This window comes from Edaphocola flava, from assembly GCF_004118155.1.
In the GTDB taxonomy this organism is placed as follows: domain Bacteria; phylum Bacteroidota; class Bacteroidia; order Chitinophagales; family Chitinophagaceae; genus Edaphocola; species Edaphocola flava.
Map to the genome: position 1 here is coordinate 1 of NZ_SAIQ01000003.1, position 57,671 is coordinate 57,671.

The following is a 57,671-nucleotide window of genomic DNA, read 5'->3' on the forward strand; positions in this document are numbered from 1 at the left end:
AAAAGCGGTAACAGTTGCCATTAAAGATTTTATCATTCCATCTTTACAATCAAATGGATTAATTTTCATTGATTTTACCTTATTAAAAAATCAATTTATAGGAATAAATAAGGAGCGGGGAGACTGGGAGCACATACAGCAATTAAAAATGTTCGATGATACCAACTTCAACCGGAAGCTATTTGGAAAATTGACATATAAAAATGGTAAAAAAGAAACGTGCTCTACAACAGTAAAAATCGGACTGAATATGAATTCTAAGCCAGTTTCTGTTTCCTTTTATCCCGAATTAACCTGTGTATGAATACCAGAGTACTAAAGATATTATTAGCATTATCCATCATGATTTCTGGCTGCAGCGAATCTTCCCAACAAGCACAGAAACAGCAAAGCCACTATCCTACAATTGTTGATTCTTTACAGATCAATGACTGGTACGACAGTACCAAATGGTACTTGTACACTTATTATTGTATGGATACACCAGGCACATACTATGGGGATATCAGAACCCAAACGATTGTCAACAAACCTTATTCAAGCCTTGAACTCCGTTTCGACTCTTTAGGATTGAGTGGAGATTCATGCGCATTTTACTTTAGTTTTTATAATGATATTGATCACAAACTAATCAATCATTTTAACTATGATGAATGGACGGGAATGATAAACGGTTTAATGTTTACCGCCGATCAGCCGGATACACTAATGTACTTCGTCAGGAGTAATTCATCAATGCCTTTAGAGTCTCTTTCCTTTCCTAAGTGGATTTATGATACTACATCTTACAAAAAGGTTAAACCGCTTCAACCAGATATTATTCGTTTTATTAACAAGAATAAAAACATGCTGAATCCTTGGTTTTTAGAACAAGCTAAGAAAAGAGGCATAATAACTGATTAAATTAGACTTCAAAATCAGTAAATACCGCCTTTGATAAAAATGCAAGAAAGTTTCTAATGAATTTCATTAGCCGTAAATTACAATGATGAAAAAGGGATTAAATATATTTCTGATTGCCTTGCTGTTAACTTTATGTTCCGGTTGCTCAATGGACACTTCGGAGGTGAAAGCCATAGCTGTAATAGAGATCGTTGGTGAACGTGATTATACATTGCTATTTGCGGAAAGCCAGAAAAATATTGATGATGCCATTACCCAAAACAAGGTATATGAGAGTGCAGATGTTGCAAATGAATATGTAATGGAAAAAAAAGTTATCAGCAGAGCAGCAATTAATCATTTAGTTACATTCCTTCGGAAAGAGTGCCTGCAGGAATACCCGGATATTCCCGGCATACAACCTGTTCATATCCTTAAAATCATTACCGCACAAAAAGTATATAATTGCTTTCTCACTACACGTAATAAAGCTGCCGCACTTGATTATTTAAGCAGATTACAGGAATGGCTGCAACACTCACCATACGACAAAGAGTATGACGACTGGTATGGAATTATTAAATGGGAATCTGAGCGGCTGCGGGGAAGGACGGACTAGCCCTTCTTGTTTTGACAATATATCCTTTTCTATCCATTAACTCCACCTCTTGCATTCCTCCTGTACATCTACTACCTTTATACCTCCCAAAAACTAAGTCATGAAAAGAATCATACAACTCAGCCTGTTTATATTGCTATCACTCTTTGCCCGCAATAGCTATGCACAGGGAGCCGAAATGGAGATCCGAAAAATGCTACAACTGCAGCAGGAAGCCTGGAATGCCGGTGATATTCCGGCCTATATGAGCGGGTACTGGCAGCATGATAGTCTGGCTTTCATCGGCGGAAGTAAAACAACCTATGGCTGGAAACCCGTACTGGACCGCTATCTGAAATCATATCCAGATAAGGCCACGATGGGCGAGCTCACCTTTTCTGAGTTGAATGTACATCCGCTCAGTAAGGGAGAGTATTTTGCGATTGGGAAATGGCATTTGAGCAGGAATAAAGGAGATGTGGGTGGCAGCTTTCACCTGCTGTACCGCAATATAAAAGGCAAATGGCTGATCGTGATGGATTATACCAATTAATCAGCACCTTCCTCATCCTTATGGAAATATTCATATACGACACGGGCTTTAGAAGCACCGATCGTTAAAGTCAGTTCTCTTTGGGTCATCTGTTTGATCTTCGCTACAGAACGATAGCGTTGTAATAGGGTAGTAGCGGTCTGCGCACCGATACCCGGTATATCCTCCAGTTCATTCTTGATCGTGCCTTTGCTGCGCACATCACGGTGAAAGGTAATCCCGAAACGGTGCACCTCATCCCGCACACGGCGGATCAGCAACAGGCTTTTACCATTGTACGGTAATTGCAGTGGATCACTATCGCCGGGATAGAAAATGCTCTCTTCCCTTTTAGCCAGGCCCACGATCGTCATTTTACCGACCAGTCCCAGCGCACTGATGCTCTCCATAGCCGCACTCAGCTGGCCTTTACCACCATCTATAATGACTAACTGTGGCAGCGGTTTCCCTTCCTTGATCAGGCGGGAATAGCGCCTATGCACAATCTCAGCCATAGAGGCAAAGTCATTAATACCCTCAACCGTTTTAATATGAAAATGGCGATATTCTTTTTTATACGGCATACCCTCCTTAAAACAAACCATAGCGGCAACCGGGAAGCTGCCCTGGAAGTTAGAGTTATCGAAACATTCGATATGCACGGGCACCTCCTTCAGTTTCAGGTCATGCTGTAACTGTACCAGGGTATCATTCATATCCTTTGTCGCCGCCTTATCCAGGTTCAGCCTGGTTTTCAGCTCCGACTGGCGCATATGCTCCTCTGCATTTTTATAACTCAGGTCCAGCAGTTTCTTCTTATCACCCAGCAATGGCAGGGTTTGGACCAGATCCGATTCCTCAGTCTGTATCTCAAAGGGCAGGATAATCTCCTTAGCCTGAGACTGGAATCGCGGACGCAGGAAGGCAATAGCGTAAGATAATAATTCTTCGGCAGTCTCCTCCAGTTTCTTCTCGATCTGCAGGCTTTTGCTTTGTACAATACTACCTTCTGCCACCACCATATAATTGACATAAGCCAGTCCGCCATGCTCTACAATACTGGCCACATCCAGGTTGCCCAGTCTGGTATTCACCACAGAAGATTTGGTCTGGAAGCCTTGCAGGATATCGATCGTCTCTTTGGTATGCTGTGCCTTTTCAAAAGCCATCTGCTCTGCTTCTTCAGCCATCTGCTGGCGTAAGCTACTCAACACGCCACTGATATTCCCTTTGACAATCTGCTTTACCTGCTGCACATCATTCTGATAATCGTCCAGGCTTTGCAAACCCTCGCAGGGCGCCTTACAATTGCCCAAGTGGTATTCCAGGCATTTTTTAAACTTACCTTTCTTAATATTCTCCGGGCTCAGGTTAAGGCTGCAGGTACGCAGCGGAAAACGACGCTTCACCAGGTCCATCAGTGTATAGATCTGGCTGACCGAAGTATATGGCCCCAGGTATTCCGATCCATCTTTAGTAAATCTGCGGGTCAGGAATACACGCGGAAATGATTCATTCTTGATGGTGATGTACGGATACGTTTTATCATCCTTAAGGCTGATATTGTATGGCGGCTTGAAATGCTTGATCAGCGAGTTTTCCAGCAGGAACGCATCATGCTCATCATTCGTCACCGTCCACTCTACATGCACAATCTGGTTGACCAGCGTATGGGTCTTTACATTATCGATCTTTTTGACAAAATAAGAACTGACCCTTTTTTTCAGGTTCTTGGCCTTACCTACATACAACAGCTTCTTCCCGGCATCGTAATAACGATACACACCGGGAGCATGCGGCAGCATAGGAGATATTTCAGCCTGGAATTGTTCTTTATTCATCGGATCATGTAATGCTTAAAAGGAAAGTACCGTACCGGCAGCCACCTCATAAGGAGCTTTACCAGCTTCAAAAATGCGGGTTTGTTCAGAACCCTCTGTAGTGACCTGATCGCCTGTAACCCTGATCCAGTTACCTTCTCTGAGGCCTACAACCGGAATAGTATTCTGGGTATGAAACTCCTTGATACGAGTTTCGCGGGTCTCACCATTATGTTTCAGATCCGGATTCGGGTCCAGGTAGTGCGGGTTCAGGTTAAAGGGAACCAGTCCCATGGTTTCAAAGCTAGGCGGATACACAATCGGCATATCATTGGTCGTTTGCATATTGATACCACCTATATTACTGCCTGCACTGGAACCCAGATAAGGCTTTCCGCTGCTGACTGCTGCTGACAGTTCGGTCATTAATCCCTGCTCATGCAGTTGTTTCACCAGCAGGAAGGTGTTTCCGCCACCGGTAAAAAAACCCTTAGCTTCCTGTATGGCTTGTTTCGGATCGGCAAAGGTATGCAACCCTTTTACGTTAATACCAATACCGGCAAAGTATGTCGCTGCAATCGCGGTGTATTCATCATGTGAAATACCACCCGGGCGGGCATAAGGGACAAATATGATGGAGTCAATACCTTTGAATAAGTCTTTGATCTGCTCTTTGATATACGCCAGGTATTCGCCTCCAAATAAAGTGGAGGTACTGGCCAGGATAATATTCTTCATGTATGCAATAATATCCTGCAAAAGTAGCAAATCTGCGGCTTTTGTCCGGCTGCTTTGGAGAATATTTAAGATACCTGTGGCGCCGCTTTGGGCTTACCATACAGGAGATGACTGATAAATACCAGTGCCGTAAAAAATGTACCCACCAGCACTACACCCGGCCACTGCCAGGCACGCCAGGCCTGTGCTGCCAAATAAGTACCCAACGAGCCACCTATGAAATAGCTGAACATATACACAGTATTCAAACGGTTGCCGGCCGCCAGCCTTAAAGCAAAGAAGCTGGACTGGTTCATAATATGCATCGACTGCAGGCCCATATCGATCAGGATAATGCCGATAATGAGTCCGATATATGTATAACCACCAAAGTAAAAAATGACCCAGCTGATAAGCATAATTAGTATAGCGTACAGCACAATCTGGAATGGACGTACCTTATTCGCGATCTTACCAACAATAGCGGCAGCCAGTGCCCCTACAGCACCAATCATACCAAAAGAACCCGCTACTGCTGCACCGGCATGAAAGGGCTCCTCTTCCAGGTGAAATACCAATGTGGTCCAGAAAGCACTGAATGCCGCAAATCCGGCACCACCACGGAATGCAGCCAGTCTTAATACCGGCTGTGTTTTGGTCAGGTGTACCAGTGAGCGCATCAGTTCCCGGTAAGTACCCTTAAAGGAAGGATGCACTTCCGGCAATTTAAGGGCCAATACCAGGGCCAATACGCCCATACAGCCCGCAGCAATGTAGAACATAGCCTTCCAGCCCCAGAGATCACCTACAATACCACTGATTACCCTTGATAATAATATCCCTATCAGCAGTCCGCTCATTACCATACCTATAGAGGCACTCTGCTTTTCTTTCGTCGCCAGTTCTGCCGCCATAGGTACAAATAACTGCGGCACGACAGAGGTAAACCCGATGAGGAAACTGATTGGAATCAGCCAATGTATAGACGGGGCAATGGTCATGCCCAGCAGGGACAGAATGATAAATATGAAATCAATCAGGATAAGGCGCTTACGGCGCAGCATATCGCCGAGTGGTACAATCAGTAATAAACCCATGGCATATCCGATCTGGGTAAACATAGCAATATTACTCACCTTCGCCTCACTTACCCCCATATCTTTAGCAATCAGGCCCAGTAAGGGTTGATTATAATAATTATTGGCAACCACCAATCCGCTGGCAATGGTCATCAGCCATAAGACAGAACGGGTAAGGGCCGGACGGGCAGGCATTTCGCCGGTTACAGATGTGTTTCCTACAGGATCAGATACAGTTTGTTCGGGATTCATATGATTCAGAAAAGAGCAGGGCAGGTATTATCCTGCAAAACAACAGGATTAATAGCAATGTCGTATAGATGAAAAGCAATTTTGGTAATAAATTAACCTACTGCCACCACCGTGAGGGCAAATTTAATCAGGAATATGTATCTTTGCCCTACAAAAGGAAATGGTGTGCTTCCTTACCCAACCGCTTGCAAAAGCTGATGACGCCTGATTATATATCAATATTTACCTTATAATCAGGATTGTTATGCCCGTACCACAACACCAGACTACCGCCAGTTTCTCCCGTAATATTTACATACGATTCCGTTTATTGTTCCGCAAGTATCCGCTTATGCCATACCTGTTCAGATGGGTGCTGATCTGTCTGATCCTTGGTTTACTCATTGGTTCCGCCTCTGCCTTCTTCCTGCAAACCCTGCAATGGGCCACAGCATTCCGGGAGGAGCATAGCTGGATTTTATTTCTGCTGCCGGTCGGTGGTTTCCTGGTCGGATGGGCATATGACCGCTATGGAAAAAGTATAGTAAGCGGCAATAATCTGCTGATCGATACTATACTGGAGCCCGGCAAAACGATCCCGTTTAAAATGGCACCTATGGTATATGCCGGTACCATTATCACCCATTTACTCGGTGGCTCCGCAGGACGTGAGGGCACCGCATTGCAAATGGCCGGTGCAATAGCCGATCAGCTGCACAAGCCATTTAAATTATCCAAAGAAGATCGTAGCACATTGCTGATTGCCGCAGTAGCAGCGGGTTTTGGCAGTGTTTTCGGCACACCGCTGGCCGGCGCATTATTCGGTATAGAGTTTTTTCTGTTGGGTCGCCTGCGCTACCAGTCATTGTTTCCCGCGGTGATGGCTGCTATACTGGCCGACCTGGTCACCCGCGCCTGGGGCGTACCGCATACGCATTACCCGATCGGCATCGTGCCGGCTTTATCGTTTAGTCATCTCATTTTTGTGCTTATTGCCGGCATCCTGTTTGGCTGGTGTGCCGCGCTGTTCAGCAAATGCATGGAGTATTGCAGTACCAGCTTCAGAAAATATATTGCATACCCACCTTTTCGCCCGGTGGCGGGAGGTTTACTCATCCTGTTATTTGTATGGCTCTCTGGTACTACAAAGTACTCCGGGCTGGGTATTCCGGCCATTGTATCCGCATTTGACACCACCGCAATGCCCTATGATTTTGCCTTGAAAATGCTGCTGACCGTCATTACCTTATCTGCCGGATTTAAGGGTGGGGAAGTAACGCCTCTATTCTTCATCGGGGCCACATTAGGTAGTGCCTTAGCGTTTATTATACCCTTGCCGCATGCATTGCTGGCGGGTATGGGCTTTGTTGCTGTATTTGCAGGAGCGACCAATACACCATTGGCCTGTACGATGATGGGCATTGAATTATTCGGTATGGAATGTGGCGTATATATTGCGCTGGCCTGTGTTGTAGCCTATTTATGCTCAGGCAATAACAGCATATATAGCAGTCAACAGATCGACACTCCGAAACATCGTCGTTTCGGTCACCTCAGGGGCAAAAGAATGCAGGATCTGTAAACTTTATTTATTATTGGCGTGCTTTTTTAAGTCTGCCATACTCAGCCTGCTGTTTTCGATACGTTCCGTACCAAAATATATCGCTTCCGGGTCAAATGAGGTCATGTACTGCAGGTTCACACAGCAACTACGGTTCACCTGTACAAATGAGGCCTGCAGGCTTAAGGGGAGTAATTGTGTGCGCACAAAGGTTAGTGATCCCCTGATCGAATACTGGAATTGCACCTGTGCAGATTTTACTTTTACATAATTCTTACCCGCCTCCAGGCAGTAAATATCTTTCCAGAAAAACTTATTAGTCTTATGTCCTACCTTCACAAAGAAGTAATCGGGGCGGGTATCTTCCTGCTGATCGGATTCCGGCACCTTCTGTTGCAGATTACTGTTTTCGATAGCCGTTTGTATAGCTGCAAATAAGGTTGCAGAACCTGCCGGTTTGATCAGGTATCCCTGCGGCTTCTGGCGGGTGGCCGCCCTGATCGTGTTCAGATCATTATAGGCCGTAAGGTAAATAAAAGGAATATTGGGCCTGGTATCCTGGATAATGCCCCCTAATGCAATCCCGTTCTTCCACTCCTCTGCCTCCTCAAGGTTTATATCCAGCAGGATCAGATCGGCTTCAGTATGGGCAATAAGATCTCTGGCCTCATCAAAATGATAGCAGATACCACTCACATAATAGCCCAGATCCTCGAGGCTATACTTAAGGTGCTCCGCAATAAGGGCATCGTCTTCAATAATCAGAATGTTGATCTTATTTTCCATTGGGACAAATGATGGTGTATTGATAAGGATGCTCCGGATGGCGCAATACCTGGGCATGCAATTGCCTGCTCAGCAAAACTACGATTTCTGTGCCCAGTCCCGGCGGAGCATCTGCATTATGTGCATCTACAGAACCATTATCGGCATACCGGATCTCCAGCTGATCTTCCAGTACACGGAAGGCTACGGTTAGGTGCAGTGGTTCATTTCCGGTATCGGCATACTTTATCGAGTTAATGATCCATTCGTTCAATATCAGTGTCAGGGGCAATTGCTTTTTCTTAGGCAATCCTATATGATCGGTACCGCTCACACTGACCGTTACCGGTTTACTGATAAAATAACAATTCACTACTGCTTGTACCAGTGCCTCTATAAAAGATTTAAAGTCCACCGCCTGTTCATGACTACCGATCCGCTGATGCAGATCTGAGATGCTCTGCACCCGCAAGCGGGCTTCCTGCAGGTCTCTTACCGTCTCCTCATTCTGGCTTCTGCGCTCCTGCATCTGTAGCAGGCTCACAATCATCAGCAGGTTATTCTTAACCCGGTGCTGCATTTCCTTATTCAGCAGTGCAACATTGCCAATCTGCTGGTCCAGGTCTTCATTGGTACGGCTCAGTTTGGCAGAAAGCGCACGGTATTTTTTCACATTTTTATAGAGAAATATACTCAGCACTGTGATGGACAGAAAGCCGATCATAAACACCACAAAGCCCATCTCCTTCCATTGCTGCATGGTCTGTTCATACTGGATCTGCCGCCTTTCCGCATCCAGTTCCGATTTGGCCAGATCATGCTCCAGCGCTTCCAGGGCCTTACCCTGGTTCAATTCTACGGTAAAATTATATTCTGCCAGCAGATAAGTATAGGCCTTGGTCGTATCCTTAACGGTACGATACAGCTGTACCAGGTTTGTAGCCAGGAAGGCACGGTCAAAACCTGTTGTGGTGCGGGCATACGCTTGTTCCAGAGAATCAAGATAGGGCGACCGCACCTTACCGTAATGATACACATCAATGCGGGAACGGGTCAGATAATAATTATCCAGGTAATTATAGGTATCCGGATCATTACGTATCCAGCTCCTTTTAAATAGATTGTTCAATATACTATCAGCCAGTGCATAATTGCGCACCTCGCTACTGATCAGGGCCATCTGGGAGATATAGCCTTGCTGCTTCCGGAACGCAGTATCCTTGATCAGCAGTGTATCGTACAGGTTCCTTAATATTTCCACCGCGTGCACACTATCATTGATCTTATCATAAGCATGCGCTACCAGCTGCTGTACATACAGATAGCGGGAGTATTGATCTGGAAGTTTACCAAATAAAGCCGCAGCTTCTTTAAAATAATGGATGGTACGCTGAGGTTCTTTATTCCAGGCATCGTAGATACGGCCTTTGGCAAACAGGGCTTCTGCCTTTAACCTGGCATTATGGGATTGTTCTGCGATAATCTGCGCACTATCGTAGTATTTCAGACTATGAGCGAAGGTGGTATAATTCTTTTTCTGTGCATATACACTGTCTCCTTTATGTAAGAGGACAAAAAATACAGCCTCCTGCTGCTGCAGACTCATTGCCGCTTTATCTTCCCGAGTACAGGAAAACAATCCTGAAACAAGCGACCAGGAAAACAGGAAACAGAGAATAATATGACCGTATTGTTTACGCATTCATCTTATTGCAAATGTACCGTCATGATGAGAATTATTATTGTAGTATATCCTCAAAAATAAGCATGTTCGCACTCAAAGTAAGCATTTTTTTTGGAGGACCGCAAGGCTTAGTTTTCCTTTGCAGACTAAACAATATACCAATCGATTCCGGTATTGAGCAGGAATCGCTAAAAGAATATAAATGGATCGGGCTACCATGCTTGTATAATAGCAGGTTCATCTATGAGTAATGAAGAGAGCTAAGCCATTTGATTTTTCAGATGGCTTTTTTATAATACGCAATTAATAATCGCTAACTGAGTATCCGCTTAAAGGAAACAAAGTCTAGTATTATATTTTAGGCATTCTATTTATGGCATTAATATACGACTTTACACTTAAGTCTCTTTGTTGTTAATTAATTTTGTTATTTTCGGATTAAAAATCCTTATGGCTAAGTTTATTAAAGTTACCTCTATATCTGGTTTGACTGAATACAATTTAAATGTAGAATATATTGTATTTTACTATCCTTTAATTCAGTCAAAAACTACATCAATTTTACTTTCTACAGGTAGAGATTTAGAAGTATCCGATAATATATCTGAATTTGAAGCAAAACTTAATGCTGTCTCATTGTGAATTTTCTAACTTTCCAAAAAGGAATTCCTAGAAAATACCATATTGTAATAGTGTTTTGATCACTATATACAGATCCGTCATATGGTACATGTATAATTTTCTTAGTAATCATAATTTTTTAAGTTTAAGTAGGTAGTCATTTGACTACCTTATTTTTTTCAAATCCTTTACTATACCGTATTTCCGGGTTTATCAACTTCATGTGCATATCTCGTTAATGATAAATCGCATGTAAAAAATTATCTTTGTGTACAAGTTACGAATATGTTTTTTTGGTTATATAAAGTTGGTTTCGTATACTTATCTTAGAGGTTTAAATATTGCTGTAATTGTTAAAAGTTTGCATTTTAATAAATGCAATTGTACATTTGCAAATGCAAATTCATCGCAGGATTGTTAGATCAAACACTGCTAAAAGATGAACAATATTTAAACCTCAGCGGCAACTGAGGTTTTTTTGTTTTTATACAATAAAGTTTTTGGTCGAAACAGAACGTTCCTGAAATTCTGATTATTAAACCCAAAATTTATAGCGATGAATTTGCATCACAAGCCAGAATTTTGTTCCAAATGCAGCAATGCAATGAAAGAAGTTTTTATCCCTTGGAAAAGAGGTAAAAATGGAGTTAGGATTTATCCAAAAAATTCGAGATACTTCCACTTCTTTGTTTGCGAGAATCCAACCTGCAAACAGAACAAATAAGAGCTAAAATCTAAGGATTTATGAGGGGTTGCCGCCCCTCTTTTTATTTCTTTGGTTTACCTTTTTTAAAGATACCTACAAGTACATCGTCAAAACCAATTAATGGTCTTGCAGGTGCACTCATTTTAATGTTTCTGCTAAGTTTTCTTAAATGGAGTTTTTTGAATTCTTGCCAAGTTTCAGATACTTCAAGAATACCTAATAATTTAAGAATCTCTTCATCAGATTTAAATGTCTTGAAGTATTCTTCTTCTCCATTAAGTCGTTTAACTTCTTTTGCTAATCTCTGATCCATAAACTAAGGTTTGGTAAGTTAATCTCTTACCTGAAATACCTTGTAAAAATAAGTCTATTTTCTCGCTTAAAATACTCATTCTATTGTTAAAGCGGAAGGATCTCTCATTTAAGTACATTTGCAAGTGCTTTCTAGACACTTTATAATAAACACCTATTATTGATCTTTTTAAGTGACTCCAGTAATTTTCAATCCTGTTAGTGGTTATATCTCCATCGGCATATTGTCCTCTACCATGATCAATAAACTCATGTTTATAATGTTTACTTAAACCCGCGTAACCCATCCACTCATCTGTAAGTAATCTACTTCCTCCTTTTATGTTTTGAAGAATTAACGGTTGTAACGTTTTTACTTTGGTATCTTCTACAACAAAGGTTTTAACTTTAGTAGGTCTGATAGTCACCTTTTCAATAACATACTCTCCATCTATTACCTTGTGAGGTCTTCTAACTAATTTGTATTCTCCTCTTTTAAGTAAGCCTACTACTGGTGTTTTATCTTTGAAGGATCTACCTTGAGACTTTTCAACTTTTTTGTCTTTGTGTCGGTTCTTATTTTTGCCTCCTACGAACGATTCGTCTGATTCAATCTCTCCATCAAACTCATCATCTTCAGGGTCAATTGCAAATCTTAACCTTGCCAGTATAAACCATGCTGTTTTCTGAGTAACTCCTAATTCGTCTGCTAACTGATAAGAAGAAATACCTCTTTTATTAACTATGAAAAGGTATATGGCTACAAACCATGTTCTAAATTCGATTTTAGATCCTTCAAAGATGCTATCTGTTCTTACTGTAAAATACTTCTTGGTGTTTACACAGCGGTATCTGTTACCTGCACATTTATAGACTTTGGAATCTTCATCGAAAGGAGAAACGATATTTCCGTTCCATCTCAGCATTTCAAGGTGATCAATACAGCTTTGTTCTGTGGGGAAAGCCTCCAGAAGTTGTTTAACACTCTTGTATGGTTTTACTGAGATCATTACAATACAAATATAAGTAGAAAAGTACATTAGAAGTGTAAATAAATACTTAAATTTGTTATTATGATAGAACATTTACAAAAACTAGACTTTGTCCTTGACTATTTTAAAAAGAAAAAAGAGTTCAGTGCCACATACAATTATTCATTAATTGAAACATATGTTAAAAGGACTCCAGAAATGAATATCACTACACTTATACTCAAGGAAATTTTAGAAAAATTGGTATCTGATGGTTATCTAACAAAAACTGAAAAACCTACAGGATTATCTTATTATAATATATCCTTTAAAGGGTTGGTTTTCGAGGGTTACGTCTTGGTATATACATTATCCCAAAAGGAAATACAAAGAGTGAATATGTTAGAGCAGGAACAAAGGGCTTTGGCTTATTCACAAAATCAGGTGGCTGAAAAGACAAAAAATCTGACTGTGTGGGTGGCAATTGGGACAATAATTGCGGCTGTTTATTATCTTCTTGAGATTTGGAAGTTCTTTTTTGAAAAAGATTCCTGATCACCTTAAACAGTGCATCCCTAAATTTCATAAATTTGTGATTCATTGAAAAATCATTTTGAATTTGAATAAATAAAAGAAAATTTACATATAAATACTTGTATCATATCATAGCTGACTACTCTAAACTGCGACCTTAGATAACAAAGCCAATGCAGGATATGACTTAGATACGCCTATAAAGGTGTAACTCAGTCTTTGCATTGGTTGGATGTCGCAGTCCATGAGTGGTGAAGATACTGGTTACACCTAATTTTTTACAATCACTCATAAAAACTGCGACAAATGACAAAACTCTTACCCTTAATTCTTCTACTATTCCTATTCTCTTGTCAGAATGGAAACACACAATCTCAAAAGAAACTCTACACTGAAGAAGAACTCCAACGAGCGATCCTAAAAGCTAAAGATGAACAACAGAAAGTTGATGAGACAGCCGAAGCGGTTGCATCTGCTGCAAGAGCTACAATGGAACCTACAACAACCATAACTCCAGCACCTCAAACCTACTATGTATTTGCAGCATTGGTAGTTTCTTTTGGTATAGGGGAAGAAAACTATCAGGTTTTGACAACTGAAATAATTGAACGCACCCATAAACCCACTAGAGACGAAGAATATAAGATTCTTGATGACTTAACAAGTTCTCCTGATGTTCAAGCCAATAGTAGAGTTTATAAAAACTTCAAAACTCATAAACGTAAAGTCTATTCATTTAATTCATATGCAGACGCTAGTGAAAAACGTCAAGAAGTATTATCTAAAGGAATTCAATAAATTTAACCTTTAAAACCACTATAAAATGGATCAAAACTTAAACCATGAGGTACTGAAAGTACTAGAAGATAATGGTATATTCCGTGCGAATAAGCCTGTAATGGGTGGATACATTATTTCATTTAAAGATAACCTGATAAACGTAACTGTAGGCCCTAACATCTACAAATATCAAATATCTGAGTTATTAGATTCAGATGAATACATAAATATCATTCCAAAAGACCCTACTTTCACAAAGAATATTAAAGTTGAGATTGAATATCTAAAACCTGTTTACATAAGACGGGATTCATCAATGCTTCACATAGATGGTTATATTATTCTGAAGTAAAAGGTAGAAATCCAGAATCTCTAAAATTCGTCACCCCTATTCTTAGTAGGTTTTCATAAAATTTTATAGAATTATTGACACTATCCCTGAAAGGCTTCATTCCTGGACTATCATTATTATCTATCTCATTTAATGATAAAATGAGTAAATCGTAGGGATGATTTTTATTGTAGTTCTCTAAAAGTTCTACAATTTGTGTTGCTACCTTATAGGCTTCTTGAATGGAATCCTTATTCACAACAACCTCCTTTCCAAAGACCACTTATTGTGGTCTTTTTGTTTTTGTTCACAAAATTTTTGAAAAGAATTGGCTCTGATGTAAGATTGTATATTAGTGCCCTATTTATATCTATTGGTACCTTTTGCCTTGATGCAAAAGGGTACCGCCAAAAAATCAAGGCTGTATACATCCCTGGCTAAAAATCAATGTGTCGGTCGGTCGCAAACGCAGACTCGCTGCGCTCAGACAGTGGTTTACGACTTTATCGACCGAGCCAATGATTTTTGTAACGCCGGATTTATAAGGACATTCTAAGCGATCTGTTCTGTACGGATCGCTTATTGTTTTCATCACAGCGATAGCCATTTTGGTTGGAGCTGCGGATCGTTGAGCACCCAACGCATCACACGTTAAGCTCAGACGATCAAGGCACGCAACGGTACAAAATGGCGGTGCTATGCAATCGCCTTGATGAAATATCATTTTTGCACCTTTTGTTGCCGGACAAAAGGACGAATAAAATAGTTGCCTACATGCGGATAGTCAGTAAATTTTATTTCTTGAAATGCTTACTGACACTCATTTTAAGCAGTATAAATATTTCTCATTGAATTGACCGCCATATCAATGGTAGTGTACACATTCCATTTCTTTAAATCCAGGTAATAATTCAGACAGTGAGATTGCCAGTAACAAACCTATTCTATTTCCTTTCCAGCCTGCTTAAAGTCTCCCGCGATACACCCAGGTAATGTGCAATCATCGTTTTTGATACCCGTTGAAACAGGGCAGGGTATTGCTGCAACAACAGTTCGTATTTCTCTTTAGGCGAACTTTTCATCATAGATAAAACACGTCTCTGCAAGGCTACATAGCCACTGAAGGCTTTACGTCCGTGAAATATATACATTTTGGGCACCAGGTTACAAACAGTTTCCTTATCTGCAGCGGAAAGTTCCAGCACAAAACAAGGCTCCAGTGCCTGTACACACATATCACCACTGCTTTGTTTTGCATAAGCAGGGTAGTCTGATATCCACCAGTTCTCTATAGCAAACTGGATAATGTGCTGGCGGCCATCTTCATCATGCATAAACGCTTTCAGACAGCCCTGCACCACCAGGAACTCGGCTTGCACCATATCGCCACTCTCGATCAGTAATTGCTTTTTGGCCACCGTAAGCGGCTTATAATATGGGAGCAACAGGGCAAATTCTTCATCTGTAAGGGACACAACCTGTTCTATATGTCGGCGCAGAAAAGAGGCATATTCCATGTTGTAAATGTACAAAAGAAATATGCCTCGATGTATACTATCATTAAATCTAATCTAGTCCAATGCCTTTTTAATCGCTTCACCTACAGCCTTTGCCGACTGTGGGTTTTGACCAGTGATCAATCGTTGGTCTACCGTTACATGCGGTTGCCATGCTGCAGAATGTTCATATTTTCCGCCACGGGCTTTCAGCTGGTCCTCTAACAAGAAGGGCACCACACCACTCAGTTTCACCAGTTCCTCTTCTTCATTAGAGAAGCCGTTTACCTTTTTACCATCCACAAGATACTTACCATTGCTCAATTGTATATTGACCAGGCCTGCCGGTCCATGACATACGGCGGCAACCACACCATTCTGCTCATAAATACGTGCCGCAATAGCGGCCAGTGCTTTATTTTCCGGCAGATCCCACATAGCACCATGTCCGCCGGCATAAAATATAGCAGCATATTCTTCCGGTTTCACCTGCTCAGGGCGCATGCTGTTACTGATCTTCTGATGATATTCTTTATTTTCCCAGAATGCTTGGTTATCCGGATCACTCAGGTCAAAGCCGTCAACGGGCGGAGTACCTCCTTTCGGACTTACAAAATCGATTTCATACCCTGCATCAGTCAGCACTTTCCAGGGATGAGACACCTCGGCAAGGTAATATCCTGTTGGCTCACCCGTGCTGCCTTTGGTATCATGACTGGTGACTACAAATAAGATTTTCTTTTTCATGTTTGATGTTTTTTGCTGCGCCTGTAATGCACCGAAACCCGCCAGCATGGCGATGACCAGTACCAGGACCTGTAATATATTCCGTTTCATATTAATGATTAATTTGTTCCTGATAAGTTTTCCAGTCCAGGTATCCTTCCATACCCAGTCCATAATGCAGTGCACGGTTGGGTGGGGTAACCGGCCAGTTGTTCCGGAGGCGATCAACCAGATCAGGATTCGCAATGTATACCTCTCCGAAAGCAGCAATATCAATAGTGCCGGCTTCTATTAATGCAGTAGCCTTCTCACGGTCCATACCACCTGCCAGGATCAATACGCCGTCATACCAGCTGCGGAAGCGCTCCAGGAATCCATCAGGTAAGGCGAAGCTGCCACGGGACTGCTGGTCCATGATATGAATATACGCAATATTTCTCCGGGACAGTTCTGTCGCGAGGTACTGGTAAGTTTCTTCTATTTCCTCATAATGCGGCAATTCATGCAGTCCGCCATAAGGTGTCAGGCGTATCGCCACTTTATCAGCCCCGATTGCGGCAATAGATGCATCAATAGCTTCCAGCAGGAAACGGGACCGGTTGGCTACTGAGCCGCCATACTGGTCACTACGGTTATTGATATGCGGATTCAGAAATTGCTCAATAAGATAACCATTCGCACCATGCAGCTCTACACCATCAAAACCCGCTGCTACAGCATTTTTAGCCGCATGAGCGAAATCCTGCACCACAGCCGATACCTCTTCTGTTGCCAATGCCCTGGGCTGCGAAGCAGGTACAAATCCTTCTTTGCCCTCCGCATCATATCCCCAGGCAAAAGAGTTGGCAGCACGCAGATCAGAAGCCCCTACCGGCGCCTGACCTTTAGGCTGATTAGACGTATGGGAGACGCGGCCTACATGCCACAGCTGGGTAAAGATGGTACTCCCTTCTGCATGTACAGCATCCGTAACCTTTTTCCAGCCGGCTACCTGTTGCGGTGTATACAGTCCTGGAATATATAATACACCCATAGCCGTATCAGAAATAGCCGTACCTTCTGTAATGATCAGGCCCGCATCAGCACGCTGCGCATAATAGGTAGCATTAAATTCTTTAGGAATACCGTCAGCATTACGGGCACGGGTCATTGGTGCCATGGCAATGCGGTTTTTCAAATTCAGGGCACCGAAGCTAAGCGGTGCAAACAAATCTTTGGTCATTGTTGCTTTGATTAATAAGTTGAGGATAATGTTTGTGTTGTGGCAAACGGATAATCTGTATATCCTTCAGCCGCACCACCGAAAAAATGTTCCCGCTTGGGTTCGTTTAATGGCAGATCATGCACCAGGCGATAGGGCAGATCAGGATTGGCTATAAACGGACGACCAAAACCTATAAGGTCGGCCCATCCATTGCGAAGCGCCTCTTCTGCACGGGCTTTGGTATACTTACCGGAATAGATGAGGGTTCCTTTAAATGCAGTTCTATAGGCCTCTTTAAATGCGACCGGCATGACCGGCGCATTATCCCAATCTGCTTCTGCAATGTGGATGTAAGCAATACCAATTTCCTGCAATAGTCCGGCTGCTGCGATATAGGTCTCTTCCGGATGATCATCCATTGCGCCCATAAGAGTAGTCAAGGGCGCCTGGCGTACACCAACACGATCGGCTCCTATAGCTTCGGCTACCGCTGTGGTCACTTCTTTCAGAAAGCGAAGGCGATTTTTAAGGCAGCCTCCATATTCATCTGTACGCTGGTTGGTCTGAGAGTCTATAAACTGCTCTATGAGGTAACCATTGGCTCCATGCAGCTCGACACCATCAAAACCGGCAGCGATTGCATTTTGTGCAGCTTGCGCATAATCATGGACAATGTCTTTGATCTCTGCGATGGTTAATGCCCGGGGCATAGAATGCTGTTCCATGGTGCCGAGTCCGGATTCTGCTGCTGCGCCTTCCGGAGCCAGGAATACTTTCACGCCTTCGGCCAGTATAGCTGAAGGAGCAACCGGTTGTGCCCCTTTTGGTTGCAGACTGGTATGAGAGATACGGCCTACATGCCATAACTGAGCAAAGATTTTTCCGCCGGCAGCATGTACCGCATCAGTAACTTGTTTCCATCCTGCAATCTGCTCCGGAGTATAGATACCGGGTGTCCAGGCATAACCTTGTCCCTGCCGGCTGATCTGTGTACCCTCAGAAATGAGGAGACCGGCAGAAGCCCTCTGGGCATAATAAGTGGCCATCAGCTCTGTGGCCACATTCCCTGCAGCGGAACGGGAACGGGTCATCGGCGGCATAACGATACGATTAGATAATGAGATTTGATTCAGTTGATATTGTTCGAATAACATAAGGTGTTCCTTTTTTTGTACAATGCAAAGGTCACCAGCCTGGCTGAAATGCACCTGTGATCAGGATCACAAGTTTTTAGGCAGGCTTTAAATTTTACTTATTTTAGCAATCAGGCTATAGAAATTTTTTATTTAAAACACCGCAATATGAGTGTCAGTAAACAACTCGCGCAACATCTGAGAGATGTTCATTTTGGTAAAAACTGGAGCTGGTCTAACCTGAAAGATGCGCTGGACGGGCTATCCTGGCAGGAGGCACAAGTCTCTGTGCAGGGATTGAATTCAATTGCTATACTCACCTGCCATATTACATACTATGTAAAAGTCATTTACAAGGTATTGGAAGGAGGGCCACTGGAGGGGAATGATAAGGATAGCTTTATGCTGCCGGATATTAAAGAACAATCTGACTGGAACGCGCTACAGGAAAAAATATGGCAGCAAGCGGAGCTTACTGCCAGTGCTATAGAAAAATTGGATGATGTGCAGCTTGATGCTCTGTTTTCAGAAGCTAAATACGGTACTTATTTCCGCAATATAGCAGGTATGATCGAGCATATGCATTATCATTTAGGACAGATTGTACTGATCCGGAAACTCCTGACTGCAAAGGTTTAATATTCGTTGTTCAGTGCCGCAGTATCCATAACCAGGTCTGTAAGAATCTCTTTGGTACTGCGTTCCGGCAATCCGGATAAAGATTGTCCTGCCCACAGATTTACAAAACCAGTATGACCGGCATCTCGCGCAGCTTTTCTCAAAGCCTGGGTAAGCCTGTTCTGATAAGGATAGGGCAGTATATGACCGGAATGTTCCACTGCATCAATGAATGTGTTGCGCAGACCACGGGCATACCTCCCGGAGAAGCTGCGGGTCAGCATAATATCTGATTCTCCACAATCTTTCAGACCGGCTCTCTCAAATGGCTGCAAAGCACTTTCATGAGCATTCAGTAATAAAGTACCTACCTGAAAGCCGGATGCACCAATCATTTTTGCGGCAAGCACAGTACGGGCATTATACATACCGCCTGCATAGATCAGGGGCACTTTTACACTATCATACACGCGGGAGAGTAAAGATAGTCCGCCAATCTGCGGAATATCTTCTGTGGCAAAACTGCCGCGGTGTCCGCCGGCTTCGAGCCCTTGCACACAGATCATGTCTATACCGGATTGCTCCAGTATAAGGGCTTCTTCAACAGAGGTACAGGTACCAATCAGCAGTACACCTTTGTCTTTACACTTACGGATGCTTTCTTCATCAAGATTGCCGAAGGTAAAACTGATAATGCGGCAACCTTCTTCCAGTGCGGCATCCAGCTGTGCATGATAATCATCTACATTGATCTCATCAATACCGGGCAGGCTCACCTCAATGCCGTAATCTGCAGCCAGTGCTTCAATAAATTGCTTGCTACCGGCATATTGCGTTTTAAGGGCTTCATCGGCCTGTGGTACCTTATGTACAAAAAGATTTACGGCAAACTGACCGTTACATAAGGCTTTGGTTGCACGAATGGCCTGTACACTTTTTTCTACTGACCAGTCTCCTAAGGGCAGTGAGCCCAGGCAGCCGGTTTCTGTGGCTGCAGCCACCATTTCTGGTGTTGTAACCCCAAACATAGGGGCCTGTATAAACGGGTAAAGAATGTCTAACTGATGGATAATCGGTTGGTTCATGGAGATAATGGGTTAAGGGTTTTGGTCCAGGTGCTGCTGCATGTATTCTGCGGTGACTTGTGCTGCAGTATCAGGACTGGAGGATAGTGATGCAATAATATTTTGTTGTTCGTGTATGGTTTTATTCTGACTGAGTTTTTCTTTGGCCAGCAATTCCGTGACCTTTATGCGGAAGCCGGTTACACCGGCCATCAATCCGTTAATGTATTTTTCCGAAAGCCGCGCCCATTGTGCCCGAAAGGCTGTTTCATAATTGTCAATGGTGGCTTCCATTAATTCCTTTACAGCATCCGGTTCGGTAATCACCTCACCGGTGCCATAGGCATGTACGGCCAGATAATTCCAGGTAGGAACATTCTGCTCTTTTTCATAAAGGGAGGGGGAAATATAGGCATGCGGTTCATTAAAGACAACCAGTATTTTATGATTGCTGATATCTTTCCACTGATTATTTTGTTTAGCGAAATGACTGTACAGGAAGAGCTGTCCATCTTCTTCCTTAACCAGGAAGGGCAGATGTGTCGCTACAGGAACATTATCATTGGAAGTAATGATCGTAGCAAAACTGAAGCGTTGCATAAATGCTACAATCCGCTCCCGGTCCTGCATAATATTGATTTTAGGAATGTACATGTCTGCTGATTTTATTAATCCAGTTTGCGCTGTTTACGGTCTGCCTTCTTATTACTGACAAACAGGTTTGAACATTGGTTGGCATACCGGTAATATATATCTTCAGAAAACTGGTCCAGGTATGTCTTGGGCAAAGGCATTTTTAGCTTGATGGGTTTCATTTTGATCAACTCATCATGCTCCATATCATAATAATTCCAGTTACCGATATAGTCACCCGTCAGCAGGTTTATGCTGGATTCCCCACTGCCATCATTTGCAGCATTACCAAACTCATAGCGGCTCATACCTATCAGCTGCATTTTTCTCAGCTTGCCGTCGAAACGAAACTGGCAGGCGTAACCGGCACGCATCCAGTTATGGCGAAACTCAAAACCGTTTCGGGTTTCTTTCAGATAGGAATTGTCATCCATCTCAGTAGATTTACTATGCACCGGTCTGAAAGCCTGGGTAGATAAACGGCACATTATCGTTCCTTCATCTCTGTTCAGCCTAACGGTATCAGCAATACGGTCAAGGTCAAGGTCTCTGATCAGGATATCCTGTGCTTGTAAGGGTAAATAGCTATATAGAATAAGCAGTATGCATAATGTTTTTTTCATATAGGCGCCGCATTTGCCTCAAAGCTACGCCATAATTATATTTGAAAACAAGAAAAAACGTATCTTTAACCTATTAAAATCTCTTTATAAATATTATCCCTCCCGGGAATTACTACTCCGATACACATTATACGGAGCTTGAATAGTTTTATCACATTTTATAAAGAGTCATTATGCAACAGCATACCATAGCCGTAATCGGCGGCACCGGCAAAGCCGGAACTTATCTCGTTATAACATTATTAGCACAGGGCTATAAGCTGAATATGCTCCTGCGTAACCCTGAGAAAGTGACAGGCTTACAGCATCCGCAGATCAATATTGTGGTTGGTACAGTACAACAAGCAGATGCGATTAATGAAGTCCTGAAAGGCTGTACCGCAGTAATCAGTACATTGGGACTGGGCATTCCCGCTAGTGAGCCCGGCATTTTCAGTCAGTCGACCAGGAATATATTGCTTGCCATGCAGCAACAGCTCATTGGCCGTTACCTGGTCATCACCGGCCTGAACGTAGATACCCCTTCAGATCATAAAGGCCCGGAAACCGCTGCAGGCACCGCATGGATGAAGGAGCATTTTCCCGTATCTACTGCAGATAAACAATCAGAGTATTCCTTACTTGCAGATAGTACAGCAGACTGGACAATGGTACGCTTACCCAGAATTGAGCAAACTGATCTACTCAAAGAGATCTGTATAAGTCTTGAGGATTGCCCGGGAACCAGCATTAGTGCAAGCAGTCTGGCACACTTCCTCATAGAACAGATAAATGCTGAAACGTATATTCGTAAGGCTCCGTTTATCGCCGACAAATAAACATAAAGGCAGTATATTAATTATACTGCCTCTTTTCATTTTCGGTCCGTACATATGCCTTTTCGGCACACAATTAAGACATTTGGGGCGAAAAAACAGGATAACTTCTTATAAATTCAGCAACTTTGCATATATCCCGTTTTGTGCGGTACAAGTTATACAAGGGCAAATGACTATAAATGACAAATAAAAAGAATACATTTCTGAGCAATAACCGGAAGCGGCTTTTATTTACCGTTTCTGCATTCCTGTTATTGTACCTGGTTGCCTATATACTGGACCCGTTTTCTGCTCAGTGGTACGGCTTTTTTGAGCGCAGTCCGCTGCGTATGTTCAGAGAGTTGGGTACCAGCCTGGTGATCTGCCTGGCCATTTCAGAGTCGGCCATTACCATCAGCAATATCCTGAATAAATATATTCAATGGACCTCGCGGCCATTGACCCGGCTCATTCTGGAGACGGGCCTTAACCTGGTGCTGGTATTAATCATCAACCTGCTGGTCAGTGCCTGGTGCCTGTACGGAGATCCGGAGATTGCCAATTACGTACCCTCGCCGGAAGAGCAGAGAGGCTTTATACAATGGGTCATTGTAAGTATCATTATTTCCTTTATGATTATGGGCATCAATATCGGAAATTACCTGATCTCGAACTGGAAGAATGAAGTGATCAGGGTATCAGAATTGAACCAGCTGGCTACAGAATCAGAACTGCAATCATTAAAACTGCAATTAGATCCTCACTTCGTATTCAACAACTTAAGTGTGCTATCTGAACTCATACTTGAAGATCAGCAACTGGGCTACGCCTATGCAGAGAACTTCTCTAAGATTTACCGGTATATGCTGGTCAATGCCAAGAAAGACCTTATTCCGCTGGAAGAGGAACTCAAATTCCTGGACTCATACATGTTCCTGATTGAGAACCGTTTTGGTTCTGGTGTTCATTTTAATATCAATGTGCACCCGGAAGCTAAGGCAATGGGTATGCCACCATTAACCATACAGATGCTCGTGGAGAATGCACTGAAGCATAACCGCACCAATAAAAAGGAACCCCTGACTATTGACATTTATGACCAGGAGGGCACCGCACTGATCGTAGCCAATAACCTGCTTCCGATAGAGCGGACTATAGATTCGTCCGGCATTGGTCTGCGTAATATTTTGCGCCGCTACCACTTGTTGTCGCAGCAGGAACCCAAAATTGCGGCAGATCAGCAGTCCTTTAAAGTAATCGTACCATTGATAAAGATATGATCGAAACCATACTCATTATAGAAGACGAAAAACCTAATGCTGACCGGCTGAAACGCCTGATCAAAGCGATTAAACCGCAGGTAGAGATACTGGCGGTAATAGACAGTGTGGCCGATAGTATAGCCTGGTTTGGGGCACATGAGCAACCGGATATGGTGCTCTCCGACATACGCCTGTCCGATGGCATTAGTTTTGAGATATTTGATAAGATCACCCTTACCTGTCCCATTATTTTCACCACAGCTTATGATGAGTATGCAATAAAAGCATTTAAGTACAACAGTATCGATTACCTGCTCAAGCCTATTGAACAGGAAGAACTTGAGACAGCCTTTATCAAATGGGATTCTATAGTCACTACAGGAGACCCGGTGTCTCTGAAAGGCTTGCTGGATTATATTCAGCCCAGAGAGTTCAGAACCCGCTTCCTGTTGCCGTTTAAAGATGGATACAAATCTCTCAAAGTGGAAGACATTGCTTATTTCTATTCTGAGTTTAAGATCACCCATGCACACCTGCAGCAGGGACAGGAGGATATTGTCCCTCAGACCCTGGAAGAGCTGGAGCAGCAGCTGGACCCGAAAGTATTCTTCAGGGTAAACCGTCAGTACATCGTACATATTAACGATATACAGCGGGTGCACAATTACTTTAACGGCAAACTGAAGCTGGAACTGAAGAGCAATCCAGCGGCAGACATCGTAGTGAGCCGCGATAAGGCACAGCTATTGAGAAACTGGATGGATTTTTAATCATCAGGTATCAACCGGAGCTGGGATGTAATCCTATTAAAAATGAACGATACTATGATTGCATTTGAGATCATGGTTAATTTATTTTTTCGAAGCAGTATGCCACTAAGTATAGGCCTGCTGTTTTCGTCTTGTTGCTAAGCCCAGGATACATTGAGGCCATGCAGCATACATTTTTATTGCCTGTAAATCCGGCTGATGAAGCCCTACAGTTCAGCAATAAAATTTGACGGTTCGGTTAGTTTTAACGGGAACGCCTTTTTATGTTTTATTTCTTTTGCAAACACAATTTAATACCTCTATACAATGACAAAATTATTTGCTCATAAGCATATCATATCACGCGCAGCATTATTCCTGGCCGTTTCAGCAGTACTCAGTTCCTGTGGCAACGATCAGTCGCAAAACATGCAGCCGCCGCCAGCGGAAGTAGACTTTATGGAAGTTCTCCCCGGTTCGGCATTAATGGAACAAAAATATCCCGGCACAATTGAAGGTGCTGTAAATGTAGAAGTCAAAGCACAGGTAAGCGGTTATCTCGAAGCCATATACGTACATGAAGGCGATTATGTACAGAAAGGCCAGGCCCTGTTTCGCATTAAGGGAGATGTATACCGCGAGCAGGTCAATAACAGCCAGGCAGCCCTGAAAGCCGCAATGGCCGCAGAAGAATCTGCCCGTATTGAAGTCGAAAAGATCAGACCGCTGGTAGAAGGCAAGGTAGTAGCCGATGTACAACTGAAAACAGCTCAGGCCAATTATGCCGCTGCCAAAGCACAGGTGTCACAAGCCCGTGCTGCCGTAGGTTCATCACAGATCAATGCCGATTTCAGCCTCATCAAAGCACCGGTAAGCGGTTATATCGGGCGCATTCCGAATCGTATCGGTAACCTGGTAACCCCTGCGGACATGACACCCTTAACGACATTATCAGACATCAATAAAGTATTCGTCTACTTCAACCTGAGTGAGCCCGACTTCCTCGCCTGGATAAAGGAAAAGGAAACCGATACCGGCATGAATACTGTTGAGATGGTCATGGCGGATGGTACACCATATCGCCTGAAAGGCAAACTGGAAGCAGCGAGTGGTAACATAGACCGTACCACAGGCAGCATTGCCATGAAAGCCGTGTTTGACAATCCTGACAAGCTATTGCGCTCGGGTGGTTCGGCCAAAATCCTGCTGAAGAAAAGCCTGAACAGCACGCTGCTGGTACCTATGGCCAGTGTAAAGGATATTCAGAACAAGTATTTCGTTTTTGTCCTGGCCGATAGCAATAAAGTAGCCATGACGCCTATCGAGGTAGGTGGCCATGACGGGAACAATTATATCCTGAACGGCGGACTGAACAACGGTGCCAAAATTGCCATCAACCGAATTGATGTGCTGAACGATGGTATGGTGGTCAAACCCATTATGATACCGGCAGATTCCGTTTTACACAAATAAACCATTTTATCAACGATCAAGGTTCAACATATAAACCATGTTAAAAAGAATTATAGACAGACCCGTACTGGCAACCGTCATCTCTGTGGTGATCGTCATACTGGGTATTATAGGCCTGAGCAGGCTGCCCATAACCCGCTTCCCGGACATCTCTCCGCCGACCGTAATGGTAACCGGCAGTTATCCGGGCGGAAACAGTGAAGCCGTATTGCGCTCCGTAGTAACCCCGCTGGAAGAGCAGATCAATGGGGTGGAAAATATGCAGTACATCAAATCTACCGCCAGTAACGATGGTAGTTTCTCAGTACAGATTGTATTCAAACAAGGGGTAAATCCCGACCAGGCTGCCGTAAACGTGCAGAACAGGGTACAGCAGGCCACGCCTATATTGCCCGCAGAGGTGGTGCGTATGGGACTGACTACATCTAAGCAGCAGAACAGTATGATCATGATCTTTACGATCGCGACCAAAGACAATGCAGCATACGATGAGCTGTTCCTGCAGAACTATGTAAACATAAACCTGATTCCGCAGATCAAACGTGTGCCCGGAGTAGGGCAGGCACAGATGTTTGGTACCAAAGACTACTCCATGAGGGTATGGCTGAATCCGCAGCGCATGGCTACATACGGACTTATTCCTGCAGATGTAACCAATGCGATTGCCAGTCAGAGCCTGGAAGCCGCACCGGGTAAGCTGGGAGAGGAATCAGATGCGGCACTGGAATATGTAATCCGTTATAAAGGTAAAAAAGCGAAACCGGAAGAGTATGAAAATATCATTGTCAAGCGCAATGGTAGTGACCTGGTGCGCCTGCGCGATGTGGCCCGTATCGAACTGGGATCGATCAGCTATAGCGGAGATAATAAACTGAATGGTAAAAATGCCGTTACCATCGCCATCCTCCAAACCTCAGGCTCTAATGCCAATGAGATTGAGATCGGGGTAAAGAAAGAGCTGGAGCAAGCGGCCAAATCCTTCCCTCCGGGTATCGAATACCACAGTATGATGAGTACCAAAGACCGTCTGGACGAAGCCACAGGGCAGGTAAAGTCTACACTGATCGAGGCATTTATCCTTGTATTCATTGTAGTATTCCTGTTCTTACAGGATTTCCGTTCGACCATCATCCCGGCAATAGCCGTACCAGTAGCGATTATAGGAACCTTCTTCTTCCTCTTAGCCCTCGGCTTTACGATCAATATCCTTACGCTCTTTGCCCTGGTACTGGCCATCGGTATTGTGGTAGATGATGCTATCGTCGTCGTCGAAGCCGTGCATAGCAAGATGGAGGGATCGCATATGAGCGGACGAGAAGCCACACACAGTGCGATGGGAGAGATTACCGGTGCAGTTATTTCCATCACCCTGGTTATGGCTGCGGTATTTATCCCGATTGGATTTATGACTGGTTCATCCGGTTTATTCTATAAGCAATTTGCTTATACCTTAGCCATTGCCATTATTATTTCTGCTGTAAACGCTCTTACATTAACCCCGGCATTATGTGCGCTGTTACTGAAAAATACACATGCCACTGAAGGCGGTAAGCAAATGGGATTCGGGAAGCGCTTCTTTACCGCATTCAATTCCGGCTTTGATAATTTCACCGGCAGATACATAAAAGGCGTACGCTTCTTTACCCGCAAAAAATGGCTGGGCGCGGGTTTTGTCCTGCTCATCACGGGTGTAGCCATCTGGCTCATGACCAGTACACCGCGTAGTTTTGTACCGATGGAGGATGATAGCTTTATTGCCTATAGTCTGAGCATGCCACCGGGCACTGGTCTGGACCGTACTACAGAAGTGGCAGAAAAAATAAATAAAATGCTGGCCAATGTAGAATCGGTAGAAAGTAATTCCGGCATTACCGGTTTCAATATCCTCAGCAACAGTGCAGGGCCATCTTATGCCATGGGCTTTATCAAACTGAAACCAGCAAAAAACCGCGGCAAAGTAAAAGACATTGAAGAGATCTTCAACATCATATCAGAAAAACTGACTACGATCAAAGAGGGTACGGTAATGGCTTTCCGCTTCCCACCGGTTGACGGTTACGGGGTCATGAGCGGTGCCGAGCTGGTGCTACAGGACCGTATGGGCAAAGATCCGGCATCGATCAAAGCGATGGCCGATAATGTGATCGGACAGATCATGCAGCAGCCAGGTGTACAGTATGCCTATACGATGTTCCGTGCCGATTATCCGCAACTGGAACTGGAGGTGGACGAAGATCGTGCCAGCCAGATGGGTGTAGATGTGAGCGGTATGCTGGCAGCTATACAGACCTATTTTGCCGGAGACCAGTCCCTGAACTTTACCCGATTCGGGAAATTCTACCGGGTGAATATTAAGGCGGATGGCGTATTCCGTACCGACCAGGAGGCCTTCAACGAGATTTTTGTCCGCAATGATAAAAATGAAATGGTGCCGGTAAAATCAATGGTTACGCTGAAAAAGGTATACGGACCGGAGTCTGTAAATCGCTATAACATGTACAATGCCGTAACCATAAATGTGGTTGCCGCACCGGGATATAGTAATGGTGCCATTATGAACACACTGGAGCAAAATGTCCTGGGCAAGCTGCCTTCTGATTATAGTTTTGAGTGGACGGGCCTGAGCCTGGAAGAAAAAGCTTCGGGCAACCAGACTATGCTGATCCTGGCGCTGAGCCTGCTCTTTGTATACTTCCTGCTGGCGGCACAATATGAAAGCTATCTGCTGCCACTGGCTGTACTGCTCTCTATTCCTACGGGTGTACTAGGTGCCTTCCTGGGTATCCGTGCGATCGGACTGGACAATAATATTTATGTACAGGTAGGGCTCATCATGCTGATCGGTTTGCTGGCCAAGAATGCCATTCTTATTGTAGAGTTCGGCGTACAGCGCCGCAGGGCTGGGTTGTCTATTATAGATGCCGCACTGGATGCAGCCAAAGCCCGTCTGCGCCCTATTATTATGACCTCTCTGGCCTTTATCGTAGGTATGATACCGCTGATGATGGCAAAAGGCGGCTCAGCTGCCGGTAACCGCTCGATCAGTACGGGTGCTGCAATGGGTATGCTGAGCGGGGTAGTACTGGGTATCGTGGTGATACCGCTGTTATTTATGTTATTCCAGTACCTGCAGGAGAAAGTATCGGGTAAGCATAAAATGGTTACACAAGCTAATTTAAACGAACATGAAGATCACTAAATCATATATCCTCCTGATTGCAGGACTTGCCCTCACGGTAAGTTCCTGCGATGTGGGAAAGAAATACAGCCGTACAGCACTCAACCTGCCACAGGAGTTCCGCGAGCCGATGGCACTCACTGCCGATACGGTGCAGTTACCCTGGCGCACTTTTTTCAAAGAGCCGCAACTGGTACAGCTGATAGAAAAGGCATTGGTACAGAATAATGATATAAATATTGCCTTAAAAAGCATGGAGCAGCTGGACCTGGCGTATCGTCAGGCTAAGCAATCCTTATTACCTACACTGGACCTGAATGCCGGTGCCAACAGAACCTGGCCCTCCAAGAACAGCCTGAACGGCTCACTGACTGAGCAGTTTATCGGTACTCCCTATATGGACGATTACAGCGCTATGCTGCGCCTGTCCTGGGAGATAGACATCTGGGGTAAGGCCAAAATGCAGAAGACAGAAGCAAAGGCCAATTATTTTGCGCAGAAAGAAAACCTTAGTGCATTGAAAACACGCATCATCACACAGGTGGCACAGGCCTATTACAGCCTGATGAGCCTTGATGAACAATTGCGGATCGCGCAGCAGAACATTGCCCTGAGTGATAGCACACTCACCATGATGTGCCTGCAATTCAATGCCGGACAGATCAATTCCCTGGCTGTAGAGCAGGCCGCAGCACAGCAGAAGACCGCAGAGCTATTGGTGCCCATGGCCGTGCAGAATATCCGTATACAGGAGAATGCCTTAAGCATTCTATGCGGCAGCTATCCCGACAGTATCAGCAGGGCAGCCAATATGCTGGATGCCACGCCGGAAGATCATTTTGCCTATGGCGTTCCAGCTGCATTATTAAGCCGCAGACCAGATGTAAAGGCAGCTGAACTGGCGGTGATTTCTGCCAATGCCCGCACCGGTCTGGCCAATGCGGCAAGGTATCCGAGCTTCAGCCTTAGTCCGCAGGTTGGGGTCAATTCTTATAAGTTCAACACCTGGTTTGACCTTCCCGGCTCTATAACCAAGACCCTGGCGGTAAACCTGACACAGCCTTTATTTAATAAACGTGCCCTGAAGACAGCTTATGAAACTGCAGTACTCGAACAGGAGAAGGCAACAATCCAGTTCCGGCAATCCGTGATGACTGCGGTAGGAGAAGTATCCGATGCACTAGCCCGTTCTAAAGGGGCAACAGAACGCAATGTACTGGTACAGCAGAAAAGTGCCTCATTGAACAAAGCTATCTCTGATGCCATGAAGCTATATCGTGCAGGTATGGCTACTTACCTGGAGGTCATTACGGCACAGAACAATAAACTACAGAACGATCTGGAAGCCATTAGCATCAGGCTGGAAAAATTGAATGCCATGACCGAATTATACCGCGCATTGGGTGGTGGTAGTGATGAATAATATTGCCCAAAGTATTGTTGTAACAGGCTTCCGTTCATAACGGAAGCCTGTTTTATATTATTAACTGAGTATGCGCTTAAAGGAAACAAAGATTAGCATTATGATTTAGGCATTCTATTTATATCTATTGGTACCTTTTGCCTTGATGCAAAAGGTACCGCCAAAAAATCAAGGCTGTATAAATCCATGGCTAAAAATCAATGTGTCGGTCGGTCGCAAACCAGACTCACTGCGTTCAGACAGTGGTTTGCAACTCTATCGACCGAGCCAATGATTTTATGAACGCCGGATTTATAAGGCCATTTCGAGCGATCTGTACAGTACGGATCGCTTATTGTTTTCTAAGCTAGCGCACGCGCCCTCGCGTGTGCCGGTTTGGGAACGCGCGCCAGAGAAGAGCTTCAGCAACCGAAAGTTTCGTACCCTGAGGTCCTCGAAGGGTAAGCTCAGACGATCAATGCACGCAACGGTACAAAATGGCGGTGCCTTGCAATCGCCTTGATGAAATATCATTTTTGCACCTTTTGTTGCCGGACAATAGGACAAACAAGATAGTTTACTATATACGGATAGTCAGTTATTATTACTATCTGAACAAAGGATATTTTCAATTCTGACACTTTAGCCCTAACTTTGCCTTTCTCAGGCATTGCATTAACTCGGGTTTGAAAAAACTACTCTTACATATCATTATTATTTTGTTCATACTGGATACAACTTCATTGTATCAGGTGTTCAAGATGCCTTCCCTTATCAATCATTTCACAGAGCATCAGCATTTAAATCCTCAAATGGGATTAATAGATTTCATGTCGATGCATTACTGGGGAGAAGACATTAAGGATAATGATTATGAAAAAGACATGCAGCTTCCGTTCAAGAAGATTGACATACAACAGACCTGTTTCCTGTTTATCCCCCAAAGCCATACAATTGTCTTCCATGACATCTCCTGGCCTTCCGGTCCGAATTATGGCCTGATGCATTCGCAGAATCACTATAACACCATACTGGGTACACTCTTCCGGCCTCCGCAGGCATAAATACATGTGTTTATACTACAGGACAATCCTCCTGTAATGGGTATACCATGCAGCAATATTTTTGCTTCGCATGGATTGTATATTATGTATTTATTCCAGATCATGCTTAATAAAATCATTCAGTTTTCTGTTAAAAACAAACTGGCTGTCGGCATCCTCATACTGGTATGGATCGCTTTCGGCGCCTACCAGCTGAGCCGCCTGCCAATCGATGCGGTACCGGATATTACCAATAACCAGGTACAGGTCATCACCACCGCACCTGCACTGGGTGCAGAAGATGTAGAAAGGTTTATCACCTTTCCTATAGAACAGGCCCTCAGCAATATACCCGGCCTGAAAGAAAGCCGTAGTATGTCACGCTTCGGTCTGTCCCTGATCACCGTTGTCTTTGAAGACGGATCAGATATATACTGGGCGCGACAGCAAGTAACCGAAAGGCTTGCGCAGGCAGAGATCAGTGCCGATGCCAGCACACCCCAGATGGGTCCGGTCACTACCGGACTGGGCGAGATATACCAATATGTATTAAAACCCGAAAATGGCTATGAGCATAAATATTCCCTGGCCGACCTGCGTACCATCCAGGACTGGGTGGTGCGCAGACAACTGCTGGGTACACCTGGCGTAGCCGATGTATCCACTTTCGGGGGCGAACTGAAACAATACGAAGTAGCCGTTCAACCCGCACAACTCAAAGCCTTTAACCTGAGCATCAGTGATGTGTTTACCGCACTGCATCAGAACAACCAGAATACGGGTGGGGCCTATATAGAAAAAGGACCATCTGTATTATATATCCGCAGTGTGGGCCTTGCGGGTAACCTCGACGACATCCGCAATATCGTGATCAAAACCAGTACAGACGGTACGCCCGTACTGGTGCAGCATGTAGCCGATGTGCGCCTGGGTGCTGCTATACGCTACGGAGCGCTAACGATGGCGGGCAAGGGCGAACTGACCGGAGGCATTGTAATGATGCTGAAAGATGCCAACTCTTCCGAAGCCATAAAACAGGTTAAAAAACGCGTTGCGGAGATCCAGAAAACCTTGCCGGAAGGCCTCACTATAGAGCCTTTCCTGGACCGGACCAAGATGGTAAACAATGCTATTGGTACAGTAGAAAAGAATCTGCTGGAAGGTGCGCTGATCGTGGTTTTGGTACTGGTTATCTTCCTGGGCAATTTGAGGGCTGGGCTCATCGTAGCCTCCGTAATTCCATTGTCCATGTTATTTGCCGTTTCTATGATGAACCTGTTCGGGGTGAGTGGCAACCTGATGAGCCTGGGCGCACTGGACTTCGGATTGATTGTAGACGGTGCCGTAATCATAGTTGAAGCCATACTGCATCATATCCATTTCTCTAAAAAATATACAGGCATTAACCAACTGTCTAGAGCAGAAATGAATGCAGAGGTCAGCGGTTCTGCATCACGCATGATGAATGCAGCGGTATTCGGACAGATCATTATCCTGATTGTATACCTCCCGATCCTGTCCCTGTCCGGTATTGAGGGTAAGATGTTCAAACCTATGGCCCAGACCGTAGCCTTTGCTATTATGGGTGCCTTTATATTATCCCTGACCTATGTTCCCATGATCAGCTCAATGTTCATCAGCCGGAAGATCAGCCATAAACCCAACTGGTCGGATCGTGTAATGGCCAGACTGGAAGCGGCGTACAGCAAATCTTTACAAAAAGCCCTGAACATCCGGAAAACAATGGTGCTTACCACCTTTGCCTTATTCGGACTGGCTTTGCTGGTATTCAGCCGCATGGGTGGTGAGTTTATTCCGCAACTGGAGGAAGGCGATTTCGCTACAGAAACCCGTCTACTCGTTGGTACCAACCTATCCACTACCATTGATGCCTTCAATCGTATTTCGGACCGTTTGAAAAAAGACTATCCTGAAGTGGAGAAGATTGTATCCCGTATCGGTAGTGCAGAAATCCCCACCGATCCTATGCCGATAGAAGGTGGTGATATGATCATCGTATTAAAAGATAAATCAGAATGGACCAGCGCCCGTTCCTTCCCGGAACTGGCCGAGAAAATGGCGGCAACGGCACAGGAAGTCGTTCCGGGTGTGACTACCGGATTTCAATACCCGGTGCAGATGCGCTTTAATGAACTGATGACGGGTGCCAAACAAGATGTGGTCTGCAAGATATACGGTGAAGATCTCGATAAACTGGCAGCCTATGCAGAACAACTGGGCGATATTTCCCGCAGCGTGAAAGGTACTGCTGACTGGTATGTCGAAAAAGTAACCGGTATGCCGCAGGTAGTTATTGATTTTAATCGTAGTGAAATAGCCAAATACGGTCTGAACATAGATGAGCTGAACCGCACGATCAATGCGGCTTTTGCCGGTGCAGCAGCCGGACAGGTGTATGAGGGTGAGAAGCGTTTTGACCTTGTGGTCAGGGTAGGTAGTGAAGGCAGAAAGAGTATTGAAGACATACGCAACCTTTCCGTATCTACACCAACCGGCATACAGCTCCCATTATACCAGGTGGCTACAATTGAAGAAGTAGAAGGTCCCAACCAGATACAAAGAGAGAATGCGCGTCGCAGGATTATCGTCGGCTTTAATGTAAGGGGCAGGGATGTGGAATCGATTGTAAAAGAACTCAAAGATAAAGTGGCCGCAAAAATGAAGCTGGAACCGGGTTATACCATGACTTACGGAGGAGCATTTGAAAACCTGCAACAGGCCAAGTCGAGACTGACCATAGCCGTGCCGGTCGCATTGCTGCTCATTTTCATCATGCTCTACTTCGCATTCTCTTCTGTCAAAGACGGATTACTGATTTATACGGCAATCCCATTATCTGCCATAGGCGGGGTCTTTGCCCTTGCTCTCAGGGGTATGCCCTTCAGCATATCGGCTGGTGTAGGATTTATTGCCTTGTTCGGTGTGGCCGTGTTGAATGGTATTGTATTGCTTTCGGAATTTAACCGGATTAAAAAAGAAGGCGTCATAACAGATCCCCTGCAATTGGTCATGACCGGCACCCGAAACCGTTTGCGCCCGGTACTGATGACTGCTGCGGTAGCCTCTCTGGGCTTCCTTCCTATGGCCCTTAGTAATGGAGCCGGTGCGGAGGTACAGCGTCCGCTGGCTACAGTTGTGATCGGCGGTCTGATCACCGCTACATTCCTGACCCTATTCGTATTACCGGCATTATACCTGTTGTTCCAACACAAAAAGAAGATAAATGGCAAAGTCGCAGCAGTATTGCTCTTGCTGCTCTTGCCCGCTACCATGCAGGCACAGCAACAGCAGGACATAACATTGGATGAGGCCTTGAACCTGGTGAAGAAAACCAATCCGCGCATGAAACTGGCGCAACTACAGGCACAGGCCAGAAGGCAGGAAATACCGGCTGCATTCAATCTGCCCAAAACCAGTATAGATGCAGATTACGGGCAGGTAAGCAGCATTAACCATGATACCCGCTTTGGCATTAATCAATCCTTCAGCTTACCGGCTGTATACCAGTCGCAGCGTAAAGTAATGGAAGCAGCCTACACAGCAACCCTGATCAATGTAAAACTGACTGAGCAGGAGCTGGCAGCGGCATTGCGCCACAGCTTTTACCAATACGTACAGCTTGAGGCCAGACAGCAATTACTGCAATATGCAGACAGTATTTACAGTTTGTTTGAAAGCCGCTCCGAGCTTCGCTTTGAGAAAGGTGCGGCCAATATACTGGAGCAGACTACTGCAAGGGCACATCGGCAGGAGATCAGTAATCAATTGCAATTGGTAGCGGAAGATATGGCCCTGGTCAGTAAGCAATTCAACTTCCTGCTACAGGACAATACCCAATATGTACCCAAAGCAGCAGCCAAGATCAGCTGGCAAGCGGAAACCCTTGATACCACTGCTTCAATAGTACATCTGCCCATAGCAGCACTGGCGGCGCAGAAGGCAGAAATAGCCCATTATCAATGGAAGGCGGAACAGGCACAAAAGCTACCGGAACTCAGTATCGGATACAATAACCAGAGCCTTATCGGGGTGCAGCAGATAGCGGGCGCGGAACAATATTTCGGTGCCGGAAAGCGGTTCAGCTATATTACCGCCGGTGTAAGTATACCTATATTCTCCCGTTCTATTGCCGCCAGAGCTGCGGCGGCAAAAACAGACTGGCAGCGCAGCAGAGCCGAAGCGGATTATACCCTTAGCCAGCTGCAAACAGCCATCAGCCAGGCTTTTGATCAGGTACGAAAATATACCACAGGATTGCAGTATTACGAGCACAAAGGATTGCATTACGCAGAGCAAATCATTAACACCGCAGATGAAGAATTTAAGGCTGGTGAGATTGATTACCTCCAATGGGTTCTGCTCGTCGATCAGGCGATCAGCATCCGTACGGCACATTTAAATATGCTGGAGCAATATAATACAGCAGTCATTGAATTATTAAAATTAACCAATCAGTAAACGCATTCAGATGAATAAATATATTGTTTTAATAGGCCTGATCCTGTTATCGGCCTGCGGACAAAATAAACAACAGGATAAAGAAAAGGTAGCGGCAAAAGCCGGCAGCAATACACCGGAAACAGTAAGTTTCAGTCCGGCACAACTGTCTTCTGCGGGTATTGAAGTGGGTAATCCGACCATGCAAAGTATTAATAATACGCTGGTATTGCAAGGTAAGATTGATGTTCCGCCGCAAAGTATCATCAGCCTGAGTTTCCCGCTGGGCGGCTACCTGAAATCGACCAAACTACTGCCTGGCGCCCCGGTGCGCAAAGGACAGGTACTGGCCGAACTGGAAGACATGCAGTTTATACAACTGCAGCAGGACTATCTCGTAGCCAAAGAACGACTTGTACTGGCACAGGCAGAGTATAACCGGCAAAGGGATCTGAATGCCAGCAAAGCCAGCAGTGATAAAGTGATGCAGCAGGCCAGGGCGGAAATGGAGACACACCGTATACTGGTAAAGTCTCTGGCCCAGAAGTTGCAGGTCATTGGTATTAGTCCCTCAAACCTGAGTCCCGATCATATCAGCAGAACGGTGAGTATCACCTCACCGATCAATGGTTATGTGTCTAAGGTAAATGTGACTATTGGTAAATATACCTCACCGGCAGATGTGTTGTTTGAACTCATCGACCCGCGGGATATACACCTTATGCTACACGTATTTGAGCAGGACCTGCAATCCATCTCCATAGGGCAGGAGGTCATGGCTTATACCAATAACAACCCGGATGAAAAGATACCTGCTGAGGTGATCCTGATCGGGAAAAGCCTGGACGATAACCGCATTGCAGCAGTACATTGCCATTTCAAGCAATACAGACCAGAGCTGGTTCCGGGCATGTTTATGAATGGAGCTGTTGCTATCACAGAACAAAATGCATTGACAGTACCAGAAGCAGCGATTGTGCGCTGGGAAAATAAGTTTTATGTATTCCAAGAAATGGGGCAGGGCAGGTTTCAAATGCTTCCGGTCATCCCGGGTATCAGCAAAGACGGCTTACAGCAGTTTACGGCAAGTGGTGTTAATACCAGTACACGTCTGGTGCTGAAAAATGCTTATGCTGTGCTGATGAAGATGAAGAATACGGAGGAGTAGAAACAGGCATTGATATTCAAACAATGTTATTAAATGTCCGGGTACTTATAGTACCCGGACATTTATATTTAAGTGTATCACCACAATTTCTGTTATTTCCCCACATTGAGAAAAGGGTATTTTACCCGCTGTTTACGCTATTTGCTTTTAATATCACCTTCAACAAAACTGCAATGACAACTTTAGAACAATTAAACCAGGCCCCGACATGGCATGGTGCCATTAAAAACTATTTTACACCCGGCGATATTGCCTGTATGAGATCTGTACGCGGCTTCGATCTGGGCAACTATTCTTTTGTGGTAAGTCACGCACCGGATATATACCAGCGTGTATCGCTCCCTCCCGATGCTCCGGGCCGTATGCCGGAAGACAGTGATCCATGGACCAGTGACATGATCAGCAACTTTCTGGCCTGGATGGAAGCCGGATACCCTGAAGGCAAGCCGGAACCGGTAATGATGCGCAAAATGGAGGCCGCAGCTGTAGCCGGTCGTTTAAGAAAAAGCCTTACTTCTCTTTCTTCGGAAGAGGTTGACTTATTAAAAACAGCCTTTGCCGGTATTATGGCACTGGGTACAGAAGACCTGAACGGATATTTCCAGAATGCCGCCATACATGGCCTGCCTCTGGCTTATTGCCAGCACCACGATCCGGGATTCCAGCCCTGGCACAGGGTGCAGATGTGGGCTTTTGAAAATTGCCTGCTTACCATAAAAGGTTGCGAGAATGTTACCCTTCCGTACTGGGATTTTAATGAATTGCTACCTTCCTGGATGTACGAAGCACCATTTGACTCCTATACTTTACCGGTTGATATTTCGGCAGGCAGTACCAGTCCTTACTATAAAAAAGGCTATCAGACACAGCGCTATAGTCCGCAGCAGATCATGACCAATTTCAATAATGATGTGGTTAAATCATTTGCGAATGCACAGACAGAGCAATGGTGGGATAATTTTAATGGTCTGCTGGACAATACACCTAACCTTGATTTTATACAGGGACATGATTCCGGACATGATAGTACGGGCGATACCATGAGCCGCCAGAATGTATCGGCTTTTGACCCCATATTCTGGTTCTACCATTGTAACCTCGACCGTATGTGGTGGATATGGCAGGCCAACCACGATGCACAGGATTATGAGGGCTTCATGAAGACCATCAAAAACAAAAACAGCTCCAGTTATACTGTATTTACCAATAATGTAGTCGGCAAGATGAATCCATGGGCACTGAACCTTAAGCGTGATGACCTTACGGCTGCCTATACCATAGATCTGAACAATTTTGATGTTGCTTATGAGTCTATGGTACTGTCCCTGCCAGAACCGATCGAGCATAAACAAGTGAGCCTGGGTATGGCCCGTGTCTTCGAAACCGATATACAGGAGGTGAATGTGCGCGTAGACAACCTGAACAGAACCCGCATTCCGGGCACCTTTAAAGTGCATTTACTTAAAGACGGAGTAATTATTGATAGCTCTGTATTTTTCCAGCCGGATGAGGTACAAAAATGTGAGAACTGTATGAAAAATCCGGTAGTGCATTTTGATTTCAGACTACCGCTGCAAGCTGTTGAAGGCGGATTGTTAAGCATACAGGTTGAGCCAAATGAAAAAGAAATGTACGGAGATACCGTGCCGCTGAAAGTACTGGGCAATCCTGAAATCAGTGTGGCCCTGCTGATGAAAGCGCCATAGCCGATTTAAGTAAGACATAACATTAACCTTAAAACTTATGGTATATGGCCCAGGAATTATCGTCACCCTGCTGTGGTGCACATCATAAGCACCCCATACAGAAGCCGGCAGGAGTAAAGGTCAAAAAGACCCTGCGATCAGTACCCGGCGCATTGCTCAGTGCAGGCATTGTATTGTTTCCCAAATGCCCGATGTGCTGGGCAGCTTATATGAGTATGTTTGGCAGCGTAGGGCTCTCGAACATTCCTTATATGAAATGGCTATTACCAGTATTGATTGGCTTTCTGCTCATCAACCTCTATTTCATTTTCCGGAAGGTGAGGAGCAGGGGATATGGTCCTTTTATCTGCAGCCTCATGGGAGCCGTCATCATCATTGCCTGTAAGGTACTGTTCCCCGAGATGAAGTACCTGCTGATGCTGGGTATAGCACTGGTATTTTCCGGCTCGCTCTGGAACAGCTTTGCCCGGCAGAAAGATCCATCGCAATACAGCACTGATGCCGGCATTACAGTATAAATATAAACCCTGTACAATCATTTGTATGGGGTTTATTGTTTATGTAATTAACGGAGCATCCGCTTAAAGGAAACAAAGCCTAACGTTATGTTTTAGGTATGCTAATTATATCTATTGTTACCTTTTGCCTTGATGCAAAAGATAACGCCAAAAAATCAAGGCTGTATAAATCCCTGGCTAAAAATCAAGGTGGTCGGTCGGTCGCAAACCAAACTCACTTCGTTCAGACAATGGTTTCCGACTGAATCGACCGAGCCAATGATTTTCTTGACGCCGGATTTATAAGGCCATCATAAGCGATCTGTTCTGTACGGATCACTTGCCTGTTTCATCATAGCAAAGCAATTTTTGCCATTTCGATGCCCTTTAGTGATTTTATCAGTACACTTAAAACAGTTTGAGCTGTTTTTCATCTGTATGCTGCTGATCAAAGTTTGATAAGCCTACACCTAAAAGGCGTACCCGTTTATCGTGAAGAGTGGCTTTTTCCAGGATTATTTTTACCGCATCCAGAATAGACTCGTGATCGTTGATCCATTCCGATAAAGACAGGCTGCGGGTCATAAGGGAAAAGTCGTGAAATTTGAATTTAACCGTTACCGTTCTGCCTTTCAGTCCATGACGCTCCAGGCGCTTGGAGAGCCGTCCAGAAAGCGTTTCCAGTTCGGGCAGCATCGTTTCCTTTGTAATCAGATCATCCTGGTAGGTATCTTCTACACTAACCGATTTGGTTTCGCGGTGCGGTTGTACGGCACGGTTATCGATACCCCTGACAATCAGGTAATAGAATTTGCCGGGTTTACCGAAATGCCGGATCATTTCTGCCTCTGTCAATTGCTTGAGATCAGCACCCGTATGCAGTCCCATGGATTTCATTTTAGCAGCCGTAACCTTGCCCACACCAAAGAACTTCTCTACCGCCAGTGCTTCCATAAAGGCCTCCACCCTTGATGGTCCGATGAAGGTGAGCCCGTCGGGTTTATTCATATCAGAGGCAATCTTGGCTACAAACTTATTAATGGAAACACCTGCAGAAGCGGTTAGTTGTAATTCTGTCCTGATCGCATCTTTGATCTGTGTAGCGATCTCTATGGCCGAACCGATGCCTTTTTTATCCATGGTTACATCAAGATAAGCCTCATCCAGAGAAAGGGGTTCAATAATATCAGTATATCGCCTGAAAATCTCCCTGATATGGTTGGATACGGCTTTATAGGCATCAAAGCGGGGAAATACAAATATAGCTTCGGGACATAGTCTCTGTGCGGTTTTGGAAGACATGGCCGAGCGGATACCGAACTTCCTGGCCTCATAACTGGCCGTAGCTACCACACCACCGCGTCCCTCCGGAGAGCCCCCTACAACCAGTGGCTTGCCCCGGTATTCGGGAAAGTCTCGCTGCTCTACAGACGCATAGAATGCATCCATATCGATATGGATTATCTTCCGTTGCGTGCCCTCTGTAGTCATCTGGATTAGGTTATGATCAATGTGTTGGAATCAAAATTAAGAAAAGGCCGGAGAATAATAATGTGTACAGCAGAACAATAATCCACAATATCATATGGTGATTTTGCCAATCAGATATTTGCAACTAATTTTAGCGTACCGGTTTCATCCATTTTTCATCCTTTATATAAAGAATCAAAAACATGAGTAAAATAATTTTCGACAGTGCAATATCACTCGACGGTTTTTTCGCAGGGAATAACAGAAGTCCTCAGAACCCGATGGGTGGTGTGTCAGCGCAGATTCATTCCTGGATGTTTCATCAAAAAGCATTCTGGAACCATTTAGGGCTCGATGGCGGTAACGAAGATGGGCCTGATGGACAATTGATCAGAGCAACGATTGAACGAACTGGTGCATATATTATGGGTAAACGTATGTTCGAAGAAGGAGCAGCGAGCTGGCCGAATGATTTATACAAGGCAGACGTTTATGTACTCACCCATGAAAAGCGGGAGCCCTGGGTTCAGCAAGGAACAACCACTTTTTATTTTATAAATGAGGGTATACATACAGCACTACAAATGGCAAGGGAGTCCGCAAAGGGGAAGGATATTCGCATACAGGGAGGGGCCAATACTATTCAGCAGTTTTTGAATGCCGGATTGGTAGACGAATTTTTTATTCATATTGCCCCTGTTTTCCTCGGAAACGGTATCCGTTTATTTGAGGGAATTGATAAAGATAAATATGACCTAACCATTGCTGAGGTTATACCATCTGATCTGACCACTCATATCAGGTATACACTGACAAAAAAATAACACTGAGCATGAGAACATTACTGTTACTGACCCTGTTGCCGTTTTTTACGGCTTGCGAAGCGCAAACCAAAACCTATTCTTCCAGACTGGAATACGGGCTTAAAGGAGCGGTAAAAGAAGTGAACACCTATGGCTGTATCGCAAAAAATGACCAGATACCTAAAGATACCACCGGTTTTATTTCAAAATTCAAAATGACCTTTGATGAGCCGGGCAATGCCATAGAAACCTACAATGTATATAGTCCAATGAAGTCCGGAGGCATAACACCAACAAGCCGGACTATTTATTCCGGTAACGGGAAGGACATCAGCTACAGATTACTTTCAGCGCTTGAAGAGGGGAGGGAAAAAGAATCACATCACCAATATGTCTGGCAGGATGATTATACCTACAAAATCATCAATATGGATGACACAACATCCTCACAAACCATTACGCTGGATAAAGATTTCAGTATTATAAAAATGGTTACTGAAAGCGATTCATTTTATGCAGTCGACCAACGAGAAACCATTTACAAAAATGGCAAAATTGCTAAAGTAATTACCCGCTCAACCGACAAAATGGATGGAGAGACCAATAACTCCATAAGCATTTGGGTCGTTAAGGAATATGATAAACACGACAACCCAAGTGTGCTGTATATATACGACAATGCCGATGAGCAAGACCTGAAAACGGTGGTGTTTAAGACATATCAGTATTACTGAGATTACAAATATTTTGAAAATTATATTATTGCGCCTATTTTTGAGTTGTCTGCTATATTCCGACACAACCCATTTATGAAAGAACAATTACTGAAAGCCTATCAAGACAGACAAGCAGACTTCAAAACTGTTAAAGCAAAATTTTCTGACGAAGATATGGCTGGTCCATTTCTTATGTCGCCAAACGACAAGTATGCACAACAACCATTTCCTTTACTAATTGTTGGACAAGAAACTAATGGCTGGGACTACCACGTTGACGACTTGAACAAGCAAATGCGAGTTTACGAAAACTTCAATGTGGGTATTAACTATTACGCATCAACTTTTTGGAACGTAACACGAAAAGTAGAACAAGCACTAGGAAACGAACCTCATACTTGTTCATGGACAAACATCAGCAAGTTTGACCTTGACGGTGGACGCTCTTATGGCGAATATGAAACTGCAATTGCAACTTTGGACAATTTATTGTTGACAGAAATAAAAATAATCAAACCAAAGGTTTGCTTATTTCTTTCTGGACCATCTTTTGACGGACGCCTAAAAAATATTTTCCCTGACATTGAATTTGCAGCGGTTACTGGACATTCCTCAAGAGAACTTTCACAACTTAAACATTTAGACTTACCAACTTTTACATTTAGGTCATATCATCCAAACTATTTACGACGTAGCGGACTTGAACCTGAATTTATCAACTTCATCGCTAGCCTAACCAAATGATACAGCACACAACATTGGGTTTGCCCAAAGCGGAGCGTCCGTGCTAGATTGAACATTCGTTCTTCTATTGAGCATTTGTGCAAAAAATCCCCACCATCAAAAAGTCCCAAAGCCGTTACCTGCAAGCCTAAAAGACGACACCTAGACAGTAAATTGAGTTTAAAAAAACAAAAATTGGTACCTTCGCCAAATTAAGAAGCAAAATAAATGATAGAAATTTTCAATCAATCCGTAGCTACAGAAAGATTTAGCATAGCACCAGTTACTACAGGAGTATTTCGCGAAACAGAATTTACAACATACAATACACAATTAGAAGAACATTTCACTCCACAACAGGCAAAAAAACTGCTTCAAGCAATTCTAAGATTCTCATTCTATATTGAACCTGTAAAACAACCAAAAATTGAGACTACTAAATTTGAAGTTCGTTGGGCAGACTGTTTGGCGGCAGACCCAAGATTTTGTTCCTACGATAATTGTTTATTGATATTCAGAAAACTGCTTGCTGACATCGTAGCACAGCTTGGACACGTAGAAAATAAATCTTTACTCGAAATAATTATTAACCATAGACTTACTGCCTATGAACTCAATATTGGTTACATAAACAGAATTCAGGACGCAAGCATACACACTGTAGAAAATGTTTCATTCTTTTGGGGAAATGAAATTAAACAAGTCTATCAGTTAAGACAGTATTTACTAAATCCGAACAATCACAATTTTATTGGTTTTTTCAGAGAAACATATAGTAAAATAGCTGTTAAATCATTTCTCACCGACAGAGTGTTAACTGGCTTACACAAAACAAATCGAGAAAAAAGGTGGGAATGCCACCCTAACTCTGTTCACTTTGCACATCGTAATGAATGTTTAGCTATTGAGTCCAAATTAATCAAGCAGATATGTCATTTCGATGGTTTTCCTATTGAATTGAGAACATTACTCAGCGAAAATAATGTCATCATTTTTTCAAATGAAGTCACAAAATGTCCTATTACTCTTGACACTTTATCGTTTGAGAATTTTCAAAATGAAGTATTAAATCCAGTATTAGGCAAATCATCTTTTCAAGTAGGTCATTTACATCCCTTAAAGTCACTTGGTGAGAATGAATATAGTGGACATACAGCTAACAATATAAGCTGGATTTCTTTGGTTGGGAACAGAATCCAAGGAGAACTATCCGTTGAAGAAACAAGGGAGCTTATATTGAGAATCATTGAAAACTATAGAAATGCTGGAATCGTAGATTAATATTCGAGTTCAATTGAAGCAACATCTAGACAAGCTTGCCTTGCAAGTTCTCGTGCCTCAATTCTGTCCTCCAATGCTTTCTTGACATTATTCTCTATTCTCTTTCTTAAACCACTATCTTTCGGTATTGGTAATATTAAATCGTGAATTCTATTTCCCAAACTATCAATAATATCTTGGGTGAATCTTTTTGACTTAATTTGTTCTTGAACTGGAGCAGATGATAACACAGCAAGCAAGATGAAAGGAGAAATGACTTTTTTGTCAATTACTCTAATTTTATATAAATGGCTTTGATAAACTATCTTAGTGTCATACTTTGATACCATTGCACAAGTACCAATTAGGTATGTTCCATCTTTAACCATTAAAATATCCCCTTCTTTAACATCTTGCTTAGAAGAATACATACGATAAATATCTTCACTTAGCCCGTGTTTGGGGTCAAGTTTTATTTCCCAATTTGAAATATCGGAAGTACGTACAAATGGAATATCACCTGTACCATACGCTAATTTACCAGCTTCATTACCAGTCTTAAGTTCAATAATACCTTGATTAACTAAGTCACCGAAGCGGACAATGTCGTGAGTATCTTTTACTGATTCAAGAGAATTTTTTATTGCAGGGTTGTAGTATCTTGGGGATAAAATATTGTTTTCAATATCTTTTGTAGCTACAATATAGCCCAATTTACCTTGGTCAAATTTCTTACAACTTTCAAACTTTTGATAATTCTTTAATATGCTAGGTAAATCATCTTGCTCAATGTTTCTTCCTCTGCTATCGTGTCCGCACCACTTAGCTTCTGCCATAAATATATTGTCAATTTCATTTTTCTTTTTAGTGTTTTTTATAAATAGTATTAAACAAGCCTTAGTATGAGTACCACCCTTTCCAGAAGTTTTAAAGAAGTCTTCTGGCATACCTAATATTGCTTGAAAATCGCCTTTGCTTCGCATATAGTCAACAACATAACTATAAGACTTACTTGTTATCAAACTTTCTGGAACTACCATCCCTAAGCGACCTCCTTCTTTTAATAGATTGATACATTTTTCAACAAACAAAACTTGTGGTGGTACATTAAGTTGAAGCTTACCGTTTCGTTGAAAAGAATTGCTTTCTGCATCAAACTTCCAGTCAAAACCTAATTCAAATGATTTTTGAATTTCTTTTGTAGTTGAAACTATATTTTTCCCGAAAGGTGGATTAGTTAAAACAATATCGAAAAACCCTTTGTCTCTAATTTTCAAAGGTTCATTTTTTTCATTTATCCAAGCAAGAGAGTCTCCACACTGTATATTACACTCAGCTAGGCTCATCATTGCTATACGTGTTGCAGCTAATTTTGCTAAATATGAATCCTTTTCTATACCATATAAACTTGAAACGATATCTTTATTTGAAACATTTTTTTTAGTTAGAAATTGAAATGCTGAACTTAAAAAACCACCTGCACCTGACGCTGGGTCAATTATCTTTTCTCCAGCCTTCGGTTTAACCAAGGAAATTAATAGTTCAACTCCATTTTGTGGTGTAAAAAACTGACCTTCTTCTTCCCTTACACCAGTGCTCACAAACACCTCGTATAAATCACCAAATGGGTCTCTATTAACATTTCTGAAATCAATTTTATTAAGTTCAGTATCGACAAATTGAATACTAAGCGGGTCTAATTGAATTTCTTCTGTTTTTTCAAAGACATAGGGCAGTTTCTTCTTTAATTCAGAAAACACCTCTCTATACTTTTTTGACAAATTCAATGCATCACCGCCTTCCACTTTAGCATCAAAATGAGTTTCTATATAATGTTTACAGAAAAAACATTTGACAACTTCTTCTAATAATGCTCTATCTCTTGTTGCACCGACAAAGCGACCAGCCAAAAAATTTTTAATTTGTTTGAAAACATCTTTTTGAGTTTGTTCAACAAAAAAACTGGTTTGAAAGGCTATATTTTTACTCATATTCTGAAATTTTGCTTTATGATTACAGGTTCTGTATCGCAAACATACAAAAACAAATGCTGAAAATAGACTGTTCAGCTCAAGATTTTTTCAACAATAAGCAGACAATCGAGAAAAAGCCAGCAGACAACAGGTTCTTGGCAAAAAAGCGGGTTCAGTGCATAAATGAAGTTTTGTGCTTTGTATCAAGTTCAGTGCTGGCAGAGAGTTTAGTACTTCGAAATACGCTTCTTCGCCAAGCGCCAAAACGTTCAGTTAAACATCTTAATTAAAAGATATTAAAAAAAGACTACAGGATTCGAATTCCATCAAATCTTTTACGACAGCGGATTACAGCATTAAGGGGTCAAAATAAGTATAAATTTATTCGAACACAAAACCCGCGCTGAGCGCGGGTTTCATTTTTAAACTATAAAAAGTCGAGACGACTAGATTCGAACTAGCGACCCCTTGCACCCCATGCAAGTGCGCTACCGGGCTGCGCTACGTCTCGAGCATGAATGCATTGCTGCATCAGGGTTATTGGGGTAGCAAATATATACCAATTTTTTTCTTTTTTCAATCAAATAAAAAAAGAAACTTTGCAACGAATTCATGGAAAATCAGCTGTCTATACAAGCGCGTTTTAAGGCCTCCGGTACCTGTGTACTGGTGCCAACTTACAATAATGCGGGAACGCTGTCCTCTGTCCTGGATGGCATTTTACAGTATACAGACCAGGTACTGGTGGTCAATGATGGGTCTACCGATGAGACGGCCAGCATCCTTGCACATTACCCGCAGATTGAGGTAGTATCTTACAGCCCTAACCGGGGTAAGGGACATGCCTTAAAAACCGGTTTCCGCAAGGCCTTATCTATGGGCTATACCTATGCAATTACCATAGATAGCGACGGACAGCATTACCCATCCGATCTGCCTTTATTTATTGACGCGATTGAAGCACAACCCAACCGGCTGATCATTGGTGCTCGTAACCTGAACCAGGAAAACGTGCCGACAAAAAGCAGCTTCGGTAATAAATTTTCCAATTTCTGGTTCTGGGTGGAGACCGGCATTACACTGCCCGATACCCAATCCGGTTATCGCTTATATCCACTGGAGCAGGCCGGCAAACTGAAATACTTTACCCGTAAATATGAACTGGAGATCGAAGCTCCGGTACGCATTGCCTGGAAAGGTATTCCGGTCAGTTATATTCCTATACAGGTTTACTATCCGCCTGCAGCCGAAAGGGTATCGCATTTCAGACCGTTCAAAGATTTTACGCGGATCAGTATCCTTAATACCTTTCTTACGTTTATTGCCCTGCTGTGGATACACCCGCGCAATTTCATCCTGAAACTAACAACCAGAGAAGGTTGGAAAGGCTTATACCAATCGGTATTGCTCAAACCGGAAGAGTCTAATGCGCGCAAAGCCTCCAGTATTGGTTTTGGGGTATTTATGGGCATTGTACCGGTATGGGGTTTTCAGCTGGCCATAGGCATCCCCCTGTCTATATTTTTCAGGCTGAATAAAGGATTATTTCTGCTGGCGGCCAATATCAGTATATTTCCCATAACGCCCATCTGGTGGGCACTGAGCCTGATGTGCGGCAAATGGATCCTGGGCTATACCGACTGGACCTTTAAGCCACAGGACATGAGCCTGGAGCAGTTTAAGGAAGCTGGTACGGCATTCTTCCTCGGCGGCACAATATTATCCGTTGCCTGCGGTGCCCTGGCTTATATCATTTCCCTGCTGCTCTTGCAGCGTTTCCGTAATATGAGTAGCGCAGAAAAAACAGATGCTGTCCGCTAAGTACATTATAGAAATTCATTTTTTTTACACTGAGTATACGTTTAAAAGAAACAAAGTCTAGCATTATGCTTAGAAATTCTTTTTATATCTATTGCTACCTTTTGCCTTGATGCAAAAGGTACCGCCAAAAAATCAAGGCTGTATAAATCCCTGGCTAAAAATCAAGGTGTCGGTCGGTCGCAAACCAGACTCACTTCGCTCAGACAGTGGTTTCCGAATTATCGACCGAGCCAATGATTTTCTTGACGCCGGATTTATAAGGCCATTCTAAGCGATCTGTACTTGTACGGATCGCTTATTGTTTTCATCACAGCGATAGCCATTTTGGAGTGGAGCAGCGAACGCATCACACGTTAAGCTCAGACGATCAATGCACGCAACGGTACAAAATGGCGGTGCACCGCAATCGCCTTGATGAAAACAAAGGCATTTTTGGTCCTTTTGTTGCCGGACAAAAGGACGAACAAAATAGGCTACTACATGCAAATAGTCATATTTTTTATTTAGTTTCAGCTCAAATTTGAACCTGCTATGCGCATGAACCTGCCTGACATACCGGAAGAGGACTTTGCAAATGGCCTCAGGGTTGAAGCCCTCAGCACTGCCAACTGGTCGCAGTTCACCCGACTCTTTGGGCCCAAAGGAGCTTGTGCCAACTGCTGGTGTATGTATTTTCGCAGATCAAAAACTGATTTTGAGGAGGGCAAAACGGACGATGGTAATAAGGAGGCCATGAAGGCCCTGGTCTGGAACAATCAACCCACCGGCATCATCTGCTTTTATGAAGATATGCCTATTGCATGGTGTGCCTTCGCGCCCCGGACTGACTTTGATAAACTGAAACGATCCCGTGTACATAAGCCTATAGATGAGGAGCCGGTATGGTCTATACCCTGTATGTTTATCGATAAGGCCTACCGCAGACTGGGGGTATCTGTTGCACTTTTAAAAGGAGTGATTGAGTATGCGAAAGCAAACGGAATCCGTATTATAGAAGCATATCCTACCATTCCGACACAGGACAAGCTACCGGATGCATTTGCCTGGATCGGTTTGTACAAATCATTTGAACGGGCGGGATTTGAAATTGTGGACCGTAGTTCAAAACACAGACCTATGGTGCGTTTTTATACAGACAGATTATAAGTATTGATATTATGAAAGCAAAAGCCCTGAATATATTGCTGATACTGACTTCCCTCATTGGTTACCTGGAGTGGGGTAAGGACGCATCGGTATTTTTCTTCCAGGCAGAATTGCAGATATTGAATAAACTTTTTACCGATCCGCAATCGGTACTACACCCCCTGATACTGTTACCACTGGCTGGCCAGCTCTTATTGTTGTTTACTTTATTTCAGAAAAAAGTTTCGCCCTACCTGACCTATTTTGGAATGGCGGCTATAGCCCTACTGATCCTGTTTATGGGCATTGTAGGTCTGATCAGTTCCAATATCAGTATTGTGATCTCCTCCATACCTTTTGTGGTAACCGGCATGGCCACCATCAGATATTACCGGTATAGCAGGGTGGTGGCTACTGCATAAATTAAAATATACATTTATATATGAAAAGAATTTTATTCCCGGCACTGGCCCTGATTGCCTCATTCGGACTGGGTTTCAGCGCTAAAGAACTCGTGGGTAAAGACCAGGCTAAACCTAAAAGAGTAACCGGCATCGGTGGCATATTTTTCAAATGCAAGGATCCTAAAAAGATCAGGGAATGGTATGCGCAGCATTTAGGCCTGAATGTAAATGATTAAGGATCTGTATTTGAATGGTACCAGGGCGCAGACAGTACCCGTAAGGGTTTTACTCAATGGAGTCCGTTTAAGGAAACGACTAAATACTTTGCTCCTTCTGAGAAGGATTTCATGATTAATTATCGTGTGGCTGATCTTGGCCGGCTGGTAGAACAGTTAAAGACAGAAGGTGTTACGGTATTAGATACCATAGAGAGCTATTCTTATGGCAAGTTTGTGCATATTATGGATATCGAAGGCAACAAGATTGAGCTCTGGGAGGCTAATGATATTGAGTTTGAACGCCTGGGGCAGAGTATGGGTAGTAAGACTACGAAATAATAAAGGAGCCCTAGACAGATCTCCCTTATTATTATACAGACTATCTGCATGTAGTAACTTCTCTGTCCTTTTGTCCGGCAACAAAAGGACCAAAAATGCCTTTGTTTTCATCAAGGCGATTGCGGGGCACCGCCATTTTATACCGTTGCGTGCATTGATCGTCTGAGCTTAACATGTGATCCGTTCGGTGCTCAACGATCGCAGCTCCACTCCAAAATGGCTATCGCTGTGATGAAAACAAGTAAGCGATCTGTACAGTATAGATCGCTCAAAATGGCGTTAAAAAATCATATCGTGAGCGACAATTAAAACTATCCTTCCACTTCCCAGTTTCTCCGTATCCAGCTACCTACTACTTCATCTGTAAGATCAAACTTCACCGGAACGACAGAGGCATAGCCCTGTTTCAGGTTTTCCAGGTCTGTATCAGCGCCCATATCATTGTTCACAAACTTACCGGTCATCCAGTAATAGTCATTCCCACGGGGATCTACGCGTTTTTCAAAATTCTCTTTCCACTGTGCACTGGCCTGACGGCATACTTTAATTCCTTTAAAATCGGCTTCTGAAACCTTGGGTATGTTAACATTCACCAGGAAATTCTCAGGAAGGTGGCTGCCCAGCATTTGCTGTGTTACGGTACGCACTACTTTTTTAGCAATACTGAAATCGGCATCCCACCTAAAATCCTGCAGGGAAAAACCAGCAGCAGGTATACCGTCTATCGCCGCTTCCATAGCTGCAGACATGGTTCCCGAATAGATCACATTAATAGAAGCATTAGAACCATGGTTGATCCCACTCAGACAGATGGTAGGCTTACGGTGCAGCAGGATGTCCTGTGCCATCTTTACACAATCTACCGGAGTACCACTGCACTGATACGCTTCAATACCCATTTCTTCAAACAGGTGCACTTTTACCAGCCTCAGGGTGTTGCCTATGGTTACAGCATGTCCCATACCGGATTGCGGGCTGTCCGGTGCTACTACAATAATTTCGCCCAGGTCCGCCACAGCTTCAATCAGGTTGGCGAGTCCCGGTGCGGTAATACCATCATCATTAACGATTAATATCGTTGGTTTGTAAGTTGTTGTCCTTTCCATACAGGCTACAAGATTACTAATTTTTTGTCAGCCGTGCCGATTAAGTTTTGTGTATGGCTATTCTGTTAAAACTTTTACGGATCATTGCTTGCGATATAGTTTAAATCTTTAAGTTTGCGGGTTAAAACCCCCAACTTGGCAGCAGTAAAACAATTAGCCGGACAAACACTATGGTATGGCATGAGTAACGTGGCCGCACGCCTGCTCAACAGCCTTATACTACCTTTGCTTTCTTACCTGCTGGTATCGAATGCACAGATGGTACAACAGGGTAGTGTAACCCTTATCTATTCTTATTTTGCCTTACTGAATGTAATCTTTACCTATGGCATGGAAACGGCCTATTTCCGCTTCTGTTCCAGGGAGAAAGAGCGGCAGAAAGACTTTTTTAATACCGCATTCGGTTCGCTGCTGTTCAGTACCATCATTCTTTGCCTGCTTTTATACGCACTACGGGTACCGGTAGAGCGCTTTGTAGAACTGGAGGGGCATACCGAGTATATCAGTCTTACAGCATTGATTCTTTTCTTTGATACCATACAGACCATTCCTTTTGCATTACTGCGCCAGGAGCAGAAGCCCAGAAAGTATGCTTTTATAAAGGTCTTCGGTATTGTAGTCAATATCATCATGGTGACCTTCTTTGTCGTGATCTTGCCGAAACTCGCCAATCATTATCCTGATAGTATATGGAGCTGGCTGGTCAATAGTTTTACGGTGGTCTCCTTCGTACTGATCGCAAACCTGATACAAAGCATCTTTGTATTCCTGATGCTGTTCAATGAGTGGAAGCAGTTTACCTTTAAAATAGACAAGGCCTTATGGAAAAAGATGTTTGCCTACAGCTCACCCATGATCATTATCGGTCTGGCTGGTATGGTGAATGAGGTAATAGATCGCCAGATGCTGGTGAAGCTGATTCCGAATACAAAGGAATACGCGATGAGGATACAGGCTATTTACTCTCAGAACTATAAGCTGTCAATCATTATCACCTTATTTGTAACGGCCTTCCGTATGGCGGCAGAACCTTTCTTTTTCAGCCGCTCGCAGGATAAAAATGCCCCGGAATTATATGCCAGGGTGATGAAATGGTTTGTAATTACGGTATGTCTTGCCTTTCTGACCACAGCACTGTTCCTGGATGATGTATGGAAATACTATATGGGTGCGCCTTATCGTGTAGGCCTGTTTGTAGTGCCGATATTGCTGATTGCAAATGTATTCAGTGGTATATATTACAACCTGTCGATCTGGTATAAGATCACGGACCGTATGCGCGTAGGCATTTACATAACCTTATTCGGAGCGGCGATTACGTTTGCGGGCAATTACCTGTTCATCCCTAAATACGAAATGCTGGCATCGGCCTGGACAACCCTGATCTGTTATGCCAGTATGGTGGTGGTCTGTTATATCTCCGGGCAAAAATATTATCCGGTTCCATATCCGATTAAACGTATTCTGACCTATCTTACCGTTATTATATCATTATATCTGCTGCATAAAGGAATCATCACTTATGTATTCCCGGACAGCAATGCCTTAATCAGACTGGCTTCAGGGATTATCCTATTTATTTCTTTCTTATTTTTAGTGCTCCGATTAGAGCGCAATGAACTGAAAGCAATGCCGGTAATCGGTAAATTTTTAAAATAAACTTTAGCAAATACAAGACATATGAAACTCATTTTAACCTCACTGACGGCTGTATCTTTACTGTTCTCTTCCTGCGGAAACGGGAACCAGACGGAAACGGTTACGGAGCAGACAGAAGTGAAAGTACCTGCCTTCAACGCGGATAATGCCTATAGTCATATACAAAAACAGGTAGATTTCGGTCCACGCCTGCCCAACTCTCCAGCCCAGGAACAATGTGCTGCCTGGATGGAAAGCGAGCTGAAAAAATCATGCGATACTGTGTACCGCCAGGAGACCAGCTTTACCGCTAAAGATGGTAAGAGCCTGCGTTGCATCAACCTGATCGGCGCCATCAATCCTAAAGCAACACATCGCTTGCTGTTACTCGCACACTGGGACAGCAGGCCATGGGCTGACCAGGAAGATAAGACCAAACCTGTACTGGGAGCCAATGACGGCGCCAGTGGTGTAGGTGTACTGATCGAATTGGCTAATGTACTGAAGCAAAATAAATTTGACGGCGACCTGGGTATAGATATCCTATTGACGGATGTCGAGGATTATGGTAAAAGTGAGTGGGGTGAAGACTCTTATGCATTGGGTACACAGTACTGGGCTAAGAACCCGCATACGCCGGGCTATAAAGCCATTGGCGGTATTCTGCTGGATATGGTAGGCAGTAAAAATGCCCGATTTGCGCTGGAAGGCAACTCTAAACAATATGCCGGTGCTATTCAGCAGGGGGTTTGGGAAGCTGCGGCCAAAGCCGGTTATTCTTCTTATTTTGTATTTGAGCAAGGTGCTACCATTACCGATGATCATATGCCGGTAAATGAAATTGCCCGCATCCCTACAATTGATATCATTGACCTGCCGGCCAATACCAATACCGGTTTTGCCCACTACTGGCATACCACTAAAGACGATATGAGCAATGTAGATAAAAATACCCTCAAAGCGGTAGGACAGACATTGCTGCAGTATATATATACGCTATAATATTTCAATCGAAAACCAACCTCTATGTTTACACCGGTCATTAGTTTAGATAAAGATGTTGTGCTGGAAGATGAAAGGGTACGATTACGCCCTTTGGAAGAAAGTGATATACAATACTTCATACCCTATGTACTGAACGAGCCGGATATCTGGCAATATTCCCTGGTGCGGCCTTCTGATGAAGAAAGTATGACGGCATATGTACACAATGCGGTAACTGCCCGTAAAGAGGGCAGGGAATACCCCTTTATCGTGTTTGATAAACAAACCGGTACCTATGTGGGCAGCACCCGCTTTTATGATATTCAACCACAGCACCGAAGCCTGCAGTTGGGTTATACCTGGTACGCCAAAGCCCAGCAGGGAACGGGACTGAACAAACACTGCAAGTATCTGCTCTTATCTTTTGCTTTTGAGCAATGGGGTATCGAAAGGGTAGAACTGCGTGCAGATACCCGCAATGCCCGCAGCATAGCTGCCATGAAACGCATCGGCTGCACTGTAGAGGGAACGCTGCGCAGCCATTGCCTTACAGCCGATGGCAGCCGCAGAGACAGTATTGTACTGAGTATATTGAAAGAAGAATGGCAGAACGGAAAGAAAGAACAATTACAGCAGCAGCTGCATCCATAAATTAATTATTATAGCATTTGACATTTGCGTATTTCATAAAGAAAATCGGTTATGCTCTCTCTGTACTCTGGGGGGTGATTACACTTGTATTTGTACTCTTCAATGCCCTGCCCGGTGATCCGGCGAGGCTTACGTTGGGGCAGCGCAGTGACCTGGCTTCTATCGAACATGTACGCAAAGAACTGAACCTGGATAAGCCTTTGCTGACCCGTTACGGTTACTACCTGAATGATATGCTGCCCCTGACGGTGCATGAACGAGATTCTGTAAACCAGGCTAAGTATCAGTATGCCTCTTTAGTGAACTTGGGTGCTGACCATGCACTGGTCTGGAAAAAACCATACTTTGGCCGTTCGTACCAGACCAAGCGGCTGGTATGGGATGTGCTGGCCGATGCGATGCCGGGCACTATGGTCCTGGCACTTTCTGCCATGATCTTTGCAACGGTGATCGGCATCCTACTCGGTATGCTGGCCGCTGTAAAGAAAGATACTTTCTGGGACATCAGTGCTATTCTGGGTTCTGTAGTAGGTATTTCGGCACCGTCTTTCTTTGCCGGGCTTATCATTGCCTATATTTTTGGTTACCTGCTCAGCGGTATTACGGGCTTACCAATGGTGGGCAGTCTTTGGGAATACGATGCTTTCGGAGGCAGGAGACTGGCCATACAGCACCTGATCTTACCGGCCCTGACACTGGGTATACGCCCACTGGCTATTATTGCACAACTGACCCGCAGTGCGCTGTTGGATGTACTGTCGCAAGACTATATCCGCACAGCTTATGCCAAGGGTTTAAGCAAGACCAAAGTTGTATTCCGTCATGCGCTGCCCAATGCACTCAATCCCGTAGTGACGGCCATTTCTGGCTGGCTGGCTGAACTGCTCGCCGGTTCTTTCTTTGTGGAATTTATCTTCAGCTGGAAAGGCCTGGGTAAGCTAACAGTTGATGCACTGGATAAATTTGACTTCCCTGTAGTGATGGGTGCCGTATTGCTTTCTGCCACTATCTTTGTTGTGGTAAGTGTACTGACCGATCTGCTGTACACCAAACTGGACCCGCGCGTAAAACTGAATTAATGCGTCATTCACTATATACCAGCCTCTATCGCTGGATGCTACCGGCATTACTGATGCTGGGCCTGTCCCAATCGCTCCGGGCACAGGATACTATTTTACCCATCAAAAATATACACCAGGTCAGTGCGCAGCTGTACCGTTCAGGACAGCCGCACCGTAAGGGTTTCAAGGCTTTGGAAACCGCCGGATTTACAGACGTGATCAACCTGCGTACAATCTGGTCTGATCGCTGTTGCAGCGGAAAAGCAAAAATCAACCTGCATCATATTAAAGTAGTTACTGCAAGCATGACAGAAGAGGATCTTGTGGTTATTTTCAGGCAGATAGAACAATCTGAGGGCAAGGTACTGGTTCATTGCTGGCACGGATCGGACCGTACAGGAACTGTAGTAGCCATGTACCGCATTCTGTACCAGGGTTGGGACAAAGAGAAAGCCATATCCGAAATGATGTATGGCGGATATGGCTTTCATAAAATATTTGGCAACCTGCCCCGGCTGATCCGGAGCATAGATATCGAAAAGTTTCGATTGGCTATAAATCAACACTAGTGCGCTTCCAGCCAGTTCAGGCCATGACCTGCTTCTGCTTCTACAGGCACATCATTTGGTAATGGTAAGGCTGCACGCATATGTTCGAGTACCAGTGCTTTCACAGTATCCAGTTCTTCTTTATATACATCCAGGATCAACTCATCATGTACCTGTAAGATCATTTTGGAACGTAATTGTGCGTCACGTAAAGCCGCATCAATACGAATCATTGCCAGTTTGATCATATCTGCAGCCGTTCCCTGTATCGGTGCATTGATCGCAGCACGCTCTGCATATCCTCTCACCACTGCATTACCGGACTGAATATCTCTTAACCAGGTCTTACGGCCCAGTAAGGTTTGTACAAAACCGTTTTCTTTGGCGAAGTTCATCATATCATCCATATACTGGTTGATGCCTGCAAATTCACGTTTATAATTATCAATGATCTCCTTAGCCTCAGTACGGCTGATACCTAAGTTAGCCGCCAGCCCAAAGGCGCCTTGTCCGTATATAATACCGAAGTTTACACTCTTGGCTTTATAACGCTGTTCCTTAGTCACATCGGCAATATCAATACCATATACCTTTGCCGCTGTAGCTGCGTGAATATCGGCACCACTGCGGAAGGCTTCACACATATTGGGATCGCCACTGATTGCCGCTACAATGCGCAATTCGATCTGGGAATAATCGGCACTTAGTAAGATATGCTGCTCATCTCTTGGAATAAATGCTTTTCTGATCTCGCGCCCGCGATCGGTACGCACCGGTATATTCTGTAAGTTAGGATTGTTACTGCTCAGACGGCCCGTTACAGCAGTAGTCTGGCTGTAAGAGGTATGTACTCTGCCTGTTTTCGGATTGATCATCAGTGGCAGGGCATCTACATAAGTATTGCGCAGTTTGGTCAGTTCCCGGAAACCAAGGATATCATCTACGATCTTATGTTCGCTGGCCAGCTTCAATAATACATCCTCACCGGTTGCATATTGTCCGGTCTTTGTTTTTTTCGCTTTAGGATCGAGCTTTAATTTATCAAACAGTACTTCTCCCAATTGTTTAGGAGAGGCCAGGTTGAAGCGCACGCCGGCAGACTGGTATACATTCTCTTCAAAGATTCTTGCATCGCGCTCCAGTTCTTTAGAATAGTCCTGCAGGAACTGCTCATCAATCCGTACGCCTTCCACTTCCATATTCGCCAGTACTTTCACCAGCGGATTATCAGCTTCATTAAACACTTTTTCTACTGCTTTTTCGATGATCAGCGGAGCCAAAGCTTCTTTTAATTGCAGGGTAATATCAGCATCCTCAGCAGCATATTCGGCCACCTGCGATACCGGTACATCGCGCATCGTAAGCTGTCCTTTCCCTTTTTTACCGATCAGTTCGGTTATGGAGATAGGATCGTACTGCAAGAATTGCTGTGCCAGCAAGTCCATGCTGCGCCTGCCTTCCGGCTCTATTACATAATGCGCTACCATGGTATCGAAAA

Annotated in this window: 53 protein-coding genes, 1 tRNA gene and 1 riboswitch (1 of these 55 running past the window's edge); of the genes, 34 read left to right on the forward strand and 20 right to left on the reverse strand. The window is 43.9% G+C overall.

The genetic code is table 11. The features are described 5' to 3' along the window. The 4 genes from EMP01_RS15525 to EMP01_RS09575 all read left to right on the forward strand — a co-directional run. Window positions 1-304 (forward strand): hypothetical protein (locus EMP01_RS15525; RefSeq protein ID WP_161971302.1); only part of this gene is annotated, 304 nt, incomplete at its 5' end. Further along, entirely contained in the window at window positions 301-903 is a 603-nt protein-coding gene (locus tag EMP01_RS09565; protein WP_129021304.1) for a hypothetical protein, read from the forward strand. The genes EMP01_RS15525 and EMP01_RS09565, both read left to right, overlap by 4 nt. A 148-nt stretch (window positions 904-1,051) precedes the next feature. Continuing rightward, window positions 1,052-1,501: a hypothetical protein gene (locus EMP01_RS09570; protein ID WP_129021305.1), complete on the forward strand. Its 450-nt coding sequence runs from the start codon at window positions 1,052-1,054 to the stop codon at window positions 1,499-1,501. A gap of 100 nt (window positions 1,502-1,601) precedes the next feature. Next, the gene (locus tag EMP01_RS09575) at window positions 1,602-2,033 is read left to right on the forward strand and encodes a YybH family protein (RefSeq protein ID WP_129021306.1); all 432 of its coding nucleotides are present in this window, start codon (window positions 1,602-1,604) and stop codon (window positions 2,031-2,033) included. On the opposite strand, the gene uvrC is transcribed toward EMP01_RS09575, so the two are convergent. From uvrC to EMP01_RS09590, 3 genes are all read right to left on the reverse strand, one after another. Then, entirely contained in the window at window positions 2,030-3,853 is a 1,824-nt protein-coding gene (uvrC, locus tag EMP01_RS09580; RefSeq protein WP_129021307.1) for an excinuclease ABC subunit UvrC, read from the reverse strand. The genes EMP01_RS09575 and uvrC overlap by 4 nt on opposite strands. A 15-nt stretch (window positions 3,854-3,868) precedes the next feature. Then, window positions 3,869-4,570 carry a dipeptidase PepE gene (gene pepE / locus EMP01_RS09585; RefSeq protein ID WP_129021308.1) on the reverse strand — a complete coding sequence of 234 codons (702 nt, stop codon included), beginning with the start codon at window positions 4,568-4,570 and terminating at the stop codon, window positions 3,869-3,871. A gap of 65 nt (window positions 4,571-4,635) precedes the next feature. Further along, on the reverse strand, window positions 4,636-5,880 hold the full coding sequence (locus EMP01_RS09590; protein WP_129021309.1) for an MFS transporter: 1,245 nt from the start codon (window positions 5,878-5,880) through the stop codon (window positions 4,636-4,638). A gap of 147 nt (window positions 5,881-6,027) precedes the next feature. Beyond that, window positions 6,028-6,094: riboswitch (Fluoride riboswitch) on the forward strand. Window positions 6,095-6,124: 30 nt separating this feature from the next. On the opposite strand from EMP01_RS09590, the gene EMP01_RS09595 reads away from it, so the two are divergent. Then, the gene (locus EMP01_RS09595) at window positions 6,125-7,441 is read left to right on the forward strand and encodes a voltage-gated chloride channel family protein (protein ID WP_202616041.1); all 1,317 of its coding nucleotides are present in this window, start codon (window positions 6,125-6,127) and stop codon (window positions 7,439-7,441) included. A gap of 3 nt (window positions 7,442-7,444) precedes the next feature. On the opposite strand, the gene EMP01_RS09600 is transcribed toward EMP01_RS09595, so the two are convergent. The 4 genes from EMP01_RS09600 to EMP01_RS09615 all read right to left on the reverse strand — a co-directional run bounded on the left by EMP01_RS09600 (window position 7,445) and on the right by EMP01_RS09615 (window position 12,497). Beyond that, window positions 7,445-8,206, reverse strand: coding sequence for a response regulator transcription factor (locus tag EMP01_RS09600; protein ID WP_161971303.1), 762 nt, complete (start codon window positions 8,204-8,206; stop codon window positions 7,445-7,447). Then, window positions 8,196-9,887, reverse strand: a complete 1,692-nt coding sequence (locus EMP01_RS09605; protein WP_129021311.1) for a sensor histidine kinase — start codon at window positions 9,885-9,887, stop codon at window positions 8,196-8,198. Before EMP01_RS09605 ends, EMP01_RS09600 begins: the two co-directional genes overlap by 11 nt. A 1,370-nt stretch (window positions 9,888-11,257) precedes the next feature. After that, on the reverse strand, window positions 11,258-11,509 hold the full coding sequence (locus EMP01_RS09610) for a hypothetical protein (protein WP_129021312.1): 252 nt from the start codon (window positions 11,507-11,509) through the stop codon (window positions 11,258-11,260). Then, on the reverse strand, window positions 11,481-12,497 hold the full coding sequence (locus EMP01_RS09615; protein ID WP_202616042.1) for an IS1595 family transposase: 1,017 nt from the start codon (window positions 12,495-12,497) through the stop codon (window positions 11,481-11,483). The genes EMP01_RS09610 and EMP01_RS09615 overlap by 29 nt, the downstream gene beginning before the upstream one ends. 63 nt (window positions 12,498-12,560) lie before the next feature. Here EMP01_RS09615 and EMP01_RS09620 point away from each other — a divergent pair, with 63 nt between their 5' ends. From EMP01_RS09620 to EMP01_RS09630, 3 genes are all read left to right on the forward strand, one after another. Then, window positions 12,561-13,013, forward strand: coding sequence for a hypothetical protein (locus EMP01_RS09620; RefSeq protein ID WP_129021313.1), 453 nt, complete (start codon window positions 12,561-12,563; stop codon window positions 13,011-13,013). A gap of 285 nt (window positions 13,014-13,298) precedes the next feature. Then, a complete protein-coding gene (locus tag EMP01_RS09625) occupies window positions 13,299-13,790 on the forward strand; it encodes a hypothetical protein (protein WP_129021314.1) in 492 nt (163 codons plus the stop codon). A gap of 25 nt (window positions 13,791-13,815) precedes the next feature. Then, window positions 13,816-14,124: a hypothetical protein gene (locus EMP01_RS09630; RefSeq protein ID WP_129021315.1), complete on the forward strand. Its 309-nt coding sequence runs from the start codon at window positions 13,816-13,818 to the stop codon at window positions 14,122-14,124. On the opposite strand, the gene EMP01_RS15530 is transcribed toward EMP01_RS09630, so the two are convergent. The 5 genes from EMP01_RS15530 to EMP01_RS09650 form a co-directional block, all read right to left on the reverse strand. Continuing rightward, the gene (locus EMP01_RS15530) at window positions 14,111-14,362 is read right to left on the reverse strand and encodes a hypothetical protein (protein WP_161971304.1); all 252 of its coding nucleotides are present in this window, start codon (window positions 14,360-14,362) and stop codon (window positions 14,111-14,113) included. The two genes, EMP01_RS09630 and EMP01_RS15530, sit on opposite strands and share 14 nt — an antisense overlap. Before the next feature lie 685 nt (window positions 14,363-15,047). Continuing rightward, on the reverse strand, window positions 15,048-15,620 hold the full coding sequence (locus tag EMP01_RS09635; protein ID WP_129021316.1) for a Crp/Fnr family transcriptional regulator: 573 nt from the start codon (window positions 15,618-15,620) through the stop codon (window positions 15,048-15,050). 54 nt (window positions 15,621-15,674) lie between these two features. After that, complete coding sequence (locus tag EMP01_RS09640; protein ID WP_202616043.1) at window positions 15,675-16,436, reverse strand: type 1 glutamine amidotransferase domain-containing protein; 762 nt, start codon at window positions 16,434-16,436, stop codon at window positions 15,675-15,677. A gap of 1 nt (window position 16,437) precedes the next feature. Then, complete coding sequence (locus EMP01_RS09645; RefSeq protein WP_129021317.1) at window positions 16,438-17,547, reverse strand: alkene reductase; 1,110 nt, start codon at window positions 17,545-17,547, stop codon at window positions 16,438-16,440. A gap of 11 nt (window positions 17,548-17,558) precedes the next feature. After that, window positions 17,559-18,683, reverse strand: coding sequence for an alkene reductase (locus EMP01_RS09650; RefSeq protein WP_129021318.1), 1,125 nt, complete (start codon window positions 18,681-18,683; stop codon window positions 17,559-17,561). A gap of 147 nt (window positions 18,684-18,830) precedes the next feature. Between EMP01_RS09650 and EMP01_RS09655 the strand changes: the two genes are divergently transcribed. Then, window positions 18,831-19,301: a DinB family protein gene (locus EMP01_RS09655; protein WP_129021319.1), complete on the forward strand. Its 471-nt coding sequence runs from the start codon at window positions 18,831-18,833 to the stop codon at window positions 19,299-19,301. Here the strand turns inward: EMP01_RS09655 and EMP01_RS09660 are convergent. Genes EMP01_RS09660 through EMP01_RS09670 form a run of 3 tightly spaced genes read right to left on the reverse strand, consistent with a single transcriptional unit; the run spans window position 19,298 to window position 21,600 of the window. Further along, a complete protein-coding gene (locus tag EMP01_RS09660; RefSeq protein ID WP_129021320.1) occupies window positions 19,298-20,365 on the reverse strand; it encodes an NAD(P)H-dependent flavin oxidoreductase in 1,068 nt (355 codons plus the stop codon). The genes EMP01_RS09655 and EMP01_RS09660 overlap by 4 nt on opposite strands. A 12-nt stretch (window positions 20,366-20,377) precedes the next feature. Then, entirely contained in the window at window positions 20,378-20,998 is a 621-nt protein-coding gene (locus EMP01_RS09665; protein WP_129021321.1) for an FMN-binding negative transcriptional regulator, read from the reverse strand. 14 nt (window positions 20,999-21,012) lie between these two features. Then, window positions 21,013-21,600, reverse strand: a complete 588-nt coding sequence (locus tag EMP01_RS09670) for a hypothetical protein (protein ID WP_129021322.1) — start codon at window positions 21,598-21,600, stop codon at window positions 21,013-21,015. 173 nt (window positions 21,601-21,773) lie between these two features. Here EMP01_RS09670 and EMP01_RS09675 point away from each other — a divergent pair, with 173 nt between their 5' ends. From EMP01_RS09675 to EMP01_RS09725, 11 genes are all read left to right on the forward strand, one after another. After that, window positions 21,774-22,418: an NAD(P)-dependent oxidoreductase gene (locus tag EMP01_RS09675; protein ID WP_129021323.1), complete on the forward strand. Its 645-nt coding sequence runs from the start codon at window positions 21,774-21,776 to the stop codon at window positions 22,416-22,418. Window positions 22,419-22,597: 179 nt separating this feature from the next. After that, complete coding sequence (locus EMP01_RS09680) at window positions 22,598-23,677, forward strand: sensor histidine kinase (RefSeq protein ID WP_129021324.1); 1,080 nt, start codon at window positions 22,598-22,600, stop codon at window positions 23,675-23,677. Beyond that, on the forward strand, window positions 23,674-24,429 hold the full coding sequence (locus EMP01_RS09685) for a LytR/AlgR family response regulator transcription factor (protein WP_129021325.1): 756 nt from the start codon (window positions 23,674-23,676) through the stop codon (window positions 24,427-24,429). The genes EMP01_RS09680 and EMP01_RS09685 overlap by 4 nt, the downstream gene beginning before the upstream one ends. 306 nt (window positions 24,430-24,735) lie before the next feature. Then, entirely contained in the window at window positions 24,736-25,881 is a 1,146-nt protein-coding gene (locus EMP01_RS09690) for an efflux RND transporter periplasmic adaptor subunit (RefSeq protein ID WP_129021326.1), read from the forward strand. A gap of 37 nt (window positions 25,882-25,918) precedes the next feature. After that, window positions 25,919-29,080, forward strand: a complete 3,162-nt coding sequence (locus tag EMP01_RS09695; protein WP_129021327.1) for an efflux RND transporter permease subunit — start codon at window positions 25,919-25,921, stop codon at window positions 29,078-29,080. After that, entirely contained in the window at window positions 29,067-30,482 is a 1,416-nt protein-coding gene (locus tag EMP01_RS09700; RefSeq protein WP_129021328.1) for a TolC family protein, read from the forward strand. Before EMP01_RS09695 ends, EMP01_RS09700 begins: the two co-directional genes overlap by 14 nt. Before the next feature lie 791 nt (window positions 30,483-31,273). Further along, a complete protein-coding gene (locus EMP01_RS09705; protein WP_202616044.1) occupies window positions 31,274-31,525 on the forward strand; it encodes a hypothetical protein in 252 nt (83 codons plus the stop codon). 102 nt (window positions 31,526-31,627) lie between these two features. Continuing rightward, the gene (locus EMP01_RS09710) at window positions 31,628-35,983 is read left to right on the forward strand and encodes a CusA/CzcA family heavy metal efflux RND transporter (RefSeq protein WP_129021330.1); all 4,356 of its coding nucleotides are present in this window, start codon (window positions 31,628-31,630) and stop codon (window positions 35,981-35,983) included. Between the two features lie 10 nt (window positions 35,984-35,993). Beyond that, complete coding sequence (locus EMP01_RS09715) at window positions 35,994-37,130, forward strand: efflux RND transporter periplasmic adaptor subunit (RefSeq protein ID WP_129021331.1); 1,137 nt, start codon at window positions 35,994-35,996, stop codon at window positions 37,128-37,130. 173 nt (window positions 37,131-37,303) lie between these two features. Beyond that, a complete protein-coding gene (locus tag EMP01_RS09720) occupies window positions 37,304-38,836 on the forward strand; it encodes a tyrosinase family protein (protein WP_161971305.1) in 1,533 nt (510 codons plus the stop codon). A gap of 44 nt (window positions 38,837-38,880) precedes the next feature. Then, entirely contained in the window at window positions 38,881-39,354 is a 474-nt protein-coding gene (locus tag EMP01_RS09725) for a hypothetical protein (RefSeq protein WP_129021333.1), read from the forward strand. Window positions 39,355-39,741: 387 nt separating this feature from the next. Here EMP01_RS09725 and dinB read toward each other — a convergent pair whose 3' ends face one another. Beyond that, complete coding sequence (dinB, locus tag EMP01_RS09730) at window positions 39,742-40,824, reverse strand: DNA polymerase IV (RefSeq protein WP_129021334.1); 1,083 nt, start codon at window positions 40,822-40,824, stop codon at window positions 39,742-39,744. A 182-nt stretch (window positions 40,825-41,006) separates the two neighbouring features. Between dinB and EMP01_RS09735 the strand changes: the two genes are divergently transcribed. From EMP01_RS09735 to EMP01_RS09750, 4 genes are all read left to right on the forward strand, one after another. Continuing rightward, window positions 41,007-41,627 (forward strand): dihydrofolate reductase family protein, encoded by a 621-nt coding sequence (locus EMP01_RS09735; protein ID WP_129021335.1) that lies wholly within the window; start codon window positions 41,007-41,009, stop codon window positions 41,625-41,627. An 8-nt stretch (window positions 41,628-41,635) separates the two neighbouring features. Continuing rightward, window positions 41,636-42,340 (forward strand): hypothetical protein, encoded by a 705-nt coding sequence (locus tag EMP01_RS09740; protein ID WP_129021336.1) that lies wholly within the window; start codon window positions 41,636-41,638, stop codon window positions 42,338-42,340. Between the two features lie 75 nt (window positions 42,341-42,415). Further along, complete coding sequence (locus EMP01_RS09745; protein WP_129021337.1) at window positions 42,416-43,066, forward strand: hypothetical protein; 651 nt, start codon at window positions 42,416-42,418, stop codon at window positions 43,064-43,066. Window positions 43,067-43,273: 207 nt separating this feature from the next. Next, entirely contained in the window at window positions 43,274-44,326 is a 1,053-nt protein-coding gene (locus EMP01_RS09750) for a hypothetical protein (protein ID WP_129021338.1), read from the forward strand. Here the strand turns inward: EMP01_RS09750 and EMP01_RS09755 are convergent. Further along, on the reverse strand, window positions 44,323-46,296 hold the full coding sequence (locus EMP01_RS09755; protein WP_129021339.1) for an N-6 DNA methylase: 1,974 nt from the start codon (window positions 46,294-46,296) through the stop codon (window positions 44,323-44,325). The two genes, EMP01_RS09750 and EMP01_RS09755, sit on opposite strands and share 4 nt — an antisense overlap. 419 nt (window positions 46,297-46,715) lie before the next feature. Further along, window positions 46,716-46,789, reverse strand: a tRNA-Pro gene (locus tag EMP01_RS09760). Between the two features lie 101 nt (window positions 46,790-46,890). Here EMP01_RS09760 and EMP01_RS09765 point away from each other — a divergent pair. From EMP01_RS09765 to EMP01_RS15725, 5 genes are all read left to right on the forward strand, one after another. After that, window positions 46,891-48,099 carry a DUF2062 domain-containing protein gene (locus tag EMP01_RS09765; protein WP_129021340.1) on the forward strand — a complete coding sequence of 403 codons (1,209 nt, stop codon included), beginning with the start codon at window positions 46,891-46,893 and terminating at the stop codon, window positions 48,097-48,099. Between the two features lie 531 nt (window positions 48,100-48,630). Continuing rightward, window positions 48,631-49,245 carry a GNAT family N-acetyltransferase gene (locus EMP01_RS09770; RefSeq protein ID WP_202616045.1) on the forward strand — a complete coding sequence of 205 codons (615 nt, stop codon included), beginning with the start codon at window positions 48,631-48,633 and terminating at the stop codon, window positions 49,243-49,245. Window positions 49,246-49,256: 11 nt separating this feature from the next. Further along, entirely contained in the window at window positions 49,257-49,646 is a 390-nt protein-coding gene (locus EMP01_RS09775) for a hypothetical protein (RefSeq protein WP_129021341.1), read from the forward strand. 20 nt (window positions 49,647-49,666) lie between these two features. After that, window positions 49,667-49,864, forward strand: a complete 198-nt coding sequence (locus EMP01_RS15720; protein ID WP_237559511.1) for a hypothetical protein — start codon at window positions 49,667-49,669, stop codon at window positions 49,862-49,864. A gap of 111 nt (window positions 49,865-49,975) precedes the next feature. Beyond that, the gene (locus tag EMP01_RS15725; RefSeq protein ID WP_237559512.1) at window positions 49,976-50,185 is read left to right on the forward strand and encodes a VOC family protein; all 210 of its coding nucleotides are present in this window, start codon (window positions 49,976-49,978) and stop codon (window positions 50,183-50,185) included. A 311-nt stretch (window positions 50,186-50,496) separates the two neighbouring features. Here EMP01_RS15725 and surE read toward each other — a convergent pair whose 3' ends face one another. After that, complete coding sequence (gene surE, locus EMP01_RS09785) at window positions 50,497-51,291, reverse strand: 5'/3'-nucleotidase SurE (RefSeq protein WP_129021342.1); 795 nt, start codon at window positions 51,289-51,291, stop codon at window positions 50,497-50,499. Between the two features lie 135 nt (window positions 51,292-51,426). On the opposite strand from surE, the gene EMP01_RS09790 reads away from it, so the two are divergent. The 5 genes from EMP01_RS09790 to EMP01_RS09810 are packed head-to-tail and all read left to right on the forward strand — an operon-like array spanning window position 51,427 to window position 56,194. Next, window positions 51,427-52,950 (forward strand): lipopolysaccharide biosynthesis protein, encoded by a 1,524-nt coding sequence (locus EMP01_RS09790; RefSeq protein WP_237559513.1) that lies wholly within the window; start codon window positions 51,427-51,429, stop codon window positions 52,948-52,950. Window positions 52,951-52,971: 21 nt separating this feature from the next. After that, complete coding sequence (locus EMP01_RS09795) at window positions 52,972-53,931, forward strand: M28 family peptidase (protein ID WP_129021343.1); 960 nt, start codon at window positions 52,972-52,974, stop codon at window positions 53,929-53,931. A gap of 24 nt (window positions 53,932-53,955) precedes the next feature. Then, the gene (locus EMP01_RS09800; RefSeq protein WP_129021344.1) at window positions 53,956-54,564 is read left to right on the forward strand and encodes a GNAT family N-acetyltransferase; all 609 of its coding nucleotides are present in this window, start codon (window positions 53,956-53,958) and stop codon (window positions 54,562-54,564) included. 17 nt (window positions 54,565-54,581) lie between these two features. Continuing rightward, window positions 54,582-55,643 (forward strand): ABC transporter permease, encoded by a 1,062-nt coding sequence (locus tag EMP01_RS09805; RefSeq protein ID WP_129021345.1) that lies wholly within the window; start codon window positions 54,582-54,584, stop codon window positions 55,641-55,643. Then, the gene (locus EMP01_RS09810; RefSeq protein WP_129021346.1) at window positions 55,643-56,194 is read left to right on the forward strand and encodes a fused DSP-PTPase phosphatase/NAD kinase-like protein; all 552 of its coding nucleotides are present in this window, start codon (window positions 55,643-55,645) and stop codon (window positions 56,192-56,194) included. Before EMP01_RS09805 ends, EMP01_RS09810 begins: the two co-directional genes overlap by 1 nt. Here EMP01_RS09810 and polA read toward each other — a convergent pair. After that, a protein-coding gene (gene polA / locus EMP01_RS09815; RefSeq protein ID WP_129021347.1) for a DNA polymerase I crosses the window boundary here: on the reverse strand, window positions 56,191-57,671 show its 3' portion. Its footprint extends 1,327 nt past the window's final position; only the last 1,481 of its 2,808 coding nucleotides appear in the window; the start codon falls outside the window, past its right edge — the gene reads right to left on this strand; it ends in the stop codon at window positions 56,191-56,193. The two genes, EMP01_RS09810 and polA, sit on opposite strands and share 4 nt — an antisense overlap.

Excerpts from the sequence above, each read along its gene's own strand:
- EMP01_RS09695 (WP_129021327.1), top strand. The coding sequence starts at position 25,919 with ATGTTAAAAAGAATTATAGACAGACCCGTACTGGCAACCGTCATCTCT.
- EMP01_RS09650 (WP_129021318.1), bottom strand. The coding sequence starts at position 18,683 with ATGTTATTCGAACAATATCAACTGAATCAAATCTCATTATCTAATCGT.
- EMP01_RS09740 (WP_129021336.1), top strand. The coding sequence starts at position 41,636 with ATGAGAACATTACTGTTACTGACCCTGTTGCCGTTTTTTACGGCTTGC.
- EMP01_RS09755 (WP_129021339.1), bottom strand. The coding sequence starts at position 46,296 with ATGAGTAAAAATATAGCCTTTCAAACCAGTTTTTTTGTTGAACAAACT.
- EMP01_RS09680 (WP_129021324.1), top strand. The coding sequence starts at position 22,598 with ATGACAAATAAAAAGAATACATTTCTGAGCAATAACCGGAAGCGGCTT.
- EMP01_RS09640 (WP_202616043.1), bottom strand. The coding sequence starts at position 16,436 with ATGAAACGGAATATATTACAGGTCCTGGTACTGGTCATCGCCATGCTG.
- EMP01_RS09725 (WP_129021333.1), top strand. The coding sequence starts at position 38,881 with ATGGCCCAGGAATTATCGTCACCCTGCTGTGGTGCACATCATAAGCAC.
- EMP01_RS09765 (WP_129021340.1), top strand. The coding sequence starts at position 46,891 with ATGGAAAATCAGCTGTCTATACAAGCGCGTTTTAAGGCCTCCGGTACC.
- EMP01_RS09715 (WP_129021331.1), top strand. The coding sequence starts at position 35,994 with ATGAATAAATATATTGTTTTAATAGGCCTGATCCTGTTATCGGCCTGC.
- EMP01_RS09565 (WP_129021304.1), top strand. The coding sequence starts at position 301 with ATGAATACCAGAGTACTAAAGATATTATTAGCATTATCCATCATGATT.
- pepE (WP_129021308.1), bottom strand. The coding sequence starts at position 4,570 with ATGAAGAATATTATCCTGGCCAGTACCTCCACTTTATTTGGAGGCGAA.
- EMP01_RS15725 (WP_237559512.1), top strand. The coding sequence starts at position 49,976 with ATGATTAATTATCGTGTGGCTGATCTTGGCCGGCTGGTAGAACAGTTA.
- EMP01_RS09745 (WP_129021337.1), top strand. The coding sequence starts at position 42,416 with ATGAAAGAACAATTACTGAAAGCCTATCAAGACAGACAAGCAGACTTC.
- EMP01_RS09570 (WP_129021305.1), top strand. The coding sequence starts at position 1,052 with ATGGACACTTCGGAGGTGAAAGCCATAGCTGTAATAGAGATCGTTGGT.
- EMP01_RS09620 (WP_129021313.1), top strand. The coding sequence starts at position 12,561 with ATGATAGAACATTTACAAAAACTAGACTTTGTCCTTGACTATTTTAAA.
- EMP01_RS09705 (WP_202616044.1), top strand. The coding sequence starts at position 31,274 with ATGGGATTAATAGATTTCATGTCGATGCATTACTGGGGAGAAGACATT.
- EMP01_RS09670 (WP_129021322.1), bottom strand. The coding sequence starts at position 21,600 with ATGAAAAAAACATTATGCATACTGCTTATTCTATATAGCTATTTACCC.
- EMP01_RS09615 (WP_202616042.1), bottom strand. The coding sequence starts at position 12,497 with ATGATCTCAGTAAAACCATACAAGAGTGTTAAACAACTTCTGGAGGCT.
- EMP01_RS09625 (WP_129021314.1), top strand. The coding sequence starts at position 13,299 with ATGACAAAACTCTTACCCTTAATTCTTCTACTATTCCTATTCTCTTGT.
- EMP01_RS09645 (WP_129021317.1), bottom strand. The coding sequence starts at position 17,547 with ATGACCAAAGATTTGTTTGCACCGCTTAGCTTCGGTGCCCTGAATTTG.
- EMP01_RS09630 (WP_129021315.1), top strand. The coding sequence starts at position 13,816 with ATGGATCAAAACTTAAACCATGAGGTACTGAAAGTACTAGAAGATAAT.
- EMP01_RS09710 (WP_129021330.1), top strand. The coding sequence starts at position 31,628 with ATGCTTAATAAAATCATTCAGTTTTCTGTTAAAAACAAACTGGCTGTC.
- EMP01_RS09690 (WP_129021326.1), top strand. The coding sequence starts at position 24,736 with ATGACAAAATTATTTGCTCATAAGCATATCATATCACGCGCAGCATTA.
- EMP01_RS09635 (WP_129021316.1), bottom strand. The coding sequence starts at position 15,620 with ATGGAATATGCCTCTTTTCTGCGCCGACATATAGAACAGGTTGTGTCC.
- EMP01_RS09590 (WP_129021309.1), bottom strand. The coding sequence starts at position 5,880 with ATGAATCCCGAACAAACTGTATCTGATCCTGTAGGAAACACATCTGTA.
- EMP01_RS09655 (WP_129021319.1), top strand. The coding sequence starts at position 18,831 with ATGAGTGTCAGTAAACAACTCGCGCAACATCTGAGAGATGTTCATTTT.
- EMP01_RS09665 (WP_129021321.1), bottom strand. The coding sequence starts at position 20,998 with ATGTACATTCCTAAAATCAATATTATGCAGGACCGGGAGCGGATTGTA.
- surE (WP_129021342.1), bottom strand. The coding sequence starts at position 51,291 with ATGGAAAGGACAACAACTTACAAACCAACGATATTAATCGTTAATGAT.
- EMP01_RS09770 (WP_202616045.1), top strand. The coding sequence starts at position 48,631 with ATGCGCATGAACCTGCCTGACATACCGGAAGAGGACTTTGCAAATGGC.
- EMP01_RS09720 (WP_161971305.1), top strand. The coding sequence starts at position 37,304 with ATGACAACTTTAGAACAATTAAACCAGGCCCCGACATGGCATGGTGCC.
- EMP01_RS09735 (WP_129021335.1), top strand. The coding sequence starts at position 41,007 with ATGAGTAAAATAATTTTCGACAGTGCAATATCACTCGACGGTTTTTTC.
- EMP01_RS09700 (WP_129021328.1), top strand. The coding sequence starts at position 29,067 with ATGAAGATCACTAAATCATATATCCTCCTGATTGCAGGACTTGCCCTC.
- EMP01_RS09660 (WP_129021320.1), bottom strand. The coding sequence starts at position 20,365 with ATGAACCAACCGATTATCCATCAGTTAGACATTCTTTACCCGTTTATA.
- EMP01_RS09675 (WP_129021323.1), top strand. The coding sequence starts at position 21,774 with ATGCAACAGCATACCATAGCCGTAATCGGCGGCACCGGCAAAGCCGGA.
- EMP01_RS09795 (WP_129021343.1), top strand. The coding sequence starts at position 52,972 with ATGAAACTCATTTTAACCTCACTGACGGCTGTATCTTTACTGTTCTCT.
- EMP01_RS09575 (WP_129021306.1), top strand. The coding sequence starts at position 1,602 with ATGAAAAGAATCATACAACTCAGCCTGTTTATATTGCTATCACTCTTT.
- EMP01_RS15720 (WP_237559511.1), top strand. The coding sequence starts at position 49,667 with ATGAAAAGAATTTTATTCCCGGCACTGGCCCTGATTGCCTCATTCGGA.
- EMP01_RS09775 (WP_129021341.1), top strand. The coding sequence starts at position 49,257 with ATGAAAGCAAAAGCCCTGAATATATTGCTGATACTGACTTCCCTCATT.
- dinB (WP_129021334.1), bottom strand. The coding sequence starts at position 40,824 with ATGACTACAGAGGGCACGCAACGGAAGATAATCCATATCGATATGGAT.
- uvrC (WP_129021307.1), bottom strand. The coding sequence starts at position 3,853 with ATGAATAAAGAACAATTCCAGGCTGAAATATCTCCTATGCTGCCGCAT.
- EMP01_RS09605 (WP_129021311.1), bottom strand. The coding sequence starts at position 9,887 with ATGCGTAAACAATACGGTCATATTATTCTCTGTTTCCTGTTTTCCTGG.
- EMP01_RS09685 (WP_129021325.1), top strand. The coding sequence starts at position 23,674 with ATGATCGAAACCATACTCATTATAGAAGACGAAAAACCTAATGCTGAC.
- EMP01_RS09810 (WP_129021346.1), top strand. The coding sequence starts at position 55,643 with ATGCGTCATTCACTATATACCAGCCTCTATCGCTGGATGCTACCGGCA.
- EMP01_RS09595 (WP_202616041.1), top strand. The coding sequence starts at position 6,125 with ATGCCCGTACCACAACACCAGACTACCGCCAGTTTCTCCCGTAATATT.
- EMP01_RS09750 (WP_129021338.1), top strand. The coding sequence starts at position 43,274 with ATGATAGAAATTTTCAATCAATCCGTAGCTACAGAAAGATTTAGCATA.
- EMP01_RS09800 (WP_129021344.1), top strand. The coding sequence starts at position 53,956 with ATGTTTACACCGGTCATTAGTTTAGATAAAGATGTTGTGCTGGAAGAT.
- EMP01_RS09600 (WP_161971303.1), bottom strand. The coding sequence starts at position 8,206 with ATGGAAAATAAGATCAACATTCTGATTATTGAAGACGATGCCCTTATT.
- EMP01_RS09610 (WP_129021312.1), bottom strand. The coding sequence starts at position 11,509 with ATGGATCAGAGATTAGCAAAAGAAGTTAAACGACTTAATGGAGAAGAA.